This is a genomic window from Actinobacillus indolicus (genome assembly GCF_004519515.1).
Classification (GTDB): Bacteria; Pseudomonadota; Gammaproteobacteria; order Enterobacterales; family Pasteurellaceae; genus Glaesserella; species Glaesserella indolica_A.
Genome location: NZ_CP038145.1, coordinates 950,001 through 1,005,449, shown reverse-complemented (window position 1 = coordinate 1,005,449; position 55,449 = coordinate 950,001). Strand labels below are relative to the sequence as shown.

Here is a 55,449-nt window from a genome sequence, read left to right as displayed (position 1 = left end):
TTTTCAGTTAGTCTATTACTGTCTATTTGTTTATCTTAACTATAAGGAAACTCACTATGGAAACTCTCTTTCAAGTAGCTCAAAATTGGTTAGATCAAGATCCTGATTTAGAAACTCGTGCAGAGTTAGAGCAATTGATTTCGCAAGCAAAAGCAAATGATGCGAAAGCTCAAGCTGAATTAGCTAGCCGTTTTGATGGACGTTTACAATTTGGTACTGCAGGCTTACGCGGTCGCTTACAAGCAGGTTCAATGGGTATGAACCGCGTACTTGTTGCTCAAGCAGCGGGTGGTTTAGCAGAATTTCTCAAAGGCTATGACAAAGAGCCATCTATCGTGTTAGGTTATGATGGACGTAAAAATTCAGATGTGTTTGCTCGTGATACAGCAGAGATTATGGCGGCAGCAGGCATTAAAACTTACCTTCTTCCAAGAAAATTACCGACCCCAGTGCTTGCTTATGCAATCAAATACTTTGATACCACAGCAGGTGTAATGGTCACAGCAAGCCATAACCCACCTGAAGATAATGGCTATAAAGTTTATTTAGGTAAAGCAAACGGCGGTGGTCAAATCGTATCGCCAGCAGACCAAGAAATAGCAGCTTGTATTGATAAAGTAGCACAAGGCAGTATCAAAGACTTACCACGCAGTCAAAATTACATCGTATTAGATGATGAAATTGTTGATGCGTATATTGCAAAAACAGCAAGCCTCGCTAAAGAGCCACAAGTAGATATTAACTATGTTTATACCGCAATGCACGGCGTAGGTTATGAAGTATTAAGCAAAACATTAGCCAAAGCAGGTTTGCCACAACCATCTATCGTTGCTGAACAAGTATGGCCAGACGGCACATTCCCAACGGTAAACTTCCCGAACCCAGAAGAGAAAGGGGCATTAGATTTAGCAATTAAAGTGGCTAAAGAGAGAAATGCGGAATTTATTATTGCAAATGACCCAGATGCAGACCGTTTGGCAGTGGCAGTACCAGATGCACAAGGCAATTGGAAACCTTTACACGGCAACGTTATCGGTTGTTTCTTAGGTTGGTATTTAGCAAAACAATACCACGCACAAGGCAAAAAAGGTATTTTAGCTTGCTCACTTGTATCTTCACCAGCACTTGCAGAAATTGCGAAGAAATATGGCTTTGAGTCAGAAGAAACATTAACAGGCTTCAAATATATCGGTAAAGTAAACGGTTTATTATTCGGCTTTGAAGAAGCATTAGGCTACTTAGTTGATCCAGATAAAGTGCGTGATAAAGACGGTATCTCTGCAGCGATTATGTTCTTAGACTTGGTTCGTAACCTGAAAAAACAAGGTAAAACTTTAGCAGATTATGCAGATGACTTTACTAAAGAGTTTGGAGCTTATGTAAGCGGTCAGATCTCTATCCGTGTTGATGATTTATCTGCAATCGGCAAGTTAATGACAGCATTACGCACTAACCCACCAAGCGAAGTCGGTGGTTTCAAAGTAGCGACTTTCTTAGATCATACGAAAACAGATCGCCAAAGCGATATTTTAGTATTTGTGCTTGAAAACGGTAGCCGTTTAATCGCTCGTCCATCAGGTACAGAACCGAAAATTAAGTTCTACTTAGATGCGCGTGGTACTGATCCGAAAAACGCAGAAGAAGTATTAGCACAGTTTGATGCAAGCGTGCGTGCAATTCTTCGTAAAGAGCAGTATGGTAAGCAAAATTGCTAATTGCAAAATTTGAGTGAAAAGACACCGCTGTTAAGGCGGTGTTTTTGTATGTGAGAAGGAGTTTTCCTTGCCTTTTTGCAAAAAATCCGTATAATCCGACCGCTTGTTCTCTCTTTTTTGAACAAGTTTCGCACCCTCACCTCGAACGAGGGTTTTCTTTTTTACTATCATTAAACTTTTAGAGGACGGTTATGGTAACCATTCGTTTATCTCGTGGCGGAGCTAAAAAACGCCCATTCTATCAAATCGTTGTCGCTGACAGCCGTAGCCCACGCGACGGTCGTTTCATCGAGCGTATCGGTTTCTTCAACCCTATCGCAACTGGTAACGCAGAACGTTTACGTTTAGACGTTGCTAAAGTAGATGCTTGGGTTGCTAAAGGTGCATCACTTTCTGATCGTGTTGCAGTATTAGTGAAAGAAGCGCGTCAAGCAGCTTAATTCCACAAATTAAATAAGTAGGTGAATATGAGCGAGCAAAAAATTGAAGTTGTCGGAAAATTAGGTTCAACCTATGGTATCCGTGGCTGGCTACGCCTTTATTCATCGACAGAATATCCTGAAAGTATTTTCGATTATCAGCCGTGGTTCTTAAAAATTAAAGGGCAATGGCAACAAATTGAACTCGAAAGTTGGCGTTATCACAACAATGATTTGATTGTGAAATTAAAAGGCACAGAAGACCGTGAAACCGCACAGCTATTAACCAACGCCGAGATTGGTGTGGATTTAGCCGTGTTTCCAGAATTGGAAGAAGGGGATTATTATTGGCACGATTTGATCGGTTGCCAAGTGGTAAACCTTGAAGGTTATGCAATGGGAACTGTGACCGAAATGATGGAAACAGGTTCAAATGATGTGTTGGTGGTAAAAGCTGGCAGTAAAGATGCTTTCGGTAAGCAAGAACGTTTAATCCCGTTCTTATATGAACAAGTAGTTAAAAGAGTAGATCTCGCCACTAAAACAATTACAGTGGATTGGGACGCTGGTTTCTAACCTCAGGTATGCAGTGAGCTTTAGCAGTCGCATTTCGTAGGTCAAAATATGTGGATTGGTATTATTTCCCTTTTCCCCGAAATGTTTAAAGCAATTACTGATTTTGGGGTAACAGGTAGAGCAGTAAAACAAAATCTCTTACAAGTACAGTGTTGGAATCCCCGAGATTTCACACACGACAAACATAAAACGGTGGACGACCGCCCTTATGGTGGTGGGCCGGGTATGTTGATGATGGTGCAACCGCTTCGTGATGCAATTCGTGAAGCAAAAGCAACCGCTTGTAAGGAAGACGGTGTAGAAGCTAAAGTGATTTATCTCTCACCGCAAGGACGTAAACTCGATCAAGCTGGTGTACAAACGCTGGCAACAAATCAAAAATTGATTTTGGTTTGTGGGCGTTATGAAGGCATTGACGAGCGATTGATCCAAACTGAAATTGATGAAGAATGGTCAATTGGTGATTACGTTCTCACTGGGGGGGAACTTCCTGCAATGACGTTAATTGACGCTGTTGCACGGTTTATCCCTGGGGTATTAGGCAAACAGGCTTCAGCGTTGGAAGACTCTTTCGCAGAAGGTTTATTGGATTGTCCGCATTATACTCGCCCTGAAGTATTAGATGGCTTACCTGTACCGCAAGTGCTGATGTCGGGTCACCACGAGCAAATTCGCAAATGGCGATTAGAACAGTCGCTAGAACGAACGTGGTTAAGACGCCCTGAGCTATTGGATAGCCTAGCTCTGACTGACGAACAACGCGTGTTGTTGAATAACATAAAGAAACGACACAAATCAGTTAATTCTAGGACATAGAAGGTTTATTAAAATGAGTAACATCATCAAACAAATCGAACAAGAACAGTTAAAACAAAACGTACCTAGCTTCCGTCCAGGTGACACATTAGAAGTTAAGGTATGGGTAGTAGAAGGTAGTAAAAAACGTTTGCAAGCGTTCGAAGGCGTGGTTATTGCAATTCGTAACCGTGGCTTGCATTCTGCATTCACCTTACGCAAAATTTCAAACGGCGTAGGCGTTGAGCGTGTATTCCAAACTCACTCACCAGCGATTGACAGCATTGCTGTTAAACGTAAAGGTGCGGTACGTAAAGCTAAACTTTACTACTTACGTGAGCGTTCAGGTAAATCTGCACGTATCAAAGAGCGTCTTGGCGAATAATTTTCGCTTATGCGTTAATGCAAAAAGAAAGCCTTGGGGAAACCCAAGGCTTTTGTTTTTTGATCGACTTCCTTGTTGTTTTACATCTAAAACAGCATAATGGCACTTATTCTATTCAATAAGGCAAATTTATGATCAATAAAGATACTCAACTTTGTATGTCCCTATCGGGCAGACCAGGCAACACTGGCACTTATTTCCATAACTATCTTTATCAAAAGCTCGATTTAAACTTCGTTTATAAAGCATTTACCACCAAAGATATTGAACACGCAGTCAAAGGCGTGAGAGCCTTAGGTATTCGGGGCTGTGCGGTGTCTATGCCGTTTAAGGAAGCCTGTATGCCGTTTTTAGATGAAATTGATGCATCTGCAAAAGCGATTGAATCGGTCAATACGATTGTCAATACCAATGGCTATTTGAAAGCCTATAACACCGACTATATTGCGATTGAGAAATTAATTGCAAAATATCAGCTCGATCCAACCGCTTGTGTGATTGTGCAAGGCAGTGGCGGTATGGCAAAAGCGGTTGTTGCGGCATTTAAACATTCAGGTTTTACCAATTTGAAAGTCTATGCTCGTAATCAAGAAACAGGAAAATATCTCGCTGAGCTTTACGGTTATCAATATATCAATAGCCTTGAAAATCAACAGGCGGACATTTTAGTCAATGTCACTCCGATTGGTATGAAGGGCGGAAAAGAAGAGTTTGACTTAGCCTTCCCCGAAATGATGATTCAACAGGCTCAAACGGCTTTTGATGTGGTGGCAATGCCAGCGGAAACACCTTTGATTCAGTATGCGAAAGCTCAAGGCAAGCAAGTGATTTCTGGTGCAGAAGTGATGACGCTACAAGCAGTTGAGCAGTTTGTGCTTTATACAGGGATTCGTCCAAGTGATGAGTTAATCGTAGAAGCAGCAACTTTTTCCAGATCGAATCAATAAGATAGACAAGCGGTGGGGGTCGGTAAAAATTTTGCAAATACAAAATTTCATTCAACTCCCACCGCTTTTTCCCTTAAAGTTTCTGTTCCATCAAGGTTTTTAACGGTTCAAGCCCCAAGCGTTCATAGAAATGGAATGCCCCTTGGTTGTCATCATTATTGTTTATCCTAAATCGTGTTTAACTGTGTAGCAAGTTGATTTAATACCATTTCGGTATCATCAAGCAATAGCTCAAATTTTTCCATACCAAACTGCTGGCTTACTTGCAATTCTGCTTCGGTTAGCTGAGCGATAATCGGGTCGATAAAGATTTTACCGCTTGCACTTAAAGCAATCAACTTACTGCGTTTGTCGTTCTCATTGTAAATTTTTAAGCGGATCTCACCGCTTTCTAATCTAACGCTTTAATCCCTTGAATAATTTGGCAATGGTCAATGTCTTCCGCCTGACAGTCAATTAATGGCTCAAGCAATGCTTTAATTTGATTGAGCTGATCGATTTGATGCTCAATTTGGATTAAACGCTGTTTCGTTAATTTATCCACCAGTTCGCAACGATTATGTGGATTAGTTTGCAACATAATTAGTTGCTTAATTTCCTCTAAGCGAAAGCCGATCATTCGACAACTTTTAATAAAATGGAGCTGGTTGAGCTGTTTTTCACTAAACAAGCGATAGCCGTTTGGTTGCCTTGTTGCAGTATCAATTAGCCCCAGTTTTTCATAGTAACGAATGGTTTCCAAATTCACGCCACTTTCTCGGCTTAATTCACGGATTTTAAAAAATTTTGCCATGGATGCTTGACCCTGTAATTGCTACGGAGTTTATAGTTTACGCCAAGTTAAACTAAAACACACGGAGAGACTATGGCTTGTACGACTTCTTGCTGTACTTCACACAGTACACACCTTTCCCCGAAATATCGCAAAGCATTATGGATTGCCCTTGGATTAAATATCACTCTGTTTTTCATTGAAATCGTGATGGGCGTAAAATCGGGTTCTGTTTCTTTACTTTCGGATAGCTTAGATTTTTTTGGCGACAGCGCCAATTATGTGATTAGCTTGATCGTGTTGCCCATGGCGTTAAGTTATCGTGCCAAAGCCTCTTTATTAAAAGGAGCAACCATGGGCGGATTTGGACTATTTATTTTAATCACAACCCTCTATCGTTGGGCTTATGGCGAACTGCCAAACCATAGTGAAATGAGTGTAGTCGGTGTGCTTGCCTTATTCGCAAACCTAACAGCCTTGTGGGTGCTTTATCATTTTCGTGATGGCGATAGCAATATGAAGAGTGTTTGGATCTGCTCCCGCAATGATGCGATAGGGAATATAGCGGTCATTTTGGCGGGGATTGCGGTCTATTTTACCCAGTCGAAATATCCCGATTTGATCGTTGCTTTCGTTTTGGCTTTATTAGCTCTGCAAGGTGCGAGAGAGATTATTGCTAAGGCATTAATGGAATTGAAAGGATAAGAAAATAGCGGTGAGATCCAGTGAAAAATTTGCAAATTTTTCACTGGATCTCACCGCTTGTATGATTATTTCTGATATTTTTGATAATTCAACTGCAACCACTGTAAGCCCACAACGGCAATCACATTATCAATTTTACCTTCAACGACCCATTGGTACGCTTGCTCACGGCTCACAACGTGGACGAGAATATCTTCGCCTTCTTCTTCCAAGCCGTAAACACCGCCGACTTGAGTGCTATCGACTAAGCCTAAAAAGAGATGTAAACGCTCAACTGCTCCGCCTGGGCTGTCCCAAATGCTTAAGGCGTGTTCCACATTGCTGACGGTTAGACCTGCTTCTTCGTAGCTTTCACGGATAGCGACATTTTCTGGCGTTTCCCCTTCATCTACCATTCCAGCAATCAGTTCCACTAACCAAGGGGATTGATTGCTCGTTGGATCGTAAGCACCAATGCGGACTTGTTCGACTAACACTACGGCGTCTTTGACAGGATCATAGGCAATTAATGCGGCTGCCGAGCCTTTAATCATTAATTCACGCACAATTTCACCGCTTACTCCACCATTAAATAACTTGTGGCGGAAATACATTTTTTTCATGGTGAAATGGCCTTGATAAACCACTTCTTCTTTTAAAATCTCTAAATCTTTTTGTTGAAATTGATGAATTTGAGTCATGACTCTCTCCTTAGCTCTTACGTAAACGGTCGGTATGAACGACATAGAGTGCGACAACCATCACTAAAATGGCAAGGGCAAAAAGTAGCGTATGCATTGCATTTGAGTGATCCACAATAATTAAACGTACCATAGCCGTAATACCGATATATAAAAAATAGCGTAATGGGAAATGATAGTTATATTTGAAATATTGAACAATCAAGGCTAAAAATTCAAAATATAAAAAGAAAATCACAATTTTTTCTACAATTTGAAATTTATCACTGTGATTAAAAAATAAATCAATTAATGTATAAGCTTCATAGAAAAGGGAATAAGCAAGAATAGAACCAATGGCTAATAAAGAAATATTTAAAATCCATTGAAATCCTTCTGAAATTAATTTTCCAAACCGAGAATGTTTGCTTTCTAAATTAGTATTTAAATGGGTGTTTGACATGGTATTCCTTAATTTACTTGATAAATAATAGGTTGAATATCCGTTAAGGGAATAAATTGATTATTATGCCATTGTTGAAGTGTCGGCAATGATAACACAGATTGCGATTGCTCAAAGAAGTAAGCTAAATAAAACGGGAGTTGATAATAAAAATGTAACTTTCCACTTGGGCTATATGCCGTGGTCAGTGTTTGCTTACTTAAGGAGTGAGTCACTTCTTTAAGCTTAACAATACCCATACCCTGTGATTTAAGCACCGCTTCACGTAAGCACCAGCTCAGGTAGAAGCGAGCATCCAGTGAAGTTAACTCAGGTAAAATGTTAGGATTGAGAATTTCAGTAATCTCTTGCTCACTTGCATAATAATGCAGTAAATCATGAAATCGTCTGATTTTTTGCGGATGTTCAATATCAATCCCCACCGCGTTTAATGGTTTGTGATATGAAAAAATAATCGCGACCCAATCACCAGAATGGCTAATATTAAAATCAATATAGGGATGGGAAATAAAAGGTCTGCCACTTGCTGTTCTTTCAATTTGATTTAATAAATCTTTATCTAAATTAAATTTTTCAAAAAGTTGATTTAATAGAAAATAAGCCATACGGCGACTTTTCCATTTTTTAATTTGCCGTTCAGATAATGTTTGCTCTAATATATTTTTAGGTTTAGCATAATCTAAAAATATATCAGGAATATCTTCATCATGATGAGCAAAAATAATGTGCAAGCGGTCAGTTTCCATGATTTTTTTACAAATTTGTTTTACAAAAACAGCTATTTAAATGATCATCAACAAGCCCCATGGATTGCATAAAGGCATAGCAAGTGGTTTCCCCCACAAAAACAAAACCTTTCTTTTTCAATGCCTTAGACATCGCAGTTGAAACGTTCGTTTTGGCTGGAACTGCACTTAATGTGGGAACATCGTTGATTTGTGGTTGGTTGTTCACGAAAGACCAGATAAATTGGCTAAAGTCTTCGCCGTTGGCTTGCATGGCGAGATAGGCTTTCGCATTTTTAACAATCGCTTCCAGCTTTGCTCGATGGCGGATCAAACCTGCATTTTGCATAAGCTGATCAAGATCGGCTTCCGTCATTTTGGCAATTTTTACAGGATCGAAATGATAAAAGGCTTCACGATAGGCTTCTCGCTTTTTGAGTACAGTGATCCAATATAGCCCAGCTTGTTGCCCTTCAAGGCAGATTTTTTCAAATAGCTTCTGGCTGTTATATTCAGGTTTGCCCCATTCATTATCGTGGTAATTCACATAGATTTCGCTGTCACCAGCCCAGCTACAACGTGTTGTCATTATTTCTCCTTGTAAAAAGACCGCTTGTGACAAGCGGTCAGATTTATTGAATTTTTTGCAAAATTACTTCGTGATTTTCCAAGCCGTTTCGGTTTTACGTAAGCGGACTTTTTTATCTGGAGATACGTAGCCACCTTTTACGACATTCAGGATTGTCTTCTCGGGAAGATCTGCCGCAAAGACTTCTGCCTGTGCTTTATCGTCAGATAAGATCACATAAACGGCTAATGTGGCATTGGCTGGCTCTTCTAGGGTAATGTCTGCTACGTTAAATGGTTGCACACATTGTTGCTTCAAATAAGAATAACTTTGCCCCGCTGAAGGTAAACAGCCGTGTTTATCTGTTGTTCCGCCAATAGCTCGTTCGCTCGATGTTGGCGAACAAGCCATTAATGCAGCCGTTAAACTTAAGGTCATAAATGGCTTTAACATTTCTTACTGTCTTGGTAAATAACGAGCAGGGTCAACAGACTTACCTTGATAACGAATTTCAAAGTGAAGTTTGTTGCTGTTTGTACCAGTGCTACCTAAAGTTGCAATGGTTTCACCTGCTTTGACATTATCTTGCTCTTCCACTTTGATGCTATCGTTGTGTGCATAAGCACTTAAGAAGTCATCGTTATGTTTAATGATGATTAAGTTACCGTAACCTTGTAGTGCGTTGCCAGCGTAAACTACGCGACCTGCCGCCGCTGCTTTAACGGCTTGACCTTTTGTTCCCGCAATATCTAAACCTTTGTTACCGCCTTCAGATGATGAGAAACCTGAAATTACACGACCTTGTGTTGGCCATTGCCATTTGATTGATGAAACAGCTGGTGCTGGGGTGGTGTTATAGCTTGGTGCACTCGGGCTGGTTGCCGTCGTTGCTGTTACACGTGGTGTCGCAGTTCCTGCTGTTGCGGTAACCGCTGTTCCGGCTGTTGCTGTGACGACTGGGCGAGTGACAGGTGCTGTTGCATCGCCTGCGCCTGCTTTAACTGGGCCCGTAATAGTGCCATCAGAACCATAAGCCGTACCATTTGGTGCTTGTGTGTAAGTAACTACAGGCTCAACTTGAACAGGTTTTGGCGCAGGTTGTGGTGCTGCTTTTGCGGTTTGAGTTTCTGTTGCGACCGGTTGGCTATTACCCAGTTTTAAGGTTTGTCCTACACGCAGTTGATAAGGCTCGCTCATATTGTTTAATGCAGCCACTTCTTTGACATCTTTACCCGCAATGTAAGCAATTAAGAACATGGTATCGCCTTTGCGTACGGTATAGGTGTCTCCGTTATAGAAACCTTTGTCGATTTGGCTATAAATTGGCGCATTGTTCTCATCACGCGGAATGGTGAAATCTTGAGGAACTTGTTTTTTCGTTGTTTTGGTAGTTGTTGCTTTTGGTTTTTCTACGGGCGTAGGCTTAGGTTGCGCAACAGGTTGCGGTGCTTGATACACAGGCTGTGGTGTAGGTGGTGTATAAGTTGGGGTGGTCATCGTTGTTGGCATGGATGTGCTTTGGACATCAGTTTGCCAACCATAGCTAGTGTCTGTTGCACCTGTACCTGAAACTGGCTGCATTACACCAGGTGAAAGGTCTGCACCATCCGCATTAACAACAGGTGCTGGAGTATTAGAGCCACAAGCAGTCAACACAAGCGCTGCTAATGGAAGTAATAAAAAAGATTTTTTCATTCTAAATGTCCTTTAAACAAAATAAGAACGCCAAAAATGGCGCTCTATAAATAATAGTATGTATGAGTAAAAATGTGTTTAGTTAAGAATTATTTTACACGTAAAACCTGGCCAACTTTTAATGGCGTTGCCGTGCTTAGGTTATTTAATGTCGCAAGTTGATTTGCTGTTTGTCCTGTTAAATAAGCGACTAAGAACCAAGTATCATGTTTTCCAACTGTATAAGAGCTATCTGTATAGCAACCTTTTGGGATTTGGCTATAAATTGGGGTATTACTGCTATCTCTTACCACATTACAGTTCCCGACCATTTCACTTGCTCCACTCATATTCGTTTGACCATAGCTTGGTTGGCTATATGTCGGTTGAGTTTGCCCGTAAGTTGGTTGAGGCGCAGGTGTATAGCTTGGTTGTTGAGCTTGATAGCTAGGCTGTGTCATAGAGCTTGGCATTTCAGCTTGCTGAACCTCAGTTTGCCATGCAGAACCTGCTTCCGTCACCTCTACATTTGGAGAGGTTTCAGATGTATTTGATGAACACGCTGTTAATACTGCAGCAGCGAATGGAAGTAGAAGAAATGATTTTTTCATAATAGCCTCTATTTTAATAAGGTATAAAGAACATAGGCGACAACAGCTGCAGCTACTGTACCCCAACCAATTAACTCGATAGAACGACGGATTTTATCTGCGTATTTCTCTCCGCCCCATGCTGATAATTTTGCCACAAGAATGAATCGAGCAAAACGAGAAATTGCAGCTGTTAACACAAAAGGTAAAAATGCCATCTGCATGACACCTGCGCAAATAGTAAATACTTTAAATGGAATAGGTGAGAAGCCTGCTAAAAAGACAATCGCCACGCCCCAAGTTTCAAACCAAGCCATTGCTTGATCAAAGCTCGCTTGCATTCCCCAGCTTGCAATAATGTCTTTTACCCAATCAAATGCATATAATCCAATAAAGTAACCAATAATCCCCCCTAAGACTGAGGCAATTGTTGTGTAAATCGCATAGCGAGTCGCTAATTGCGGTTTACTCATCGACATAGGAATCAGCATCACATCAGGTGGAATAGGGAAAAAAATTGCTTCAATAAAACTCACAAAACTGAGCCAGACAGCTGCAAATTTATGTTTCGACCATTCCATGGTTTTATCATAAATTGTTCCGAATAATTTCATTTATAAAATCTCTTTTAAGGTTTGAATAGATTGATGAGCCGTCATATCTGCTTGTACAGGCGTGACGGAAACGTAGTTGTGATTAATCGCATAGAAATCCGTACCTTCACTTTCATCAGTCGGTTTACCTGTAGTTCCAATCCAATAAACATTTGAACCACGAGGATCTTGCTGTTTAATGATTTCGGCAGCAGGTGAACGGTCGCCCAAACGGGTAACCATCATGCCTTTGAGTTCTGCGTAAGGCACATTTGGTACATTGACGTTTAATACTTGGTTAGCAGGGATTTTATCAGTCACCACTTTTGGTAATAGATCCAACACTACTTGTGCTGCAGTTTCAAAATGGCACTGTCCGACCAAATAATTGGCGCCTTTGTGTCCAACAAGAGAAACTGCAATTGAAGGCAATGGCAAATGACGACCTTCAAGAGCAGCCGCAACCGTTCCAGAATAAATCACATCATCGCCTAAATTTGCACCATGGTTAATTCCTGAAATGACAAGTTCGAATGGCTCATCAAGTAAACCGTTTAATGCCAAATGTACACAGTCTGCCGGTGTGCCTGCGATAATAGCGTAATCACCATTCTCAAATTTATGAACACGAAGCGGATCAACCAAGGTTAAACAGCTTGATGCCGCACTGCGATTACGATCAGGGGCAACAATCGTCACTTTATGCCCTGCTTCTCTTAATGTTTTTGCTAATACTTGAATGCCGTGGGCATGAAAGCCATCGTCATTACTTAATAAAATATTCATTCTAATCCTTTATTTCTCTTCAATTTGAATTAATTCTCTCACCAACGCCGTGGCATAACTGCCAGCGTTTAAAAAGAATTTCAACCGTAATCCATCATCTTCAAATGCCCATTCAAAGTGCTGTGGTTTACAGAACATTGCACGGCGAGTAGCGTTCATTCGTTCTTTTGCCATTAATGCCAGTAGATCTTGATGTTCCGTCACGATTTTTTGCTCATACTCAGACACCGTTTGTGTCGCAGAGTTTTCGCCGACAAGCGGTGCAGTAAGTAAAATATCTTGCAATTCTAACCGCTTGTTAAGTTCCGCTAGTTCTTCTGCTTTTGCGACAAACCAGCTGTTTGAACCAGCCAGTTGCATTAAATCATTTTCCAATACTTGCTGGGTTAAACCGAGTTCAATGCGGTTAGACACAACAAGATTGAAAATTTCACTACGGGCGGCAGAAAGATAAAAACTGCGTTTCTTACGATCTTTGACTGAAATTTCACCTTTAGCCCAACGCTGTGCTTGGGTTAAATTATGTCCATCTCGCCCAAAACGCTGTTCAGTAAAATAATTCGGAAATCCGACCGCTTGTATTTGTTGCAAACGAGCGGTGAGATCATCGCTCTCTTTTACCTCTCTTAGCAATAGCTCAAAATGATTGCCAGCCAAACTTCCCACCCGAATTTTGCGGTTATGGCGAGTGACTGCAACGATTTCTACGCCGTCTAGTTGAAACTGTGAAAAATCAGGTGTTTCTTTGCCTGCTAAATGTAAACAGAACCATTGCTCTGTGACTGCGTGGCGATCTTTTAACCCAGCATAACTCATATTTTTAGCAGAAATACCTGCAAATTCTGCCAACTTTTCGCCGACAAACAAGGTATTTGCATCGGTTTTACGAATTTTTACCGCCACAAATTCCCCATCGCCTGACAAATCGTAGCCAAGCTCTTCTTTGACAATAAAATCGGCAAATTCTGCTTTCAATTGACCAGCTTGGGTCGGTTTGCCGAATAGATATGCTAATTGCATGATTTTTCCTATTAAAAAAGGCACGAAACAGTGCCTTATCGTTATTTAATGGCTATTTTAACAGTTATTTTTTAATCTTGAGTTGAAATCTTGCGGAAAAACAATAAATTCTTGTAAAAATTTGGTATAGTTTGCACGTTTTTATTTTTACATTTCACTCGAATAGGAGAAACAACATGGCACGTCGTCCGTTAGTAATGGGTAACTGGAAATTAAACGGTAGCAAAGCATTCACTAAAGAATTAGTGGAAAGCCTAAAAAGAGAACTTGATGGTGTAACAGGTTGTGATGTCGCAATCGCACCACCTGTAATGTATTTAGCAGAAGCAGAAGCAGCATTAGCGAGCTGTGGCTGTGAATGTACTACGAAGAAATTAATTTCGTTAGGTGCGCAAAACGTTGATGTGAATGTACAAGGTGCTTTCACAGGGGATATTTCAACGGCAATGTTAAAAGATTTTGGTGCGAAATATATCATTATCGGTCACTCTGAGCGTCGTACTTACCACAAAGAGAGCGATGAGTTTATTGCGAAAAAATTTGCAGCATTAAAAGAAGCAGGTTTAGTGCCAGTGTTATGTATCGGTGAAACGGAAGCAGAAAACGAAGCTGGTCAAACCGAAGCGGTATGCGCTCGTCAGTTAGATGCAGTATTAAATACTTTAGGTGCAGAAGCGTTCAACGGTGCGGTGATTGCTTATGAGCCAGTTTGGGCAATCGGTACAGGTAAATCTGCAACTCCAGCACAAGCTCAAGCAGTTCACGCTTTCATTCGTGGTCACATTGCAAAACAGTCACAAGCAGTGGCAGATCAAGTGATTATCCAATACGGCGGTTCAGTAAATGATGCGAATGCAGCAGAGTTATTTACTCAACCTGATATTGACGGTGCATTAGTAGGCGGTGCGTCACTTAAAGCCCCTGCATTTGCGGTGATCGTGAAAGCAGCTGAAAAAGCGAAAGCATAATTTTTTTCGCATAAAGACAAGCGGTAAGATTTGGTAAATTTTTTGCAAAATCTCACCGCTTGTGAATATTATTTGCTTGTAAACTATGCAAATAATCTAAAAAATAAAAAAAAGGGTTGATCTCAAACGTAAAATCCGTATGATACGCCCTCGTTACGCAAGATTATGGGTCGTTAGCTCAGTCGGTAGAGCAGCGGACTTTTAATCCGTTGGTCGAAGGTTCGAATCCTTCACGACCCACCATTTAATCAGCGTACCTTTCTAAAGGGTCGTTAGCTCAGTCGGTAGAGCAGCGGACTTTTAATCCGTTGGTCGAAGGTTCGAATCCTTCACGACCCACCACTTTAGAACTCAATTCCCAAACGGGTCGTTAGCTCAGTCGGTAGAGCAGCGGACTTTTAATCCGTTGGTCGAAGGTTCGAATCCTTCACGACCCACCATTTATTCTCAATTTGTAAAATTTTAGAAAAATCTTACCGCTTGTCATAGCTTTTTACTATTCCTTATAGTAAGGTTCGTTTCGTTTTTCTTTTGATCAATATTCCTAACCATGTTAAAAAAAATTCTTATTTCCCTTGGGCTTTTATCTGCGGTTGCCCTTGGTGGTGGCGTTTATGTTTACCAAAAACTCAATCAGTTAGCGGAACATCAACTAACCGTTAAACCTGAACAACTGTTTGTGTTAGAAAAAGGGACATCAAGCCAAAAACTCGCTCAGCTATTAGCAGAGCAAGGCATTATTCACCGTGATGATGTGGAGCTATTGCCCTATTTGATCCGCCTTAACCCTGAACTCAGTAAATTTAAGGCTGGGGTTTATGCGTTAGATAATATCGCTACGGTGAAAGAGCTGTTGCAACACTTCAACAGCGGTAAAGAAGTGCAGTTGAATGTGCAGTTTATTGAAGGGAAAACCTTTAAAACGTGGCGTGAGCAGTTGGCAAAGGCTCGTTATTTAGAACAAACTTTGACGGACAAAACCGAAGCCGAGATTGCGCAATTATTAGGTATCGCTCAGGATAAACTGGAAGGTTGGCTAGCCCCTGATACTTATAGCTATGTGCCGTATTCCAAAGACATTGATCTGCTTAAACGTGCTTATCAAAAACAGCAAAAGGTATTAGAGCAGGCTTGGCAAAATAGAGCGGAAAACCTACCGCTTAAAAGCCCTTATGAAATGTTAATTTTGGCTTCGATTGTCGAAAAAGAAACGGGTGTGGCGAATGAACGTCCGCAAGTGGCATCGGTGTTTATCAATCGCTTGAAAAATGGCTGGAAATTGCAGACCGATCCAACCGTCATTTACGGTATGGGCGATAAATATGATGGCAATATCCGTAAGAAAGATCTGCTTGAACCTACGCCTTATAATACTTATGTGATTGATGGCTTACCGCCGACACCGATTGCAATGCCGAGCGAAGCGTCGATTAAGGCGACGGCACAGCCTGACAGTACGCCTTATTTCTATTTTGTGGCGGACGGTTCGGGCGGACATAAATTCAGTCGTACCTTAGATGAACATAATAAAGCGGTGCGAGAGTGGATCCAAATTGAGCGAAATAAAAAGAGTGAGAACAAATAATGCGTGGAAAATTTATCGTCATTGAAGGATTGGAAGGAGCTGGCAAAAGCAATGCACAACGTGTCGTAAGTGAAACCTTAGTGGCTCACGGTATTGAATTTATTACCACCCGCGAACCGGGTGGAACGCCGATTGCTGAAGCACTTCGCAATTTATGGAAAGAAGGCAAAGACGGCGAGCATACAACCGACAAAGCGGAAGTGTTGATGATTTATGCAGCTCGTACACAGCTTGTAGAAACGGTGATCGAACCTGCTTTGGCTTCAGGCAAATGGGTTGTCGGCGATCGCCACAATATGTCAAGCCAAGCCTATCAAGGCGGTGGACGGGGATTGGCGGATCTCGTGGATAATGTAGGTTCAGCGATTTTAGGGGATTTTGAACCTGATTTTACGATCTACCTTGATATTGAACCGTCAATTGGTTTGGAACGAGCAAGGGGACGTGGAGCATTAGATCGTATTGAGCAACTCAACATCGACTTTTTCCACCGTACCCGTGAGCGTTATTTAGCCTTAGTCAAAGAGAATCCGAAAGCAGTTGTTATTAACGCTGAACCTGCGATAGAGCAGGTGTCGGCAGATATTCAACAAGCGGTGGAAATATTTTTAACATCAGAGAAATAATCTAAAGATTGTTTTGAATATGTAAATATAATATATTTACGAAGGAACATATCAATGTTTTCTATTGAAGGTTTTGAATGGGATAAAAAGAAAGCGGAGATTAACGAAAAAAAACACGGTATTACCTTTGATGAAGCCATCACCGTATTTTATGATGATCACGCCATTCTTATCCCAGATCCTGATCATTCATTTTATGAAGAACGTTTTTTATTATTGGGACGCAGTGAACGGAGTAATATTCTCGTAGTAGTTCATTGTGAGAGAGATAACAATCTCAGAATTATCTCGGCAAGAAAAGCGACAAAACAAGAAACTATACAGTATGGGAGGCAACAATGAGAGACGAATATGATTTTTCTAACGGTATCAAAAACCCGTATGCGACAACGTTGAAGTCAAAAAAAGTAGTCACAATTCGTATCGAAGATGAAACGATAGATTATTTTAAAAAATTATCTGATGAAGTTAATTTGCCTTATCAGACATTAATTAATCTTTATCTCAAAGATTGTGTAGCTCAACAACGAAAACCTAATATCAGCTGGTAATTTGTTGGATTAATATGAACCTGTACCCCTGGCACCAACGAACCCACTACCAAATTACTTCAACCTTTCAACAAGGTCGAGGGCATCACGCTTTATTGTTTAAAACAGACAGCGGTTTAGGAACTGAGCAACTTATTCGCCATTTTGCCCATTGGTTGCTTTGCCATTCACCACAACAGAACCAACCTTGCGGACAATGCAAAAGCTGTTTGTTATGGCAGAGTGGCAATCACCCTGATTTTCACCTGTTAGCCCCGATTGATGATAAGGATATTGGGATCGATCAAGTACGGGAGATCACTGCCAAATTACAACAATTTTCTCAACAGGGCGGAAATGCCGTAGTTTATCTGGCGGGGGCTGAACGTTTAACGGAAGCGGCGGCGAATGCGTTACTGAAAACCCTTGAAGAGCCGAACCAAAATGTCTATTTCTTATTGGAAGCTCCTTTGCAAGCCACAATGCTTGCCACCATACAAAGCCGTTGTCAGACGTGGTTAATTCATACGCCTGAACCGTCACAAGCATTTGAATGGCTACAAACGGAATGCCCAACCGCACAGCCAAACGAGATTGAAACCGCACTTCGTTTATGCCACAACCGCCCATTGCTTTGCAAAACATTCCTTGAAACAGACCGCTTGCCAAGCCGTAAAACCTTTTTGCAGACCTTTTGGCGTTTTTACAAAAGCCGAGATGTTTTCTTGCTCTTTTCTGCTTTTGACAAAGAGCCTGAGCAAGTGCTACAACAGCTTGAATGGCTGGGTTCGTTTTTCAGCGATGCCCTGAAAGCCAAAATGCAAATCGCAACAGGTTGGCTCAATCCAGATTTGCAAAACGGTATTCTGCCTTTTAGCGAACAGCTGACAGCTCAAAGTTTACTCAAAGGGCATCAAATTATCCAACAAACCCAACGGGATTTACGCGAAGTCAATGCGGTCAATCAAGAGTTGATGTTGTTGGACTGTTTGAGTAAGTTGGTGTTAGAGGTTTTTGAGAACTAACTTTCTCCTTGTAGTCGCTGTAATAAACGATCCATCGCCCGATAGCCCAAAGCTTCAGCCAAATGCGGTTGTTGGATTTGGGCTTCCCCAGCCAAGTCAGCAATGGTGCGAGAAACTTTGAGAATACGGTGATAAGCTCGCACTGACAAACCTAATTTCGTTAAGGCATTTTCTAAAAATAATGCATCTCGATCAGCCAGTTTACAATCTTGTTCAATCTCTTTGGTCGTCAGTTGAGCATTGATTTTCCCCCGACGGTTAAATTGCAAATGTCTTGCTTCAAGTACTCGCTTGCGAGCCTGTTCGGTGGTTTCCCCTCGTTGATCGGTATTATTTTGCAACGCACCTTGTGGCAGTAGCGGAACTTCAATCGAGAGATCGAAGCGGTCGAGAAAAGGCCCAGATAAACGGTTAAGATAACGCATTAATTGCTGTGGCGATGTTCGGTTGTGCGTACCTTGATAATGCCCTGTCGGGCTTGGGTTCATTGCGGCAATCAGTTGGAAACGGGCAGGGAACTGCACCTTGGCATTGGCTCTGGAAATAATGATTTCTCCCGACTCCAACGGCTGGCGTAATGCATCTAACACTTTCCGTTCAAATTCGGGCAATTCGTCCAAAAACAGCACGCCATTGTGTGCCAGTGAAATTTCCCCGGGTTTCGGGATCGAACCACCGCCCACCAAGGCAACCATTGATGCGCTGTGATGTGGGGAGCGGAAAGGGCGTTTTTTCCAGTTCTGAAAGTTGAGTTCATTTTGTACAAGGCTGGTGACAGATGCTGTTTCAATCGCTTCACCATCTTCCATTTCAGGCAATAGATCGGCAAGGCGACTGGCAAGCATTGTTTTACCTGTACCGGGTGGACCTAAGAATAACAGATTATGCTGACCGCTGGCGGCAATAATCAATGCCCGTTTGGCGTGCTGTTGCCCGATAATATCGGTTAAATCACGGCTGACGAGCGGTCTGTTTTCGGCAATATTTTGCGAAAGCTGTTGAGCAATTGGCAGTTGATCGCGATTGTTGAGAAAATTGACGACCTGTAACAAGGTTGAAGCACAGTAGGTTTGGGTATTGGAAACCAAGGAAACTTCATTGGCATTTTGTTGTGGGACGATAATTTCCCGCTTTGCTTTACTTGCCGCCAACACCGCAGGAATTGCACCGTGAACCCCACGCAAATGCCCCGTCAAAGACAGCTCGCCAAGCAGTTCAATCCGTTTGAGTTTATCACTGTCAATCTGTCCTGAAGCCGCCAAAATTCCAATGGCAATCGGCAAGTCAAAACGTCCGCCTTCTTTGGGGAGATCGGCAGGGGCAAGGTTGATAGTAATACGTCTGGCAGGGTAATCAAAATTCGCATTCATCAAAGCACTTCGCACCCTATCCTGTGCTTCTTTGACGCTTTTTTCAGGTAATCCGACCAAAGTAAGCCCAGGGCTTCCGCCACTGATATGCACTTCAATAGTCACTAATGGGGCTTCAACACCGATAGATGCTCGGCTGTAAATAATCGCTAAAGACATACTTTTTTTCCTTTTTTGTATTAGCGTAAAAAGTATGTTTATCTTTGAATAGCAAAAAATGTTGGTTTTTCGACGAGTGTCACAAAAATTTTGCAAAAATCAATGAAGATCTCACCGCTTGTAGTAAACTTCCGCCTAATAAATTTGAGAGGAAAATGACGATGGCTCAACAAGATGTGATTGTAATGGGTGGCGGAATGGTCGGGGCGGCGACAGCGTTAGGGTTGGCAAAGCTGGGGCTAAAGGTTGTTCTGATTGAGAAAAATCCGTTGCCGACATTTGATCCGAATGCACCTTATGATGTGCGAATTTCAGCGATTAGTGTGGCTTCCGTTGCGTTGTTGGAGAAATTAGGGGCGTGGCAGGCGATTGAAGCAATGCGAGTTTGTCCTTATGACGGCTTAGAAACTTGGGAAATTGATGGCTTTAACACCGCTTTTCACGCTAATGATCTTGGCTTAGATAAGTTGGGTTATATGGTCGAAAACAACCTCATTCAGCTTGGACTTTGGCAAGCGTTGGCACAATATCCGAACTGTCAGCAAGCGGTCGGTTTTGAGCAAATTTCTGCAAATCGTGATGAGAGCGGTATTTGGACGGTCGAGCTGGATCAGCAGGCGTTTTCCGCACCGCTATTGATTGCCTGTGATGGTGCAAATTCCCTTGTGCGTCGCTGGTCGGGTATAGGTTTGACGAGCTGGCAATATCGCCAACATTGTCTGCTTGCCGTAGTCAAGACTGCGTTACCGCAACAGAGTGTCACTTGGCAACAGTTTTTTGAAAGTGGCCCAAGAGCCTTTTTACCGTTACTTGAGCATAACGGTTGTGTGGTTTGGTATGACTCGCCACAACGCATTGCTCAACTGCAACAGATGGGCAAAGAGAAATTAAGTGCAGAGATTCAGAGCCATTTTCCTCGTCGTTTAGGCGAAGTTGAAGTGACCGCTCACGGGAGTTTTCCGCTCACACGTCAGCACGCCCAAAGCTATGTGCGAAATGGGATTGTCTTAGTTGGAGACTCTGCTCACACGATTAATCCACTGGCAGGGCAGGGGGTAAATCTCGGTTTTAAAGATGTGAAAGCCTTACTTGAAGTGATAGAACAAGCGGTCGAAAAAGGGCGGAATTTTGCAGATGAAGCAGTGTTAAAAGGTTACGAACAAAAACGTAAGCCCGATAATCTGTTAATGCAAACAGGAATGGATGTGTTCTATAAAACCTTTAAGACAGATTTATTGCCTGTGAAAGTCGCGCGTAATGTTGCGTTAATTGTGGCGGAGCGTGCAACGCCCTTGAAAAAACAGGCGTTGAAATATGCGTTAGGATTAGCTTAATTGTCTCAAGCGGTGAGATTCTGTGGCTTTTTTGCAAAGTTTCGCTACAATCTCACCGCTTGTTATTTTACAGATGAGATGTCATGCAAAAACCACTCGCCATTTTTTTAATGGGGCCAACGGCATCGGGGAAAACCGATCTTGCCATTGCCCTACGTCAACAATTACCCGTTGAAGTCATCAGTGTTGATTCCGCCTTAATTTATAAAGGTATGGATATAGGCACGGCTAAGCCGAGTAAAGCTGAACTCGAACTTGCTCCCCATCGTTTAATTGATATTCTTGACCCATCAGAAAGTTATTCTGTCATGAATTTCCGTGAAGATGCGCTACGAGAAATGGCGGACATTACGGCACAAGGCAAAATTCCGTTGTTGGTGGGTGGCACAATGCTTTATTACAAAGCATTGCTTGATGGCTTGTCGCCATTGCCTTCGGCAGATCCCGCTATTCGAGCGGAGATTGAAGCAAAAGCAGAGCAAATCGGTTGGGCTGGTTTACATCAAGAACTGGTTAATATCGATCCAATTTCAGCTGAACGGATCAACCCTAACGATAGTCAGCGTATTAATCGGGCGTTAGAGGTCTTTTATATTTCAGGTAAAACAATGACGGAGCTTACTGCACAGCAAGGGGAAGGTATTCCTTATGATATTATGCAGTTTGCGATTGCACCACAAGATAGAGCCGTATTACATCAGCGTATTGAACAACGCTTTCATAAAATGATTGATCTTGGTTTTGAGCAGGAAGTCCGTCAATTATATGAACGTGGTGATCTACACGGTGATTTGCCTTCTATTCGTTGCGTGGGCTATCGTCAGATGTGGGAATATTTGGAAGGGCAAATTTCTCTTGATGAAGCGATTTTTAAAGGCATTTGTGCGACTCGCCAGCTGGCAAAACGTCAAATTACGTGGTTAAGAGGTTGGACAAGTGAGCTAGAATGGCTTGATAGTTTAGATCCAGAAGGTGCTTATGCAAAAATGATCGAAAAAATGACGCCAAATTTTGAAAAACTGTGATAATATCGCCAATGCCTTTGGCAAAGCATTAAACAACAATAATTAGAAGGAACATAAAATGGCAAAAGGTCAATCTTTACAAGATCCATACTTAAATGCACTTCGCCGTGAACGGATTCCAGTTTCCATTTATCTCGTGAATGGCATTAAATTACAAGGTCAAATTGAGTCTTTCGATCAATTCGTTATTTTATTAAAGAACACCGTGAGTCAAATGGTTTACAAGCACGCAATTTCAACCGTTGTGCCGGCTCGTGCGATTTCTCACAACAATAACTCTAACCACGCTCATCAAGCACCAGTGCAATCTGCTGAAGTGGTAGAAAAGTCGGAATAATTTTATTACTACGTTAGATCTCTTGAATGAACCAAACACAGCAGATTCTGTGTTTGGTTTTCCATTGCCTGAAAAAGCGCAAAACACACCAGAAAAAGAACGTGCCATTGTGGTGCATCTTTATCTCTCTCAAACCAAAGATGTTGAAAATCTGATGGAGTTTCAAACCCTTGCCGAATCCGCAGGGGTAGAAGTTGTTGCTACATTGATAACCACACGTTCCGCTCCCCATATCAAATACTATGTTGGTCAAGGCAAAGCCCAAGAAATTGCGGATGCAGTCAAAGATTTTGATGCGACGGTCGTTTTGGTTAATCACCAACTTAGCCCAGCTCAAACGCGTAATCTACAATCCCTTTGCGATTGCCGAGTGGTAGATCGTACAGGTTTGATTTTGGATATTTTTGCCCAACGAGCAAGATCCCACGAGGGCAAATTGCAAGTTGAACTCGCACAGCTTCGCCATTTATCCACTCGCTTAGTCCGCCGTTTAGGTAACCAAGATCAACAAAAAGGCGGTGCGGTAGGCTTACGAGGCCCAGGGGAAACGCAGTTAGAAACGGATCGTCGTTTAATCAAGGTGCGTATTCAGCAGTTACAAAACCGCTTGGAAAAAGTGAGTAAACAGCGTGATCAGAACCGCAAAACTCGCCAAAAAGCGGACATTCCAACCATTTCCCTTGTCGGCTATACCAACGCAGGTAAATCAACCCTATTTAATGCGATTACCGATGCAGGTGTTTATGCGGCAGATCAACTGTTCGCTACCCTTGACCCGACATTAAGACGAATTCAAATTCAAGATGTTGGCACAGCAATTTTGGCAGATACTGTTGGCTTTATCCGCTTTTTGCCCCACGATTTGGTGTCTGCGTTTAAATCCACCCTACAAGAAACTACAGAAGCGACCTTGTTGCTACACGTGATTGATGGTGCAGACGACCGTAAAAATGAAAATATTGATGCAGTTAATCAAGTGTTAGATGAGATTGATGCATTAGAAATTCCAACCTTGCTTGTGTATAACAAGGTTGATCGCTTGGATGGTATTGAGCCACATATCGAATACAACGATGACGGCAAACCTGTGGCGGTTTACCTTTCGGCACAACAAAATCAAGGCATTGATCTTCTATTTGAAGCAATGCGAGCGAGATTGAAAAACGAGCTGGTCTGTGAAAGAGTGCTGTTACCGACAACAAGCGGTCAGATTTACACTAAATTTTACCAACAGCAATGTATTAAATCAGAACATTTCACTGAATTTGGCGATCGTCTAGTGGAAGTTGAAGTCGATAAAATTCAGTGGCAAAAGTGGCTTAAACAATACCCTGAACTCACGGAATTTGTTGAGTTTGCGAAGTGGGAAGAGAGTGAGAAATAGAAAATGGGCAGAAATTTCTGCCCATTGTCGTTTTTATTTATAATCCAACGCCAATTTACCCGCCGCTTCTACCACCACTGAAACTGCACGATCTTCCGTGCCTTTAATGGTTGCTTCGTTTGGGATCTCTTGTTGGGTACGGTTTACGATAACGCCTGAAACCATTCCTGAACGTAAGCCTAATGCAGAGCACATTGTAAATAAAGTGCCTGATTCCATTTCAAAGTTCATCACGTTCAAGTCTTGCCATTGTTTTAATGAGCCTTGGAAATGGCGGTAGATTTTACCTGTGAATGTATCGTAACGTTCTTGACCTGGGTAGAAGGTATCAGATGACGCAGTAATACCAACGTAAGGTTCAATCCCTTGATTTTTCGCTGCCGCATAAAGCTCATTCGTACAACGGAAATCCGCCACCGCTGGATATTCTAATGGTGCAAAATGGCGACTTGCACCGTCTAAACGTACTGCACCTGTTGTCACCAACACATCACCTACATTGATATGCGGTTGGATTGCCCCTGTTGTACCAATACGCAAGAAAGTACGCACGCCTAATTGAGCAAGTTCTTCAACACAGATAGAAACCGATGGTCCGCCAATACCTGTTGAGCAAACCACGATTGGCTGACCGCCTACATAGCCTAACCACGATGTAAATTCACGGGTTGAAGCTAAAAACTCTGGGTTATCCATTTTTGCTGCAATACGCTCACTACGAGCTGGATCGCCTGGAACGATAGCGACTTTTGCGCCTTTTAACATTGCTTTGGTTAAGCCAAGATGAAATACTTCTGACATAATTGACTCCTTTTGAGAAAAATTCGAGTAATCTAACCGCTTCATTCTACCAATCAAGCGGTCGTTTTAGCGATCTTTTTTGCAAATGGCGTTTCAAAAATGTGAACAAGATCAATAGGAAACGTTTGCTTGCGGTTTAATTTCTCGCAGAATTGGGTTCTGCATTGAAATTAGGGTGTCTGTTGATTGAATTTCATCAATGCCCTGAATTTTAGTAGCTAAAACATAGTGCAATTCTTGAATAGTATGGGTCATCACTTTAATAAAAATAGAGTAATCCCCTGTGGTGTAATAGGCTTCTACCACTTCATCAAATTCCTGCAATTTCGCAATCACCTTTTCATAATCTTTCGCACTTTTTAGAATAATCCCAATAAAACAACACACATCATAGCCCAGCTTACGCGGATTAATACGAACTTTAGTGCCTTCAATAATCCCTGCTTGACGCATTTTTTCGACACGAACGTGAATTGTCCCTGCACTTACTCCAAAATTTTTTGCCATTTCAGCATAGGGAACTCGAGCATCTTGGGTTAAGACTTGCAGAATTTGTTGATCCAGTAAGTCAATCTGCGATGTTGCCTGATAGTTTTTATGCATTTTCTGTTCCTTTTCTATCTTTTGTTAGAAATCAACTAAAATATATCATATTTTATTAGATAATATCTAATACAAACTAACTTTGTTTGATTTTTTTATGTAAGTTGTTGCGTTTATCAAGAATTAATTTAAATTACGCACATCTCTTACAGATTTTATTCAAAAGGAAATTTATTATGCAAAAATCATTTATTCTTCAACAACAAGAAATCAGCTTTGTTAAGAACACTTTTACACAAAACCTCATTGAACAGTTAGACATTATTGAAGTACAAGGCCCAATCTTAAGCGAAGTGGGCAACGGTATGCAGGATAACTTATCAGGTATCGAAAAAGCGGTACAAGTGAACGTAAAATGTATCCCTGGTGCAGTTTATGAAGTGGTTCACTCATTAGCTAAATGGAAACGCCACACCCTTGCACGTTTTGGTTTCCAAGAAGGGGAAGGCTTATTCGTTCATATGAAAGCATTACGCCCAGATGAAGACTCACTCGACCCAACACACTCTGTTTATGTGGATCAATGGGACTGGGAAAAAGTGATTCCAGCAGGAAAACGCAACTTCGACTACCTAAAACAGACTGTTCGCTCAATCTACCGCGCAATTCGTTTAACCGAATTAGCCGTTGAAGCACGTTTTGATATTCCGTCTGTATTACCAAAAGAGATTACCTTTGTTCACAGCGAAGATTTAGTGAAACGCTACCCAACATTAACCAGCAAAGAGCGTGAAAATGCGATTTGTAAAGAACACGGAGCGGTGTTCCTAATCGGTATCGGTGGCAAATTATCAGACGGCAAAGCTCACGACGGCCGTGCTCCAGACTACGACGACTGGACAACCGTATCAGAAGGCGAATACAAAGGCTTAAACGGCGATATTTTAGTTTGGAACGAACAACTTGGTACAGCGTTTGAATTATCATCAATGGGTATCCGTGTTGATGAAACCGCACTACGCTTACAAGTAGCATTAACAGGCGACGAAGACCGTTTAGAAATGGACTGGCACAAAGATTTGTTAGCAGGACGTTTACCACTTTCAATCGGAGGCGGTATCGGTCAATCACGTATGGCAATGTTCTTATTGCGTAAAAAACATATCGGTGAAGTGCAATCAAGCGTATGGCCGAAAGAGATGTTGGCGAAATTCGAAAACATTTTATAATCTAATCACTAAATTAAACGGATAACAAGCGGGTGGATCACAGCAGTTTTTTGCAAAATATTGTTGGGATCTACCCGCTTGTATTTATAAGACACTTTTTCTTTTAGGCTGAAACATAAATTTTAAGCAGGTTATTTCACCTGCTTAATCTATGTTTAACGCATCTCAAATAATTCTTGATGGAATTTATTTTTATTGAAGCCCAATAAAGATAAGTCCAATTTTAATTGTGTTGCAAAAGCGGTATTACCACAGAACCAAACTGTTGCATTTTTTATATCCGCCATATTTGCTACAATTGTTTCTGCGGTTAAATGTCCTTGTGTTTGGCTGTTCCACAAATGGAGTACCACATTCGCTTGTTGAGCAGTTTGTTTTAATTGCTCAATAAATTCTGCGTCACTCTCACGATAACAGTAATAAAGAGCGACTTTTGATGTAGCTTGTGAAGCAATGCGTTGCTCTAATCCAGCCATAAATGGCGTAATGCCAACCCCTGAACCGATCCAAATTTGCTCTGAGGCTTGATCTTCAAAGGTAAATTTGCCATAAGGTCCTGTAATTTCAATGCTTTTACCCACAGCAAAATGTTGAGCAAGATTGTTGGTGTAATCGCCAAGTTGTTTGATCACAAAACGGAGATAAGGTTTATCCGCATTCCAACTTGATGCGATAGTAAAAGGGTGACTTTCCCCATCGGCTTGAATAAATGCAAACTGCCCAGCTTGATGTCCTTGCCACTGTGGAACTTCAATCGTCACCGAATAGCTGTTCATCGCAGTAAGCGGTTGGATTGCCACAATTTTTCCCACATAACGTTTCTCTTTATCAATGCCTTTAAACAATACAACGAAGGCAGAGTAGCTACCCATTAACATTAACAGAGCCATCACCCAACCGACAGGCTGTGACCAGTAAGGGAATTTAATCAAGACAACAGCGTGGAACACCAAAGCAAGATAGCTTACGGCAAGCATTTTATGGGTTTTCTTGAACCAGTGGTAAGGGATACGTTTTGCTAAAGCAACAACCATTAAAACCAAAGCAAGATAAAAAGCCCATTCGCCAACATCTTCGGCAATGCCTTTGAAACTCTTTAACCACACCTCAAAATCAAAAGGGGCATTAGGATCAATCACAGGTTTTTTCTTCACAGGTTTTGTGACAATACCTAAACTGACCAACCATCTTGAGCCTTGGGTAAACCAGTAATGTGTTAATGTCGCCACTAAAGCCGTAATACCTAACCATTTATGCAAGCGGTAAGTTTTGTCCAATCCATTGAAAAAGGTTTCAAGCCACTTAGGACGAATAGCAAGCCACATACAGAGGCTCATCGCCCCCATTGCAATAATGCCACTATACTGGTTGGCAAGATCACGCAAACCATAGTACATAAACGGCTCAGGCAATTTTACCCCCGTACCAAACCACAGCACGCTAATTGTAAGAATAAAAAACCAAGGGATAAGTTTAATTTTGTTCATAGAAAGAATTTCCGAAAATCAGGCATAAAAAAGCGGTCAGCTTCTGCAAATTATTTGCAAAAACAGACCACTAGTGAGGATAAATTATTTCTTGGTAATCTGTTTTACATCAACTTGAACTTTGTTCCAATCGTTATCGACTTTACCACGAATTTGAATGGTATCTTGAGGGCCGATATTTAAGCCATTCCAAGCACGTTTGCTTACATCAATTTCGATCTCACCTGTTGCGTCTTTAAAGATAAACTCATCTTTGTCGATTTGTTTAACGATTTGTCCTTCAAGTAGTGCAGGGGTGTCATCAGTTGCTTTAAGTGCATCTGCTACGCTTTTCACTGCGAGACTTTCATCAAAGAAACCTTGTGATTGATGTGTTTTTGCTTTACCATCGTGATAGCCACCGTGACGATGATCATCATCACCTTTTGCCATTGATACAGTAGATACCGCTAATAATGTTGTTAAGATAATTGCTTTTTTCATAGAATACTCCGAATAATTAAAATAATAAGTATGAATAACGAAGGCTCTTGCCTTTCGTTGAGAGTATTAAACCAAGCAAATCTTAAAAAATTCTTAAGAAGTAAAAAATTTTGGGGTTGTCCTAGATAACTAACTTAGACTGCCCTTAACTAATTGTTTTAAAATGGAAATTTGAGATTTTAAGTTACTGTGATTAAAACGCCATTCGCATTCCTTCAAATACAACTCAAAATGTGCTTTGGAAATACCGTTAAACTTGCGTAAATGACGTTTAGCTTGGTTCCAAAAATTCTCAATTCCGTTTATATGATTTTGTTTTTCTGCGAAATGAGTACTGTGATTGATACGAAAATGATTAAACTCACTCACATCAAGAACATCATAGCTTCGATAAAAATCGGTGTAAACAATGCTGTCAGGCTTCACCTTTTCTCGAATAATCGGTAAAAGTGTCGCAGATTGAGTATTCGGTACAACGACGGTATACACCTTACCATCACGCTTTAAAAGCCCGAAGCGGTTTTACCCACAGCTCCACGACCTCGTTTACCTTTGCGAGTGCCGCCAAAATAGCTTTCATCGGCTTCAATTTCACCTTCAAACATCTCCATATGTGGGCTGTTTTGATAGATAAGCAATCGCAGACGATAGAAGTAATAGGCTGCTGTCGTTTTATTTACATTTACCAACTCAGCTGCTGTTCGAGCAGTGACACCTGCCACAAACAGCTCAATGAGTTTATTTTGTTTATGCTGACTTAGACGACTTTTTCTCATTTGGTTATTTTAACCTAAAATAGAGCTTTTAGTCGTTATCTAGGACAGCCCCAAAATTTTTTATTATGGCTTATTTTTCAAAATCCCATTTAAATTCTCTTCCAACCAGTCCACCAAATCCGCTAATTTTTCGCCAGCCTGTAAGCCAAAATCTGTTAGCGAATATTCAACGTGTGGCGGAACGGTATTGTAGGATTTACGATTGAGCATACCGTCTTGTTCCAGCTGTTGCAGTGTTTGGGTCAGCATACGCTCGCTCACGCCGTCAATCTCACGGCGGATTTCGCTAAACCGTTTTGTGCCTTTCATCAACACAATCATCACCAACACACCCCAGCGGTTAGTGAGATGTTGCAAAATTTCACGAGAAGGACATTGAGCGGATAATACATAACCCCGTTCAGTTAAATCTGAAAATTTTTCCATTTTTATTTCCTTAAATTTCAATCAGTTAAAAATTATTTCCAAAACTAACATTTTTGTAAGTACTTACATAAAATAAGTTATTAACCTATACTACTCCACATCAGCCAGTTTGGCAAATGTAATCAACTTAATCAGAGGAAAACAAAATGAAAAAAATCGCAGTAATTGGTGCAACAGGTTATGTAGGTAGTGCAGTGGTAGCGGAGTTGGCGAGCCGTGGTCATCAAGTAACGGCGTTTGCGCGTAATACTGACAAAGTAGCAAAAGCAGACAACGTGCAAGCGGTGAGTTTTGATGTAAATTCTGCGGATTTTGCGGAACAGTTAAAAGGTTTTGATGCGGTAGTGAGTGCGTTTAACCCAGGTTGGACAAATCCAAATATCGCCGAAGATTTTACCCGTGGAGCAAATGCAATTACCGAAGCGGCAAAAGCAGCGCAAGTGCCGTATTTATTAATTGTGGGCGGTGCAGGTAGCTTGTATGTTGCCCCAAATGTGCAACTAATTGATACAGACGCTTTCCCGAAAGAGATTTTTGCAGGGGCAAATGCAGCTCGTAATTTGCTCAACGACTTGCGTTATCGCCGTGATGTGAACTGGGCATTTATTTCACCACCAGCCTTATTAGGTGCAGACGCAGGTTTCAGCGAAGAGCGCACAGGTGAATATCGTTTAGGCAGCGAAGAATTATTGATGAACGGCGAAGCCCCAGCAGGCATCAGCGTAGCAGATTTAGCCATTGCCATTGCAGACGATGCAGAAAAACAAGCTCACTTGTTTAAACGTTTTACTGTGGCAAGCAAGTAACGAAAAGAGAAATTAAAAAATGCCGTCTGCTAGTTTGAAATGCGGACGGCATTTTTGTTATCACAAAATTCATTTCTTCTGTTTCGCCACATCTTCAATCAGCTTGGCAAAATCCACGGCATTTTGGCGACTTAGCACGGGCTTGCCCGTTTGGGTTTCGATTTCTTTGCGTGCATTACCTGCCACAGTACCACCACGTTGTGCGACTTGCTTGTTTTCGTCTAAACCTTGCGGATTGGTTTGTTTGGTCAGCTCAGTGGTAGTGGCTTCGGCGAGCATATTCAGCACCAATTCCAATGTGGTCATATTGTCTCGCAGATTTTCCTTTTTTAACCCCTTGAAATTTTTGTACTCACGTGTTGTCATTCCTGCCCAAGCACGGCTGATTTCATCAGTCAAAATGGCAAATTCACGCCCCGCTGCGACACCGTGATCCTGCCAAGCGTCAGTCAGTTCTTTTCGTACCTGAATTGCCTGCAGACGCTGGTTGATCCATTCTCTTGAATAACCTTTTTTCAGGTAAGTTTCTAAAGCTCGGCCGATGGTTAATTCAGGATCAATGATCTCATCAATCCGTTCCTTCCCCACTTCCGCCAGCCACATTTTAAACGGCTCGGCTTTTGGGCTTGGAATAGACTGAATAATGCGGAAAATGCCTGTCATATCGGCGGCTTGTACTTGGCGTTTTTTGCCATCCATCGCCATCATCGTAACAGGGGTACAAATTGTACCCCACTTGGCAGCAAGTTCAGCATCACGGCTTCGCATTTTCTTGATGTATTGTTTCGGATCTGCACTCTCCGTCAGCACCGCTACAATATCCACCACGCTGAAAAACCATTCTTGTTTTTCTTCGTCCCACACTGAGCGAATTTGTTGATTTTCAAAAAGTTTAATTTCGTTCATTGATAACTTTCCACTGTATAATTTTTCAGGTATTCAACCATAGACTTTATCCAGTATCAATACTGTATAAACGAAATTTTTTGTTTTTTCGATCGACTTCACACAAAGAGCGGTAGGATTTGCGAAATTTTCAGAAAATCTGACCGCTTGACAATTTACGCTACCACATTTAAGATGTGTTCAAATTTTTAAACCTATAAACAAATATGAGCCAAAAAACCGTTGATATTTTGCGTGAGTGCATTCCGACTTTTACTGTGTTAAGCGATGAAAACCGCTTGATGATTTTGCATATTTTGTTTGAAAACGGTAGCTTGAATGTCAATGATTTGACCGAACGACTGCATTTATCACGCCCTGCGGTGTCGCATCATCTCAAAATTATGTTAGACGCAGGTTTGGTGCGTGTTGATCAGCAAGGCAAAGAGCGTTATTACACCGTGAGCCTACAACAAGTCGGCGAGCGTTTTCGGCGTTTGATGGCATCGTTTATTGCAGATGGTTGTATTAAACCATTGGACGACTAGCTAATTTTTATGATTACCTAACACGGCTATTGCTAGAGTTGCTGGTATTTAGCCGTAATTTTTTACCCAAATGGGTTTATATTTTTAAACCTATAATCTCAATAAGGAATTTTATGCTATTTCAACCTTTTACCTTTTCTAACGGCAAAACAGCCAAAAACCGTTTTTTCAAATCCGCAATGGAAGAACAACTTGCCAAACAAAACCAACCGACAATGCCGTTGGTGCAACTTTATGACACTTGGGCAAAGGGTGGCGCTGGCGTGTTGGTGACGGGCAATGTGATGGTTGCTAAAAACGGCAAAGGCTCGATAAACGATGTGGTACTTACGGACGAACGCAGTTTGCCGATTTTGCAACAATGGGCGAAGGCTGGCACGCAAAACGATACGTTGCTGATTATGCAGATTAACCACGCAGGCAAACAGTCGCCAAAAGTGTTGTCGCCAACGCCTGTGGCACCAAGTGCGGTGGCGTTGCAGGGAATGGACGGCTTTATCAATCCACCCAGAGCCTTAACTGGATCTGAAATTGATACCTTAATTCAGCAATTTGCCACCACCGCAAAAATCGCCGAAAAAGCCGGATTTTCGGGCGTGCAAATTCACGCCGCACACGGCTATTTAATCAGTCAATTTTTATCGCCGCACCACAACCGCCGTGAAGATAAATGGGGCGGCAGTCTTGAAAATCGTATGCGATTTTTAGTGGAGATTTACCACGCCATTCGTGCGGTGGTGCAGCCTGAATTTTTGGTCGGCTTAAAACTCAACTCGGCGGATTTCCAAAAAGGCGGTTTTGACGAAACGGACAGCATTCAAGTAGTGCAAAAAATGGCGGAATTAGGCATTGATTTTATTGAGATTTCAGGCGGCAACTATGAAAGCCCCGAAATGCTAACCGCCAAAGCCAGCACGCAAAAGCGTGAGGCGTTTTTCTTGGATTATGCCGAAAAAGCCCGTGCCGTCTGCAACGTGCCGCTGATTATCACGGGCGGTTTCCGTAGTGAAAATGCAATGAATGAGGCACTGCAAAGTGGACATCTGGATTTTATCGGCATCGCCCGACCTTTTGCCTTACAACCCGATTTACCGAACCAAATTCAACAAGGCAATTATCAAACCATCGTGACCAACCGCATAAAAACAGGTTTCGCCCCAGTGGATAACAAACTTGGTGCGGTGCTGGAAATGGATTGGTATATGGCACAAATGGCGTTAATCGGCAGTGGCAAACAGCCAAATCCGAAACTTTCGCCGTGGAAAGTGTTGCTCAAAGCACTTTGGGAAAACGGCAAAGCAGGGTTGAATACGGGGAGATCTTAGGAAAAAGCGGTGGGATTTTCACAAGATTTTGCAATCTGCAAAAAATTCAGAAAACCCGACCGCTTGTTTAGTTAATCCCCTGTTCTACCAACATTCTCACCGCAATTACGATCATTAATATGCCTGAAAGACGGCTGATACCTTTAGCTAAAGTCGGGTGGTGGCGGAGGGCGATGCCTGCGCCGATGCCTACAAAGGGGTAAATCAGCGAGCAGTTGAGAATGTGGAGTGCGCCCAATAACACCGTTTGGCTTGCCATTGACCAATCAGATTGCAAAGTTAAAAATTGCGGTACGATGGCTAAAAACATTAGCAGTACTTTTGGATTTAAACCACTCACGGCGATACCTTTGAATAGCCATTTCCGCCCTAAATCTTGTGAGAGATCTGTTTCAGCGACAGTGGCAGGCGTGCGAATAATTTGTATGCCGATCCAAATTAAATAGGCAGCCCCTATCCAATTCAGTAAATGCAATAACGGCGGATAGGAGGCGATGACGACCCCTAATCCTGCTGCGACCAATAAAATGACCAGCAAATAGCCCAACAACATTCCACACAAGGCAGGCAATACACGTTTTTGCAAACCTGCAGAAATCAAATACGCCCAATCTAAACCCGGTACGCAGGTTAATGAAAGCGATAACGTCCAAAATCCAAATAATGTGCTGTCCATACATTTCCCTTAAATCGTTTGAAATTGCAGAAAATTGTACTAATTTGGGGCTGGAAAGTGTTTGCGAAGATTGCTAAACTTTAGCTTATTTTTAGAAGAAAATTGCGCATGGATAGAATAGATAAGAAAATTATTGCGGAATTGCAGAAAAATGGGCGAATTTCTTTAACGGAGCTTTGTGAGAAAGTTGGGATCAGCCTGTCGCCTTGCCAACGCCGTGTTAAACAGTTGGAACAAGACGGCATCATCCGAGATTATCAAGCAAACATTAATCCACAAGCGGTCGGGCTGAATTTCTCCGCTATTGTGTTTGTGGTGCTGAAAGACGGTAACCAAGAGAGCATTATTGCCTTTGAAAATGCGTTAGCGGACATTCCTGAAATTATCCAAGCTCAACGGCTATTCGGCGAGCACGATTACATTTTGCATATTGTTACCACCGAGCTTGGCGCATTTCAAAAGTTGTATGACCAACGTTTGTCTAATTTGCCGTCCATTCATCGCCTGACTTCCACATTGGTTATGAAAGAGGTTTTACAACGTAGGGCTTTGCCGATTTAAGAGAAAGAGCGGTCGGATTTTGATGAGATTTTGCGATTTGCCAGTATTTTTAGGGGGCGTATAAACACACTTTTTTTGTCCAAAATTTTCTTTTTGTGATCTTGTTCGAAAAAATCACCGCTTGTTGTTTTCTTGATTGCGGTTTTATTCTATGTTTACGTCAAAATTTAACCGTTGCAAAAAATGCAACAACTCAAATAATTGATTAAATTTTAACTGCTAAGGATTTCTTACAAGTTCAAATTCAACAGGATCAATAATGCAAAACCAAATTCAACTTTATACGTCCGCAGACGGCAAAATTTCCTTACAGGTTTCATTGGATAATGAGACGGTGTGGCTTACGCAATCTCAAATGGCAAGCTTATTTGGGGTTAAGGCTCAGAACATAACAATGCATCTGAGAAATGTTTATGCCGAACAAGAGCTTGATGAAAATTCAACTTGTAAGGATTTCTTACAAGTTCAAATTGAAGGTGAAAGAACGGTTTCTCGTAAACGAAAACACTACAACCTTGATGCCATTATTTCTGTGGGGTATCGAATTAGCTCTAAGCGTGCGACACAATTCCGCCAATGGGCAACCCAAACTTTGAAACAATTTTTGGTGCAAGGTTATGCGATTAACCAAAAACGCTTGCAGGAAAAAGGCGTGGAGTTTAGTCAAGCGGTGGCATTGTTAAGTCAAACGCTGACTAACCAAGCCTTGATTAGTGATGAAGGTAAGGCAGTTATTGGTGTGGTGCAGGGCTATGCGAGAACTTGGAGCTTGTTGCAGGCGTATGATGAGCAAAATCTAGCGGCAATTTCGGTGCAGCAGCCTGAAATGAAGCCCTTGGTATTTGAAGATGTTTTAACTGCTATTTCGCAATTAAAACAAGAGCTGATTGCCAAAGGCGAGGCAACCGAGTTGTTCGGGCAGTTGCGAAGTGATGGCTTGGCATCGGCGATTGCGACTATTGAACAAGGCTTTGGCGGAGAGTGGTTTTATCCGAATATAGCCAGCCGAGCGGCTCATTTGTTGTATTTTGTGATCAAAAACCACCCGCTTGCAGACGGCAATAAACGCACGGGTTCTTTCCTGTTTTTATGGTATTTGCACCAAAATCAAGCCCTGCTTGCTAAACCTGTGAATGAGTTGATTAATGATAATACCTTGGTTGCTCTTGCATTGTTGGTGGCAGAAAGTTTGCCTGAACAAAAAGAGTTGATGATCCGTTTAGTGGAGCATTTTATTTTGTTGAAGGGGTAGTAGTGCATTAGCAAACGCCCCCTACCACGCTTTCCCTTCAAATTTCTCCACCAAAAAATCAATCAATTTTCTCACGGCAAGGGGGAGTTTGTCTCTTGACGGATACATCGCATAAATGCTGAATGTCGGCAGTTGCCAGTCTGGTAGGACGGCTTGCAGTTTGCCCTGTTGCAGTTCGGTTTCCAGCATATATTTTGGCAACATCGCAATGCCGTTGCCGTCCAGAACGGAGTTGAGCAGGGCTTGGGTGTCGTTGGTGGTGAAACGGCTGTTTAAGTCGAGCAATACTTCTTGTTCCCCTTGCGTGCATTTCCACGCTTTTCGGTTGATGTTGTGGTGCGACAAATAGTGATGTTGATATAAATCTTCGGGCTGCGTTGGTGTGCCGAACTTTGCCAAATAATCAGGCGTTGCCACCAGCAATGAATGGCAATCGGCAAGTTTTCGGGCGATAAAATTCGGATCGGGCGTGTTGGTAATCCGAATGGCAAGATCGATCCGTTCGCTGATTAAATCCATTGGTTGATCGTTAAGCAACAGTTGAATATTCAATTTCGGGTGCAACTGCAAAAAGCGATTGACTATTTGCACCAAATGATACGTCCCGAAAGTTTGGCTGCTGGTTACACGCAACACACCACGTAGTTCGCCTTGCTGTGCCATCATTTCCTGTTCCATTTCTGCGGTTAGATTGGCAATTTTTTGGCAGAAAAGCACCGCTTGCTCGCCTGCGTCTGTCAGGGCTACTTTGCGGGTGGAACGCTGAAAAAGTCGTGCATTCAGCCATTCTTCCATTAAAGCAACATAACGGCTGATCATCGGTTTGGAAATCTCTAACTGTTCTGCGGTAGCGGTAAAACTGCCTGTTTCGGCAACGGTCAGAAAGACTTTGATAGCGGTGAGTTTGTCCATAGTTATCCTTTTTGTTTCTTAATCAGAAATAATTATATTCTAAAATCGCTATTTTTCTCTCTTTTTATTTCATTAAAATGCACACCATCAATAGCAATCAAGCTGAATGTATAACCCAACAAAAGGAAAACAAAATGAAAAAATCTCTTTTACTTTTAACCGCACTTTTCTCTTCAACTGTTGCAATGGCACAAACTACACCAGAGCAAAACAAAGCGAATGCTTTGGCGTTCTATGAAATGGCGTTTAACCAACATCAATTACAAGAAGCAGTGGATAAATATATCGGCAAAGAGTATTTGCAACATAACCCAAGTGTAGCCGATGGTGGTCAAGCCTTTATTGATGCTTTTGCTCCGTTTTTGAAAGAACACCCAACTTCGCGAGCAACAGTTAAACGTGTATTAGCGGACGGCGATTTAGTAGCATTACACGTTCACAGCCAGCTCAATGAAAAAGATAAAGGCGAAGCGGTGGTGGATATTTTCCGTTTCGATGAAAACGGAAAAATCGTAGAACATTGGGACGTAATCCAAGCGGTGCCTGAAAAAACAGAAAGCGGACGTGGAATGTTTTAATGAAAATTTATTATTTATTCGATCCACTTTGTGGCTGGTGTTATGGGGCGTCAGCGACATTGCAAAAACTGAATGAAATCTATCCGCTTACACTCATGCCAACGGGCTTGTTTTACCAAAGCGGTCGTAAAATGGACGCCGATTTCGCCCGCTATGCGTGGAGTAACGATCAACGGATTGAAAAATTGACCGGTCAGCCGTTTAGTCAGGCGTATTTGGAAAATGTATTGCAAGGGCAAGGCGAGTTTAATTCGGCAAACTGCTTGCAGGCTTTAACGGTGGTGCAACAAATCGCTCCAGAAAAAGAGCTTGCAGTGTTGTCAGCGTTGCAGACGACACGTTATGTGGACGGCTTGGATAATGCGGATTTTTCGGTGATTGAACAGGTGTTGCACAAGCTCAATCTTAGCCAAGCTGTACCATTACTTTGCGAACAATCTACCCAAACGGCGTTAGCACAACGTCTTCAATTCGGGCAACAGCTCGCTAACCATTGCGGTGTGCAAGGTGTGCCACAGTTAATCGTAGAAAAAGACGAACGACTGCATATTGTGCCAAGCCAGTTGTTGTATGGTGATGGTAAACTGTTAGTTGATTATGTAGATGCCTTATAAAAAATAACCGCTTGTGCTCTACAAGCGGTTACTTTTGGGCTAAAAAATGCAAAATTAGTTTTTATCTAAGTCTAAATCTGCTTTGTATTCAATACGATTATGATCTTTTGCTTCGATTTGTACATCAAGTTCTTGATCACCACGCTTAAATTTTAAATCGGCATCGCGACGTTCAATATCAGATTCTTCAAGGCGGAATCCATTTCTTTTCGCATGGGCAATCACTTTCTTCGCTAATCCACGGACATCATTGCCTTTTAGGCGATATTCAACTTCATATTCACCATTTCCTTGTCTGTCCGCTTTGATTAATTCACCACTTGGACGATAAATTTCACTTGGAATAGAAGCTGCAAATGCAGAGGTGGTGAAGAGGCCTAATGTTGCTGCCAATAATGTCGCTTTTGATAACATTTTCATATTTACTACCTTTATCAATATATTAGAAATAGCGTTACTCTTAATGAGTCGCCGTTGCTAAGACTGGATTTAATATAAGAAGTTCAATAGGCATTCTTTCTATTCCTCATTAGGCTAGCCTATAATAGAGATACGTCGATTAGACAAGGGAACGAACATGACAGAATGGGAAAAAGCTCAAGCAGGCTATTTATATGATGCAAATTATGATGACACTTTGATTACCGCTAGACTCAAGGCTGCAGATCTCTGCTTTGAATTTAATCATTGCAAACCATCCGATACCGCAAAACGTCAGGCAATTTTGCAAGCACTATTTGGCGAGATAAAAGAAGATACGGTAATTACGCCACCATTTTATTGCGATTACGGCGTTAATGTACGGCTTGGTCGCTATTTTTACAGCAATTATAACTGTACTTTACTAGATGCCGCGCCGATCACTTTTGGTGATTATGTGTTTATTGCACCAAACTGTGTTTTTTCTACGGCAGGTCATGCACTTGATAGTGAGCAACGTAATCAAGGCTTAGAAATTGCCTTACCGATTACGGTTGGAGACAATGTCTGGATCGGCGCCAATGTAGTCGTTCTCCCAGGTGTAACCATCGGTAACGATACAATTATTGGCGCTGGTAGCGTGGTTACTAAAGATATTCCAGCTGGCGTTATTGCCGTTGGAAACCCATGCCGAGTAGTGAGAGCGATTACAGAGGAAGATAAACAGAAGTACCCTCGATATAGGGAATAATGGAAACAAGCGGTCAGATTCCGCCTATTTTTTGCAAAATTTAGTCTGAATCCCACCGCTTGTACTTTTAGGATTTGAGCCTAAAATAGCACAACTTTTTATTTGGAGAATAACGATGACAACAACTCACCCAGAGGCTCAAGCGGTACTGGATTTTTGGTATGACGAGCAACATCAACAATATTGGTTTGCTAAATCAGAGGCGTTTGATAACGATATCCGCCAACGTTTTGCCGATACCTTAACACGAGCGACACAAGGTGAACTGGACGCTTGGCGCAGTACCATTTACGGCAGATTAGCGGAAATTATCGTTTTAGATCAGTTCTCTCGCAATTTATATCGTGATACGCCACAAGCCTTTGCCCAAGATGGTATGGCGCTGGTCTTGGCACAAACCGCGGTGGCGTTACCTGAGTTTGAGTTACTGACAACCAAAGAAAAGCATTGCTTATTATTGCCTTATATGCATTCTGAATCGGCGTACATTCATGAACAAGCGTTAGCGTTATTTGGAAAACTCGATAATCCTTACGCTTTGGAATTTGAAATTAAGCATAAAGTGATTATTGACCGCTTCGGGCGTTATCCGCATCGCAATGCAATTTTAGGTAGAACCTCCACAGCAGACGAAATCGCTTTTTTGAATGAACCGAATTCTTCTTTTTAGTTTTGACAAGCGGGCAGATCATCCCAGAAATTTGCAAAAAATAGGCTGGATCTCACCGCTTGCTAACCTTCTGCTTTAATCACTTCTCCGTCTTCTTTAACAAAATCTGTTGTTAATCGAACAGGTGAAATTGTCAAGAACAGTTCTGATGGGCGACAAAGTTTAACCCTTTTTCCATATATGGCGGTACGTTGGTTCGAAGTAGCTGACGTGGTGTGATCGCCATTTGGCGTAATAGCTGGCGTAATGTGGTTTCATCTGGTGGCGTGTCGAGATAATAAATAATATTGGGTTCAATGCCTAAATGACGAATTAAAGCAAGGGTATTGCGTGATGTGCCACATTTGGGATTGTGATAAATGGTAATGGAATGCATGGTGTTCTCCGCAAATAAAGATATGCTTATTTTACGCGGAATTGGCTTGAAATGCTTAAAAAACGAGGATAAATTATCCGAAAAATACGAACAATCAAATATACAAAATATTCCCTGAAAGTGACTGCTTTTTGTTTTTTCCGTATTCATTTTCGTAAATTTCGATTAGAATCTCACCGCTTACACATTCTTATTATAATTTGTTCAAATTTAGAGGAAGAACTATGTCCAAACCAATGAACTTTGTGATGATTTCCCCTCACTTTCCAACCAATTTTGAAACCTTTGCGGTCAGATTGCGTGAAAGTGGGTTTAATACTTTGGGGATTGCAGACACACCTTACGAGCAATTAAGCGAAGGCTTACGTAACTCGCTAACGGAGTATTATCGTGTCGATAATATGGAAGACTACGAACAAGTTTACCGTGCGGTTGGCTATTTTGCTCACAAATATGGTCGCATTGATCGTGTTGAGTCGCACAACGAATACTGGCTTGAGTTAGACGCAAAATTGCGTACCGATTTCAACGTACCTGGCTATAAAAATGAAGATATGTTGGCAATCAAAACTAAAGCTCAGATGAAAGAAGTGTTCCGCAAAGCAGGCTTAAAAGTGGCGAAAGGTCGTGTGTTTAAAGACGATGAAGATGCACGCAAACTGGCTAAAGAACTAAAGTTCCCTGTGATCATCAAACCAAACTCAGGTGTTGGGGCGAGCGATACCTACAAAATCAAATCGGCAGACGAACTAGAAGCTTTCTTTGGTTATAAAAATGCCCACGTTGAATACATTATGGAAGAGTTTATCGAAGGCGATATCGTGACCTTTGACGGCTTAACCGATAAAGACGGCAATATCGTGTTCTACTCAAGCCTTGAGTATTCTGAAGTAGTATTAGAGACGGTCGAAAAAGATAACGATATGTTCTACTACATTCCACGCGAAATCAAAGAAGATTTAGTTAAACTCGGTCAGAAATGTGTGGACGCATTCAAAGTCCGTGAACGTTTCTTCCACTTTGAATACTTCCGTGTGAAAAAAACGGGTGAATTAATGCCACTTGAAATCAACTGCCGTCCACCAGGTGGTTTAACTATTGATATGTGGAACTATGCAAACGATTTTGACGTATTCAGAGAGTACGCGAATATCGTTAAAGAGAACAAATTTTACTCAAACATTACACACCCTTGGAATGTGGTTTATATCGCGCGTAAAGCGAATAAAAACTACAAACGCACCATTGATGAAGTATGCCAAAAATACGCAGGTAATATTATCAGCGTTCAAACCGTACCAGGTGTTTTCGCTAAAATTATGGGTGAACACGGTATTTTGGCTCGTACTGAAACAATGGAACAAATGCGTGAAATTGCACGCTTTGCTCAAGAGAAGCAGTAATTTAAACAGCGTCCCCCTTTGAAAATTATTGTAGGGACGCCACGCTTGGCGTCCATTTTAATTACAAGATTGACCGTTTGTTACGGACGCCAAGCGTGGCGTCCCTACGGAACAATAATCAAAAAGAGGGGATTTTTAATTGTAAGAGGATAAAAATGCACTTTGAAAGACGTAGCCACTGGAGTGGTGAATTAGGACGTGAAATGCATTTCAACGTCTATGGACACGCAGGCAAACCTGTTATCGTATTCCCATCATCAGGTGGAAACCAAAATGAATACGGTAATTTTGGTATGATCGAAGCCTGTCGTTCTTTTATTGATCGTGGCTTAATTAAATTCTATACCCCAGACTCTTTCGACAGCGAATCTTGGCTTGCCGAATGGAAATCGGGACACGATATGGCGCAGGCTCACAACGCTTACGACCGTTATATCATCAATGAATTTGTCCCGTTAATTCGCCACGAATCTCAGTGGGGGGGAGCGATGATCGCAACAGGTTGCAGTATGGGAGCTTACCATACGATTAACTTTGCATTACGCCATCCAGATCTCTTTGATACAGCGATTGCTTTAAGTGGCGTTTACGACGCTCGTTTCTTTACCAAAGAGTTCCACGGCGATATGGCAGTTTATATCAATTCACCGATTGATTACCTTTGGAATCAACACGATAGCTGGTTCTTAGATCGTTATCGTCAAAATCATTATATCGTTGCCGTAGGACAAGGTGCGTGGGAAGCACAACACGTTGAAGACACCCGTCGCCTACAAGATGCTTTTAATGGCAAAGGTATTCAAGGCTGGTTCGACTACTGGGGACACGATATGGCACACGACTGGCCTTTATGGCGTCTGCAAATGCCTTATTTCCTTGGGAAGTTGGAAGAGCAAGGGATTATTTAAGAAAAAACACACCGCAAGGTGTGTTTCTTTATGTGCTACAAGCGGTGAGATTTGAATAAAATTTTGCAAATTTTCTTTTAGATCTCACCGCTTGTCATTATTGATGCATTAACGAAAACCGTAAAAACTCGACAAAATGATCCGCCCAGTGCATTTCGTGGTGGATTTCATTCGCCATAATTTTTAGACGAATATTATCGATAGGGTGTCCTGTTCGGATCAGTGCTTGGTAATAATGCAACGTACAGTCAATATAAGCCTGATTCATATTTGAAATAAAATGTGAATCCACTTCATCGCCTTCATTTGTTCCCACTTGAATAAACACTTTACTTGAGCGGTTAAGTGGGTGTGTATGAATAAATTCCATAAAAGCAGGTTCGCTAAACCACGAAGCAAGGGAAAACACCCCTAAATGCCCGAATACTTCGGGATATTCCGCTCCCATATAGGCAGTGATAATACCGCCCATTGAGCTACCTGCAAGTAGAGTATGATCACGATCACGTTTGGTGCGGTAGTGCTGATCGATAAAAGGTTTAACCGTTTCGACTACCCAACGCCCGTACGCCATTCCATATCCCCCAGCATTTTGGGTTTCCGGGGTAGAGCCTGTGTCTGTTCGCCATGGGCCGTATTCATCAAGGCGATCAGGGCCTGCATTGTCGATGCCAACAATGATCATCTTTGGAAATTCTTTATGGTGCTTAATGGTCGGAATTACTTTCCAAGAATGCCCTGAATAAGATTCTTTGCTATAAAAAATATTTTGTCCGTCGTGCATATATAACACAGGATAATGCCCTGCTTCTTCACGATACCCTTTGGGTAAAAGCACACGGATTCGGCGTTGTTGGTTGAGGTAAGGCACATGTAGGTAATGCTCTCGCATTTCAAGGAAATAATATTGAAGAGGATCTCGCATTGTAAAACTTCTTGGATAAAACAGATAATCGTGCGAAGTATATCACAAATCATCTTTCCCCTAAAAATTTCCCTATCATTTGTAAAAATCCGTTAAAATCTCACCGCTTATCATTATTTAGAGAAAACCAATGTTAAACCAAGTTTCAAACAGTTTGCTGTTACCAAGCGGACTTCAATTATCCGATCTGACGAAAGTGTTAGATCATTTTTCCAGCCGCCAAATCGACTATGCAGATCTCTATTTTCAATTTAGCCAAGATGAGAGTTGGTCGCTAGAAGACAGCATTATCAAAGAAGGCGGTTTTTATATCGACCGTGGTGTCGGCGTGCGTGCGGTATCAGGGGAAAAAACGGGCTTTGCTTATGCCGATCAAATTTCGCTCAACCAGCTTGAGCAGTGTGCAATGGCAGCTCGTAGTATTACGCAAGAAAGCGGTCGGTTGTTGGTAAAACCTTTCAAAGAAACAACCGCTATCAAACGTTACGCTTTGATCAATCCCCTTGATACCTTAAGTCGTGAGCAGAAAGTTGAACTATTACACTTAGTCGATAAAGTGGCGAGAGCTGAAGATCCCCGTGTCATTCAAGTGAATGCAAATCTATCTGCCGTGTATGAAGAAATGTTAGTGTCCGCGACGGACGGCACTTTGGCAGCGGATATTCGCCCACTAGTACGTTTATCTATTTCAGTGTTAGTAGAACAGAACGGTAAACGTGAGCGAGGCAGTGCAGGGGCTGGCGGACGTTTTGGCTTAGAATGGTTCTTAGCACCACACCACACAGGCGACAGTCGTGCTGTCTATCTTGCTAAAGAAGCCGTACGACAAGCGGTCGTGAATTTAGGTGCAGTCGCTGCACCTGCTGGCTCAATGCCGATTGTGCTGGGTGCTGGCTGGCCAGGGATCTTACTGCACGAAGCGGTCGGACACGGTTTAGAAGGCGATTTTAACCGCAAAGAGTCATCAATGTTCACAGGCAGAATCGGCGAACTTGTCACATCACCGCTTTGTACCATTGTCGATGATGGCACTGTGCCGAATATGCGAGGTTCGATTACCGTTGATGATGAAGGTGTACCTTCACAACGTAATGTATTGATTGAAAACGGGATTTTAAAAGGCTATATGCAAGATAAGCTCAATGCTCGTTTAATGGGCGTTGCCCCAACAGGTAATGGTCGCCGTGAGTCTTATGCTCACTTACCAATGCCCCGTATGACCAACACCTATATGACAGAAGGCAATCACGAGTTCGACGAGATGATCGAGTCCGTGGAATTTGGTTTATATGCCCCCCACTTCAGTGGCGGACAAGTGGACATTACCTCAGGCAAATTCGTATTCTCAACGTCCGAAGCCTATTTAATCGAAAAAGGCAAAATCACCAAACCAGTCACAGGAGCCACCTTAATCGGCAGTGGTATCGAAGCAATGCAACAGGTGTCAATGGTCGGCAAAAAAATGGAACTGGATTTAGGTATCGGCACTTGTGGTAAAGAAGGACAATCTGTACCTGTTGGCGTTGGGCAACCTACGGTGAAGTTGGATAAGATTACTGTGGGGGGAAGGGGATAACATTCGGTTCCCTCTCCCGTTTACGGGAGAGGGTGGAGAAAATCCGTAGGATTTTCGGAGGGAGAGGGCTGAGTAAAATAATGTGGAAAAATAACCGCTTGTTTGCCTTCTCTATGCTCAAAATAGCCTAATGCTATTTTGAGCTGTCTCTCTCCCGCAAGCGAGAGAGAGTAATTTTTAAGAGGAAAAACAAAATGGCTTGGGTACAAATTCGTTTAAATAGTACAGACAGAGAAGCTGAGCAGATCAGTGATTTTTTAGAAGAGATTGGGGCGGTGTCCGTGACGTTTATGGACAGCCAAGATACGCCGATTTTTGAACCGTTACCGGGGGAGACCCGCCTTTGGGGTAATACTGATGTGGTGGCATTATTTGATGCGGAAACCGATATGAAAGCGATTGTATCGGCATTGGTGGAAAGCAAATTGGTTTTAGCCGATTTTGCACATAAAATTGAGCAAATCGAAGATAAGGATTGGGAACGGGAATGGATGGATAATTTCCACCCGATGCAATTTGGGAAGCGTTTGTGGATCTGCCCAAGTTGGCGTGAAGTGCCTGATCCGAATGCAGTCAATGTAATGTTAGATCCCGGTTTGGCGTTTGGTACGGGAACGCACCCGACCACTGCACTTTGTTTAGCGTGGTTAGATGGTTTAAATTTAACGGGTAAAACCGTAATTGACTTCGGTTGTGGCTCAGGGATTTTGGCGATTGCCGCCCTTAAATTAGGGGCAAAACAGGCGATTGGTATTGACATCGATCCACAGGCAATTTTAGCCAGCCAAAATAATGCTGAAGCAAATGGGGTAGCGGATAGATTACAGCTATTTCTTGCAAAAGATCAGCCGAAAGATTTAATTGCAGATGTGGTGGTCGCGAATATTTTAGCAGGGCCGTTAAAAGAACTTGCACCACAAATTATCACGCTTGTTAAACCCGAAGGGGATTTAGGGCTTTCGGGGATTTTAGCAACACAAGCGGAATCGGTTTGCGAAGCTTATCAAGATGCCTTTGTGCTTGATCCTGTGGTGGAAAAAGAAGAGTGGTGTCGCATTACGGGCGTGAAAAAAGCCTAACTACATCATAAAAAAACGGTCGGTATTTGCAAAATCATTGCAAGAACCGACCGCTTGTCTTTTTAAATCACCGCATTATTTACGGCATTGACCTAAAATATCTAACTCTTTACGATAAGTTGATAGCGATAAATTGACATCTGTTGAACCAATTACCGAGTGGAAGAAATTATCGTGAGAATAGGTTTTAGTTTTCGCATTTTCTCTCACACAATTTAAATCGAAAGGTTCATTTTTCACCCACTCTTTTGAGAACCACATAATCATAGGGACTTTTGTTTGGTATTCAGGCGCAATAGAGTAAGGCGCACCATGTAAATATAAACCATTTTCCCCTAAAGACTCACCGTGATCTGAAACATAATATAAGGCACTTTCCCATTTTTTATGTTTTTCTAACATAGAAATAATGTTATCTAAGAATTGGTCTAAATAAACAATACCGTTATCGTAAGTATTAACTAGCTCTTCGTTAGTACAGCGACTAATTTCATTAGTATCGCAAGTTGGCGTAAAGATTTTTTCTTTATCTGTATAACGTTCATAATAAGTCGGACCGTGGCTTCCCATGGTATGAACAACAATTACAATATCTTTATTGGTAGATTCTTTTAATGCCTTATCAATCTCAGGTAATAAAATATTATCTAAACATTCCCCATCACGACAGAATTCAGGTAAGTTTAATTCAATAATATTTTTCGTTGGCACACGTTCACAGACACCTTTACAGTCACTGTTATTATTTAGCCATACTACATCCATGCCAGCACGTTGCAGAATATCTAATAAATTGTCCTGTTTATAAGCTTTTGCATTACTGAATTCTTCTTGGGTTAATGCAGAGAACATACAAGGAACAGAAACAGCGGTTGCCGTGCCGCAGCTGTTCACATCGGTAAAGTTAATCACTTCATTACCACGCGCAGCTAATTTAGGCGTTGTTTGACGAGCATAGCCATTTAATCCCCAGTTTTGTGCGCGAGTGGTTTCACCTACAACAAGGATTGAAACATGGCGATAGTCATCGGGTTTTGCTAATGTCGCATCAAGCCCAAGTTGAGTGTATGGCAAATTATCACGGTAAGCATGACGAATTTTCTTAATACTCGATGCGACAAAGTTAGAGGGCGTAATTAAATGTGGCAAACTTTTATTATTACGGAAAAAAGAGGCATAATCTTGCTAATAAAATTTAGCAACGCCGAGAATAACAATAATAGAAATTATAATGCTCACTAAACGAGATAATAATTCTTTCCACCAAGGTTTATATTCAATTTCTACCGCTAAATATAATAAAGTTGGAATAACACCTAAACAAAATAACCATAATAAAAAGGAAGGGGTTAATGTTCGAGAGCTTTCTGCAAAATTAGTTTGTAATACATTATTTAGCATATCTACATCAAAGTAGATATTAAAAAAGAGTGGGTTATAACTGATTGCTGCACTAATTAAAATTAAAAGTGGAATAATAATTTTATGTAATACAGGAATAGATAAAATATTTAAAATAATATTTAGTGCAAAAAAATAAACGAAAGGAATTGTTAATAAAAAATAACTTTCTGGTTGTCCAGTAAAGGGTTGAGCTACTAAAACTTGTTCGTAAAACCCAATATTTAATGCAAGGGTAAAATAGAGGGAAACAAGTAAATTAAGTGTTGTTGAAGATAATTTCCAATTCGAGAGAAAAGATAACATAGATAAACCTTATCAAAAAATACTGCGTAGCTTAGAGATGTAATTTGAAATAATGTTCACTGTTTTATATAAAATTTTTATAAAAATACAGTAAGATGTTTTTGATAATTGTTTTTACAAATAAAAATCGGATTTGCAAATTTCTCCACAAATCCGACCGCTTGTATTGAAGAAAATTATTTCTTCGTAATTTGTTTTACATCCACTTCTGTTTTACCCCATTCGCTATCGACTTTACCGCGAATTTGAATGGTATCTTGTGGGGTGATGTTTTGACCTTGCCATGCACGTTTGCTGACATCAATGGTGATTTCGCCTGTTGCATCTTTAAAGGTGAATTCATCTTTATCAAGCTGTTTAACGATTTGACCTTCTAATAATGCAGGGGTGTCGTCACTTGCTTTTAAGGCATCAGCAACGGTTTTTACCGCAAGGCTTTCATCAAAGAAACCTTGTTGGGTTTGACCTTTGCCATCATGGTATCCACCACGGTGACGATCATCGCCATCGCCTTTTGCCATAGTTACAGTAGAAACGGCTAATAAAGTGGTTAAGATAATTGCTTTTTTCATAGATTACTCCAATGTGTATTTTAAATAGTTATGATGTTTATAGCGAAAGGCGGTTGCCCTTCGTTGATGTGTATTAAACCAAGCAAATCTTAAAAAAAACTTAAGAAATAAAAATTTTTTTAAAAAAGTTAATTTTTTTATGAAGGTGTAATTTGATTGCGACAATCAGACAACTTCTGTATAATCTCCAACCTTTTATAAGTTCAGAATTTTGCAAAATTTGGAGTAAAGCATGGCTCGTGTAACCGTACAAGATGCAGTAGAGAAAGTTGGCAACCGATTTGATTTGATTTTAACGGCAGCTCGCCGTGCAAGACAATTACAGCTTCACACACGTGAACCGTTAGTCCCAGAAGAAGGTGATAAGCCAACGGTGATTGCATTACGTGAGATCGAAGAAGGCTTAATCAACAATCAAATTATGGATCAACAAGAAAAATTTGATGCGATTGCTCAAGAAGTTGCAGAAAAAGAAGCGATTTCTTTCCTTGCAGATGTGCAAGCGAATTCATAATTAGATCAAGTTAAGTTGAAAATGGACAATGAAATGGGGGATTTACCCTTTTCATTGTCCATTTTTCGTTATACATTATCTATCTTTAATATCTAAGTTGTTGTCATTGTGGTGGAGTAGAAAGTGGAACTGTTTGAAAGTCTTGATCGTGTGATTCAAGGGTATTTACCCGCTGATCAAATAGAAATGGTTAAACGTGCTTTTGTGGTAGCAAAACATGCACACGAAGGGCAATTCCGTTCAAGTGGTGAACCTTACATTACTCACCCTGTTGCTGTAGCGTGCATCATTGCTGAGATGAAACTTGATCATGAAGCGGTAATGGCAGCACTACTGCACGATGTGATTGAAGATACACCTTACACGGAAGAGCAACTTGCCGCAGAGTTTGGCACCAGTACTGCTGAAATTGTGCAAGGTGTATCGAAACTAGATAAATTAAAGTTCCGTACCCGTCAAGAAGCACAGGTCGAAAATTTCCGAAAAATGATCTTGGCGATGACCAAAGATGTTCGCGTGGTATTAATCAAACTCGCCGACCGTACCCACAATATGCAAACCCTTGGGGCGTTGCGTCCTGATAAACGCCAACGTATTGCGAAGGAAACCCTCGAAATTTACACACCATTGGCTCACCGTTTGGGTATTGAACATTTAAAAAATCAATTAGAAGATCTCTGTCTTGAAGCGATGTATCCCCACCGTTATCGTGTGTTAAAAATGGCAGTTGATACAGCAAGGGGATCAAACCAAGCGATGATTCAGCGCATTTCTGAAGAAATCCATGCTCGTTTAGGAGAAGTTGGAATCAAAGCGCGAGTTTATGGTAAAGAGCGTCATCTCTACTATCTTTACGAACGTATGCGCCAAAAAGCACAACGTTTTAATTCTATTTTAGATATTTACTCATTCCGAGTTGTCGTGGATAACATTGATAACTGCTACCGTGTTTTAGGGCAAATGCATAGTCTGTATAAACCACGCCCATTCCAAGTCAAAGATTATATTGCAGTGCCGAAAACCAATGGCTACCAATCGTTGCATACTTCTATGATTGGGCATAAAGGTGTGCCTGTGGATGTATTAATTCGTACAGAAGAGATGGATCAGGCTGCACGTCTTGGTGTGGCGGCTTTCTGGGGGTATCAAGAGCAAGCCAATATGAGTGTACAAGTCCGTGCGCAGCAATGGCTCAAAAGTATCGTGGAAATGCAACAAAGTGCAGGCAACTCAGCGGAGTTTATCGAAAACGTTAAATCCGATCTGTTCTCAAGCGACATCTACGTCTTTACCCCGAAAGGTCGTATCGTACAGCTTCCAGCCAATGCGACGGCAGTGGATTTCGCCTATGCGGTACATACCGATGTGGGCGACCGCTGTATTGGTGCAGTGGTCGATCATCAGCCGTATCCACTTTCTCAACCGTTGCAATCAGGGCAAACCATTGAAATTCAAACGGCAGAAAGTCCACGTTTAAATGCATTGTGGCTAAACTTTGTAGTGACGGCAAAAGCACGCTCTTGTATTCGAAATACTTTAAAACGCCAGCAACGTACAGAAGCGATTTCACTTGGTAGACGACAATTATTATTGTCACTCAATTTGCAAAGTTTTGAGCAAATTGACCCGCTTGTAATAGAAAATGTACTGACGGATTTGAAGTTAGAGCAGTTTGATGATCTGTTAGCCGAAATCGGTTTGGGCAATCAGATTAGTGGCGTGGTGGCTCAACGTTTATCAGGTAAAACTCTAGAGATTGATACGGACGGCAACCCCGAAAATAATCAACCCCTTGCAATTCAGGGTGTAGATAGCGGTTTGATTAGCTTTGCGAAATGCTGTTTGCCTGTGCCGGGGGATGAAATCATCGCTCATATCAGTTCGGGCAAAGGGCTAATGGTTCACTGTTTAACCTGCAAAAATGTAAAAGATGCCGTCACCGATCATCGTCACTATATGCCTGTAAGTTGGGAAATTGCCAAAGATAAATCCGTTGAATTTGAAGCAGAAATCGTGGTCGATATTCTCAATCAACAAGGCATTCTTGCAGGGATTACTTCTGCGATTGCCAAAATGAACAGCAATATCCTTGATATTCACAGCCAACAGCGAGAAGGTGGTGTGTATCAAGTGAAATTGCTAGTAAGTGTAAAAGATAAAGCCCATCTCAATGACATTTTAGCTAAACTCAGCCATCTTACCGGCGTGGTACAAGCGGTGAGATCAGCTGGATAATTTGCAAATCCTATCAGGGTGCCATTGCGGCACCCTTTGTTCTTTTATACAATCAAGCGGTCATTTCTTACAAAAATTTTGCAATGAGCCAACAACTATTAGACGGTGTACCGCTAACCGCCCTTTCGGGGGTTGGAGCGGCGATTTCAGAGAAACTCAGTCGGATCGGCATTAATAACGTGCAAGATCTGCTATTCCATTTGCCTATGCGGTATGAAGACCGTACTCGGATCACGCCGATTGCGGATGTTCGTCCTGAAAGTTTTGCGACGGTTGAAGGCTTTGTGCAACTGACGGAAGTACAATTCGGTCGTCGTCCGATTTTAAGTACCACGATTTCTGACGGAACAAGCAAAATTACCCTGAAATTCTTTAATTTCAATGCGGGAATGAAAAACAGTTTGGCGACTGGCGTAAGGGTCAAAGCCTTTGGCGAGATTAAACGCGGTCGTTTTATGGCAGAAATTCATCATCCTGAATATCAAATTATTCGGGGAAACCAACCGCTTGAACTGGCGGAAACATTGACACCGATTTATCCAACAACCGAAGGCTTGAAACAAGCTTCTTTGCGTAAATTAACCGATCAAGCCTTGGCGTTACTTGAGCGTGTGCAAGTGGCAGAATTACTTCCCGATGAATTTAATCCGCATAAATATAGCTTAAAAGAAGCCTTGCAGTTGTTACATCGACCGCCGCCGAGTGTGTCGTCTGAATTGTTAGATAAAGGCGAACACCCTGCACAAAAACGGCTGATTTTTGAAGAGTTGTTGGCACATAATTTGGCAATGCAACAGGTGCGAATGGGCGTGCAACAACATTTTGCTGAACCGCTACGTTATCAAACCGATTTAAAACAACGCTTTTTGGCGACTTTGCCGTTTCAGCCGACCAACGCCCAAAGTCGTGTAACCGCAGAGATTGAACAGGATTTGGCGAAACCTTTCCCGATGATGCGACTGGTGCAAGGCGATGTGGGTTCAGGCAAAACCCTTGTGGCAGCATTGGCAGCACTACTGGCGATTGACAATGGTAAACAGGTAGCGTTAATGGCGCCGACCGAAATCCTTGCCGAGCAACACGCCCATAATTTTGCCAATTGGCTCAAACCGTTTGGGATTGAAGTGGGCTGGTTAGCTGGCAAGGTGAAAGGTAAAGCGAGAACGGCACAGTTGGAAGCGATTAAAAATGGCGATGTGCAGATGATTATCGGCACGCACGCCCTGTTTCAAGATCAGGTGGAATTTCATCATCTTGCTCTTGTGATTATTGATGAACAGCACCGTTTCGGCGTGCATCAACGTTTAACCTTACGCGAAAAAGGGGCGAAGGGCGATATCTATCCGCACCAGTTGATTATGACCGCAACGCCTATTCCACGCACCTTGGCGATGACCGTCTATGCGGATCTAGATACATCCATTATTGACGAGCTTCCCCCGGGGCGAACGCCGATTACGACGGTGGCGATTTCGGAAGATCGTCGAGATGAAGTGGTTCGCCGTGTTTATCAAGCCTGTAAAAATGAAAAACGCCAAGCCTATTGGGTTTGTACGCTGATTGATGAGTCGGAAGTGTTAGAAGCACAAGCGGCAGCAGCGATTGCCGAAGATTTACAACGTGTCTTGCCCGATTTGCGGATTGGCTTGGTTCACGGGCGAATGAAACCACAAGAAAAACAAGCGATTATGACGGAATTTAAGGCAGCAAATATTGATTTATTGGTGGCAACAACGGTGATTGAAGTCGGTGTAGATGTGCCGAATGCCAGTTTGATGATTATCGAAAACTCGGAGCGTTTGGGGCTGGCACAGTTGCACCAACTGCGTGGGCGTGTTGGGCGTGGAGCGACGGCTTCCCATTGTGTCTTGATGTACAAAGCTCCATTGGGTAAAATTTCATCTAAGCGGTTACAGGTGCTGAGAGATAGTCAAGACGGTTTTGTGATTGCTGAAAAAGATTTGGAAATTCGTGGACCGGGTGAAGTGTTAGGCACAAAACAGACAGGTATGGCGGAGTTCAAAATTGCGAATTTAATGCGAGATCGTAAAATGATCCCGTTGGTGCAGAACTACGCCAAACAGCTAACTTTGAAATATCCCGATACAGCTAAACTGTTAATTCGCCGTTGGCTTGATGAAAAGACGGTTTATAGCAATGCGTAAGCGGTGAGATTTGCGAATTTTTTACAAAAAGGAGAACTAATGAAAACAGATCAAGATATTTTAGACAGAGCATTAAGCAAACAGGCTGAGTTTGATAAAACAGCTCAAATTACCCTTGTTGGTCACTCACTATTTGATATGTGGTCTGATATGGAACAAGGCACGCCGAATATTGCAGGTAAAACGGTGGCAAATTTAGGGTTATCTGGTACTAGCACCCGTCAATACCTTGATGTGATTGTTAAAGGTAATTTAATCAAACAGTTAGGCGAAGATGTGTTTATCTTTTTAGGGGTGAATGACATTGTAAAAGAACCTGATTATTCGCCGAAGCAAGTGTTAGACTGGATTAATGAGATTGTGTCTGCCTTTAAAACGTTAGCTCCGACATCTCGCTACTATTTATTAGAAGCCACCCCTGTGAATAACATTGCAACCACGGATAACCCTGCAATTTTGGCGTTAAATCAATATTTTGAAGCACATTGTCCTGCCGATATTCGTTATGTGAAAACGTGGAATGTCTTTGCTAACGAAGAAGGCAAATTGGACTTAAATCTGTGTCACGACGGATTGCACTTTACTCAGCAAGGCTATGATGTGTTAGAGCAGATTTTGCTCAAACAGCTAGGGGCTTAAATGCAGGATTTCGAGCAGTATCGAACCTTATTAGCCACATCTGCTTGGCAAACGGCGGAAACGGGTTTGCCAAGCCAAGTTGCAGAATGGCTGTTACATACGAACTCTTTAACTGAAAAGTTGCAACAAATTTGCCAAAGGCTATCCGTTGATGTGGTGCAACAGGGCTGGCAAGCGGTCGGTTTTGAGCAACATTTTGCAAAAATGTGGGTGCGAGAAGTGGTGTTAAACGGTGACGACAATGCGTGGATTTTTGCTCAAACATTATTAGCGGAAGACACGATTAAGAATGTGGCACAAGCCGTTTTAACCCTAGGGGATAATCCCATTGGTTTGTGGCTGTTCCCACAAAATCCACAGCGTTTAACTTTGGAATGGTGTCAAGACAAACAGACAGGCTTATATGCTCGCCGTTCAACGTTGCTACTCAAAGGTTATCCGTTAGAAATTCGAGAGCTGTTTTTGCCACAATTTTCATTTGAAACCACATCAAGAAAGGCGTAGCATTCGTCCGAATTTCTTTAAGTACGAAATATAATGAAACCAACAATTCTTCTTTACGACTCAGGAATGGGCGGTTTGACTATTTACGATGCCATTCGTGAAAGTCTGCCAGATGCCCATTATCTCTACTGTTTTGACAATGCGTATTTCCCTTATTCTGAAAAATCAGAAGCGGTGCTGATCGAACGAGCGGTGAGTATTGTGCAAAAAATTGCAGAAAACTATCCGCTTGATATGGTGGTTGTCGCTTGTAACACTGCCAGTACGGTGGTGCTACCTGCCTTGCGAGAACGGTTTGCAATGCCGATTGTCGGGACTGTGCCTGCGATTAAACCTGCTGCCCAAATTTCCCAAACTAAAACCATTGGCTTGCTTGCAACCAAAGGCACGGTAACACGCCCTTATGTTGATGAGTTGATTGAACGCTATGCAAAAGAGTGTGTGGTAGAACGTATTGGTTCAACGGACTTGGTGGAAATTGTCGAAGAAAAACAGCAAACGGGTTCGGTGGATATGCAACGTCTGCAAAAAGTTGTTGCAGAATGGCAATCACACCCGACATTAGACACGGTGATTTTAGGGTGTACACATTTCCCATTAGTCAAAGAAGAGTTGCAACAACTATTACCACGAGTGAGTTTTTTTGTTGATCCAGGCAATGGGATTGCGAACCGTGTGGTGAGCTTGTTACAAGATGTAAAGATTAAAGTGGATAACGAAAACAAAGAAAATCAGGCATTTTGTACGCAAAATAATGAAGACTTCCTAAAAAGAGAAAAGGTAATGCAGAATTGGGGATTTAAACGCTTAAATATACTGAATTTTGTTGAAAAATAATTTTATTTAAAATCAATAGGTTACATCTTGTGGTTTTTAATTTTTGGTGAAAAACAAAACATTTAGAAAAAAACTTTAAAAAAAGTACTTGCGTTGGTTTGAGATTTCTCTATAATGCGCACCACACAACGACGCGCTGTTGTGAGTAGTTAAATTTGACAGTGCGTCGTTCTTTTTTGCTCTTTAACAATTTATCAGACAATCTGTGTGGGCACTTGTTGATTGACTTTGTTTGAAAATATTTTTTTAATTTTGAAGTCTTGATAAGTGCTTAACTTGAAATTCATATTAATGTGATTTTTTATAGTCAGTACATATTGAGCGATTAAACTTTTTGAATTGAAGAGTTTGATCATGGCTCAGATTGAACGCTGGCGGCAGGCTTAACACATGCAAGTCGAACGGTAGCAGGAGAAAGCTTGCTTTCTTGCTGACGAGTGGCGGACGGGTGAGTAATGCTTGGGAATCTGGCTTATGGAGGGGGATAACTACGGGAAACTGTAGCTAATACCGCGTAATGTCTAAGGACTA

The 55,449-nt window shown here is 41.8% G+C and carries 62 protein-coding genes, 3 tRNA genes, 1 rRNA gene and 2 pseudogenes (1 of these 68 cut by a window edge); 41 read left to right on the top strand and 27 right to left on the bottom strand.

Annotation, left to right across the window (positions count from 1 at the left end; genetic code table 11):
* Positions 1-56 precede the first annotated feature (56 nt).
* From EXH44_RS04910 to EXH44_RS04885, 6 genes are all read left to right on the top strand, one after another.
* Positions 57-1,715 carry a phospho-sugar mutase gene (locus EXH44_RS04910; protein ID WP_162856516.1) on the top strand — a complete coding sequence of 553 codons (1,659 nt, stop codon included), beginning with the start codon at positions 57-59 and terminating at the stop codon, positions 1,713-1,715.
* A gap of 191 nt (positions 1,716-1,906) precedes the next feature.
* Complete coding sequence (rpsP, locus tag EXH44_RS04905; RefSeq protein WP_010787201.1) at positions 1,907-2,155, top strand: 30S ribosomal protein S16; 249 nt, start codon at positions 1,907-1,909, stop codon at positions 2,153-2,155.
* Positions 2,156-2,182: 27 nt separating this feature from the next.
* A complete protein-coding gene (gene rimM, locus EXH44_RS04900; protein ID WP_162856515.1) occupies positions 2,183-2,710 on the top strand; it encodes a ribosome maturation factor RimM in 528 nt (175 codons plus the stop codon).
* 48 nt (positions 2,711-2,758) lie between these two features.
* Positions 2,759-3,526, top strand: coding sequence for a tRNA (guanosine(37)-N1)-methyltransferase TrmD (trmD, locus tag EXH44_RS04895; RefSeq protein ID WP_021115523.1), 768 nt, complete (start codon positions 2,759-2,761; stop codon positions 3,524-3,526).
* A gap of 13 nt (positions 3,527-3,539) precedes the next feature.
* A complete protein-coding gene (gene rplS / locus EXH44_RS04890; protein ID WP_162856514.1) occupies positions 3,540-3,890 on the top strand; it encodes a 50S ribosomal protein L19 in 351 nt (116 codons plus the stop codon).
* 131 nt (positions 3,891-4,021) lie between these two features.
* Positions 4,022-4,837 (top strand): shikimate 5-dehydrogenase, encoded by an 816-nt coding sequence (locus EXH44_RS04885; RefSeq protein WP_162856513.1) that lies wholly within the window; start codon positions 4,022-4,024, stop codon positions 4,835-4,837.
* 167 nt (positions 4,838-5,004) lie between these two features.
* Here the strand turns inward: EXH44_RS04885 and EXH44_RS04875 are convergent, their stop codons facing one another.
* Both EXH44_RS04875 and EXH44_RS04870 read right to left on the bottom strand, forming a co-directional pair.
* Positions 5,005-5,175 (bottom strand): hypothetical protein, encoded by a 171-nt coding sequence (locus EXH44_RS04875; protein WP_244238745.1) that lies wholly within the window; start codon positions 5,173-5,175, stop codon positions 5,005-5,007.
* A 53-nt stretch (positions 5,176-5,228) separates the two neighbouring features.
* Entirely contained in the window at positions 5,229-5,630 is a 402-nt protein-coding gene (locus EXH44_RS04870) for a heavy metal-responsive transcriptional regulator (protein ID WP_162856512.1), read from the bottom strand.
* A 72-nt stretch (positions 5,631-5,702) separates the two neighbouring features.
* Between EXH44_RS04870 and EXH44_RS04865 the strand changes: the two genes are divergently transcribed.
* On the top strand, positions 5,703-6,314 hold the full coding sequence (locus tag EXH44_RS04865; RefSeq protein ID WP_162856511.1) for a cation efflux transmembrane domain-containing protein: 612 nt from the start codon (positions 5,703-5,705) through the stop codon (positions 6,312-6,314).
* A 65-nt stretch (positions 6,315-6,379) separates the two neighbouring features.
* Here the strand turns inward: EXH44_RS04865 and nudF are convergent, their stop codons facing one another.
* The 10 genes from nudF to truD all read right to left on the bottom strand — a co-directional run bounded on the left by nudF (position 6,380) and on the right by truD (position 13,392).
* Positions 6,380-6,994: an ADP-ribose diphosphatase gene (gene nudF, locus EXH44_RS04860; protein WP_162856510.1), complete on the bottom strand. Its 615-nt coding sequence runs from the start codon at positions 6,992-6,994 to the stop codon at positions 6,380-6,382.
* A gap of 10 nt (positions 6,995-7,004) precedes the next feature.
* Positions 7,005-7,436 carry a phosphate-starvation-inducible protein PsiE gene (gene psiE, locus EXH44_RS04855; RefSeq protein WP_162856509.1) on the bottom strand — a complete coding sequence of 144 codons (432 nt, stop codon included), beginning with the start codon at positions 7,434-7,436 and terminating at the stop codon, positions 7,005-7,007.
* Positions 7,437-7,444: 8 nt separating this feature from the next.
* Positions 7,445-8,182 carry a 4'-phosphopantetheinyl transferase family protein gene (locus EXH44_RS04850; protein WP_162856508.1) on the bottom strand — a complete coding sequence of 246 codons (738 nt, stop codon included), beginning with the start codon at positions 8,180-8,182 and terminating at the stop codon, positions 7,445-7,447.
* Between the two features lie 7 nt (positions 8,183-8,189).
* The gene (locus EXH44_RS04845) at positions 8,190-8,750 is read right to left on the bottom strand and encodes a DNA-3-methyladenine glycosylase I (protein ID WP_162856507.1); all 561 of its coding nucleotides are present in this window, start codon (positions 8,748-8,750) and stop codon (positions 8,190-8,192) included.
* Between the two features lie 63 nt (positions 8,751-8,813).
* Positions 8,814-9,182: a hypothetical protein gene (locus EXH44_RS04840; protein WP_162856506.1), complete on the bottom strand. Its 369-nt coding sequence runs from the start codon at positions 9,180-9,182 to the stop codon at positions 8,814-8,816.
* A 3-nt stretch (positions 9,183-9,185) separates the two neighbouring features.
* Entirely contained in the window at positions 9,186-10,424 is a 1,239-nt protein-coding gene (gene nlpD, locus EXH44_RS04835) for a murein hydrolase activator NlpD (protein WP_162856505.1), read from the bottom strand.
* Positions 10,425-10,513: 89 nt separating this feature from the next.
* A complete protein-coding gene (locus tag EXH44_RS04830; protein ID WP_162856504.1) occupies positions 10,514-11,014 on the bottom strand; it encodes a LysM peptidoglycan-binding domain-containing protein in 501 nt (166 codons plus the stop codon).
* An 8-nt stretch (positions 11,015-11,022) separates the two neighbouring features.
* Positions 11,023-11,607: a YqaA family protein gene (locus tag EXH44_RS04825; protein ID WP_162856503.1), complete on the bottom strand. Its 585-nt coding sequence runs from the start codon at positions 11,605-11,607 to the stop codon at positions 11,023-11,025.
* A complete protein-coding gene (gene surE, locus EXH44_RS04820) occupies positions 11,608-12,372 on the bottom strand; it encodes a 5'/3'-nucleotidase SurE (RefSeq protein WP_162856502.1) in 765 nt (254 codons plus the stop codon).
* A gap of 9 nt (positions 12,373-12,381) precedes the next feature.
* On the bottom strand, positions 12,382-13,392 hold the full coding sequence (truD, locus tag EXH44_RS04815) for a tRNA pseudouridine(13) synthase TruD (protein WP_162856501.1): 1,011 nt from the start codon (positions 13,390-13,392) through the stop codon (positions 12,382-12,384).
* A gap of 176 nt (positions 13,393-13,568) precedes the next feature.
* On the opposite strand from truD, the gene tpiA reads away from it, so the two are divergent.
* From tpiA to EXH44_RS04770, 9 genes are all read left to right on the top strand, one after another.
* Positions 13,569-14,360 (top strand): triose-phosphate isomerase, encoded by a 792-nt coding sequence (gene tpiA / locus EXH44_RS04810; protein WP_162856500.1) that lies wholly within the window; start codon positions 13,569-13,571, stop codon positions 14,358-14,360.
* A 167-nt stretch (positions 14,361-14,527) separates the two neighbouring features.
* Positions 14,528-14,603: transfer RNA gene (locus EXH44_RS04805), tRNA-Lys, on the top strand.
* A gap of 23 nt (positions 14,604-14,626) precedes the next feature.
* Positions 14,627-14,702, top strand: a tRNA-Lys gene (locus EXH44_RS04800).
* Positions 14,703-14,724: 22 nt separating this feature from the next.
* Positions 14,725-14,800: transfer RNA gene (locus EXH44_RS04795), tRNA-Lys, on the top strand.
* Positions 14,801-14,910: 110 nt separating this feature from the next.
* On the top strand, positions 14,911-15,945 hold the full coding sequence (gene mltG / locus EXH44_RS04790; RefSeq protein WP_162856499.1) for an endolytic transglycosylase MltG: 1,035 nt from the start codon (positions 14,911-14,913) through the stop codon (positions 15,943-15,945).
* Positions 15,945-16,571: a dTMP kinase gene (tmk, locus tag EXH44_RS04785; RefSeq protein ID WP_162856498.1), complete on the top strand. Its 627-nt coding sequence runs from the start codon at positions 15,945-15,947 to the stop codon at positions 16,569-16,571. The genes mltG and tmk overlap by 1 nt, the downstream gene beginning before the upstream one ends.
* A 54-nt stretch (positions 16,572-16,625) precedes the next feature.
* A complete protein-coding gene (locus tag EXH44_RS04780; protein WP_162856497.1) occupies positions 16,626-16,913 on the top strand; it encodes a BrnT family toxin in 288 nt (95 codons plus the stop codon).
* The gene (locus EXH44_RS04775; RefSeq protein ID WP_162856496.1) at positions 16,910-17,122 is read left to right on the top strand and encodes a BrnA antitoxin family protein; all 213 of its coding nucleotides are present in this window, start codon (positions 16,910-16,912) and stop codon (positions 17,120-17,122) included. Before EXH44_RS04780 ends, EXH44_RS04775 begins: the two co-directional genes overlap by 4 nt.
* 14 nt (positions 17,123-17,136) lie before the next feature.
* The gene (locus tag EXH44_RS04770) at positions 17,137-18,126 is read left to right on the top strand and encodes a DNA polymerase III subunit delta' (protein ID WP_162856495.1); all 990 of its coding nucleotides are present in this window, start codon (positions 17,137-17,139) and stop codon (positions 18,124-18,126) included.
* Here EXH44_RS04770 and EXH44_RS04765 read toward each other — a convergent pair.
* Positions 18,123-19,655: a YifB family Mg chelatase-like AAA ATPase gene (locus EXH44_RS04765; RefSeq protein WP_162856494.1), complete on the bottom strand. Its 1,533-nt coding sequence runs from the start codon at positions 19,653-19,655 to the stop codon at positions 18,123-18,125. The genes EXH44_RS04770 and EXH44_RS04765 overlap by 4 nt on opposite strands.
* A gap of 161 nt (positions 19,656-19,816) precedes the next feature.
* Between EXH44_RS04765 and EXH44_RS04760 the strand changes: the two genes are divergently transcribed.
* The 4 genes from EXH44_RS04760 (at position 19,817) to hflX (ending at position 23,735) form a co-directional block, all read left to right on the top strand.
* On the top strand, positions 19,817-20,989 hold the full coding sequence (locus EXH44_RS04760) for an FAD-dependent oxidoreductase (protein ID WP_162856493.1): 1,173 nt from the start codon (positions 19,817-19,819) through the stop codon (positions 20,987-20,989).
* Between the two features lie 83 nt (positions 20,990-21,072).
* A complete protein-coding gene (gene miaA / locus EXH44_RS04755; RefSeq protein ID WP_162856492.1) occupies positions 21,073-22,014 on the top strand; it encodes a tRNA (adenosine(37)-N6)-dimethylallyltransferase MiaA in 942 nt (313 codons plus the stop codon).
* Between the two features lie 58 nt (positions 22,015-22,072).
* Entirely contained in the window at positions 22,073-22,351 is a 279-nt protein-coding gene (gene hfq / locus EXH44_RS04750; RefSeq protein WP_162856491.1) for an RNA chaperone Hfq, read from the top strand.
* 49 nt (positions 22,352-22,400) lie between these two features.
* Entirely contained in the window at positions 22,401-23,735 is a 1,335-nt protein-coding gene (hflX, locus tag EXH44_RS04745; protein ID WP_482751215.1) for a ribosome rescue GTPase HflX, read from the top strand.
* A 33-nt stretch (positions 23,736-23,768) separates the two neighbouring features.
* On the opposite strand, the gene udp is transcribed toward hflX, so the two are convergent.
* Both udp and asnC read right to left on the bottom strand, forming a co-directional pair.
* Positions 23,769-24,536 (bottom strand): uridine phosphorylase, encoded by a 768-nt coding sequence (udp, locus tag EXH44_RS04740; protein ID WP_162856490.1) that lies wholly within the window; start codon positions 24,534-24,536, stop codon positions 23,769-23,771.
* Between the two features lie 111 nt (positions 24,537-24,647).
* Positions 24,648-25,139 (bottom strand): transcriptional regulator AsnC, encoded by a 492-nt coding sequence (asnC, locus tag EXH44_RS04735; protein WP_162856489.1) that lies wholly within the window; start codon positions 25,137-25,139, stop codon positions 24,648-24,650.
* A gap of 176 nt (positions 25,140-25,315) precedes the next feature.
* On the opposite strand from asnC, the gene asnA reads away from it, so the two are divergent.
* A complete protein-coding gene (gene asnA / locus EXH44_RS04730) occupies positions 25,316-26,308 on the top strand; it encodes an aspartate--ammonia ligase (protein WP_162856488.1) in 993 nt (330 codons plus the stop codon).
* A 155-nt stretch (positions 26,309-26,463) separates the two neighbouring features.
* Here asnA and EXH44_RS04725 read toward each other — a convergent pair whose 3' ends face one another.
* The 4 genes and pseudogenes from EXH44_RS04725 to EXH44_RS04710 all read right to left on the bottom strand — a co-directional run bounded on the left by EXH44_RS04725 (position 26,464) and on the right by EXH44_RS04710 (position 29,480).
* The gene (locus EXH44_RS04725) at positions 26,464-27,795 is read right to left on the bottom strand and encodes a ferredoxin reductase family protein (RefSeq protein ID WP_162856487.1); all 1,332 of its coding nucleotides are present in this window, start codon (positions 27,793-27,795) and stop codon (positions 26,464-26,466) included.
* A gap of 84 nt (positions 27,796-27,879) precedes the next feature.
* The gene (locus EXH44_RS04720; RefSeq protein ID WP_162856486.1) at positions 27,880-28,278 is read right to left on the bottom strand and encodes a YgiW/YdeI family stress tolerance OB fold protein; all 399 of its coding nucleotides are present in this window, start codon (positions 28,276-28,278) and stop codon (positions 27,880-27,882) included.
* A 129-nt stretch (positions 28,279-28,407) separates the two neighbouring features.
* Positions 28,408-29,054: pseudogene (locus tag EXH44_RS04715) on the bottom strand (IS1595 family transposase).
* Positions 29,055-29,117: 63 nt separating this feature from the next.
* Entirely contained in the window at positions 29,118-29,480 is a 363-nt protein-coding gene (locus EXH44_RS04710) for a winged helix-turn-helix transcriptional regulator (RefSeq protein ID WP_162856485.1), read from the bottom strand.
* 146 nt (positions 29,481-29,626) lie between these two features.
* Here EXH44_RS04710 and EXH44_RS04705 point away from each other — a divergent pair, with 146 nt between their 5' ends.
* On the top strand, positions 29,627-30,286 hold the full coding sequence (locus EXH44_RS04705; protein ID WP_162856484.1) for an NAD(P)-dependent oxidoreductase: 660 nt from the start codon (positions 29,627-29,629) through the stop codon (positions 30,284-30,286).
* A gap of 69 nt (positions 30,287-30,355) precedes the next feature.
* Here EXH44_RS04705 and EXH44_RS04700 read toward each other — a convergent pair whose 3' ends face one another.
* Complete coding sequence (locus EXH44_RS04700) at positions 30,356-31,192, bottom strand: BRO family protein (protein WP_162856483.1); 837 nt, start codon at positions 31,190-31,192, stop codon at positions 30,356-30,358.
* Positions 31,193-31,398: 206 nt separating this feature from the next.
* On the opposite strand from EXH44_RS04700, the gene EXH44_RS04695 reads away from it, so the two are divergent.
* Both EXH44_RS04695 and EXH44_RS04690 read left to right on the top strand, forming a co-directional pair.
* Complete coding sequence (locus EXH44_RS04695; protein ID WP_162856482.1) at positions 31,399-31,719, top strand: ArsR/SmtB family transcription factor; 321 nt, start codon at positions 31,399-31,401, stop codon at positions 31,717-31,719.
* A 113-nt stretch (positions 31,720-31,832) separates the two neighbouring features.
* On the top strand, positions 31,833-33,044 hold the full coding sequence (locus tag EXH44_RS04690) for an NADH:flavin oxidoreductase/NADH oxidase family protein (RefSeq protein ID WP_162856481.1): 1,212 nt from the start codon (positions 31,833-31,835) through the stop codon (positions 33,042-33,044).
* Positions 33,045-33,111: 67 nt separating this feature from the next.
* Here the strand turns inward: EXH44_RS04690 and EXH44_RS04685 are convergent, their stop codons facing one another.
* Positions 33,112-33,720 (bottom strand): LysE family translocator, encoded by a 609-nt coding sequence (locus EXH44_RS04685; RefSeq protein ID WP_162856480.1) that lies wholly within the window; start codon positions 33,718-33,720, stop codon positions 33,112-33,114.
* Positions 33,721-33,828: 108 nt separating this feature from the next.
* Here EXH44_RS04685 and EXH44_RS04680 point away from each other — a divergent pair, with 108 nt between their 5' ends.
* Complete coding sequence (locus tag EXH44_RS04680; RefSeq protein WP_162856479.1) at positions 33,829-34,281, top strand: Lrp/AsnC family transcriptional regulator; 453 nt, start codon at positions 33,829-33,831, stop codon at positions 34,279-34,281.
* A 259-nt stretch (positions 34,282-34,540) separates the two neighbouring features.
* Complete coding sequence (locus EXH44_RS04675) at positions 34,541-35,533, top strand: virulence RhuM family protein/type II toxin-antitoxin system death-on-curing family toxin (RefSeq protein WP_162856478.1); 993 nt, start codon at positions 34,541-34,543, stop codon at positions 35,531-35,533.
* A gap of 21 nt (positions 35,534-35,554) precedes the next feature.
* Here EXH44_RS04675 and EXH44_RS04670 read toward each other — a convergent pair whose 3' ends face one another.
* Positions 35,555-36,445, bottom strand: a complete 891-nt coding sequence (locus EXH44_RS04670; RefSeq protein ID WP_162856477.1) for a LysR family transcriptional regulator — start codon at positions 36,443-36,445, stop codon at positions 35,555-35,557.
* 134 nt (positions 36,446-36,579) lie between these two features.
* On the opposite strand from EXH44_RS04670, the gene EXH44_RS04665 reads away from it, so the two are divergent.
* Positions 36,580-37,023 (top strand): nuclear transport factor 2 family protein, encoded by a 444-nt coding sequence (locus tag EXH44_RS04665; protein WP_162856476.1) that lies wholly within the window; start codon positions 36,580-36,582, stop codon positions 37,021-37,023.
* A complete protein-coding gene (locus EXH44_RS04660; RefSeq protein WP_162856475.1) occupies positions 37,023-37,637 on the top strand; it encodes a DsbA family protein in 615 nt (204 codons plus the stop codon). Before EXH44_RS04665 ends, EXH44_RS04660 begins: the two co-directional genes overlap by 1 nt.
* Positions 37,638-37,691: 54 nt before the next feature.
* Here EXH44_RS04660 and EXH44_RS04655 read toward each other — a convergent pair whose 3' ends face one another.
* Complete coding sequence (locus EXH44_RS04655; protein WP_162856474.1) at positions 37,692-38,057, bottom strand: hypothetical protein; 366 nt, start codon at positions 38,055-38,057, stop codon at positions 37,692-37,694.
* A 157-nt stretch (positions 38,058-38,214) separates the two neighbouring features.
* Between EXH44_RS04655 and EXH44_RS04650 the strand changes: the two genes are divergently transcribed.
* Together EXH44_RS04650 and EXH44_RS04645 are read left to right on the top strand one after the other, a co-directional pair.
* A complete protein-coding gene (locus tag EXH44_RS04650; RefSeq protein WP_162856473.1) occupies positions 38,215-38,808 on the top strand; it encodes a sugar O-acetyltransferase in 594 nt (197 codons plus the stop codon).
* Positions 38,809-38,923: 115 nt separating this feature from the next.
* Positions 38,924-39,478, top strand: a complete 555-nt coding sequence (locus EXH44_RS04645) for a DUF924 family protein (protein WP_162856472.1) — start codon at positions 38,924-38,926, stop codon at positions 39,476-39,478.
* Positions 39,479-39,611: 133 nt separating this feature from the next.
* Here the strand turns inward: EXH44_RS04645 and EXH44_RS04640 are convergent, their stop codons facing one another.
* Positions 39,612-39,854, bottom strand: coding sequence for a thioredoxin domain-containing protein (locus EXH44_RS04640; protein WP_425266857.1), 243 nt, complete (start codon positions 39,852-39,854; stop codon positions 39,612-39,614).
* Between the two features lie 224 nt (positions 39,855-40,078).
* Between EXH44_RS04640 and EXH44_RS04635 the strand changes: the two genes are divergently transcribed.
* Positions 40,079-41,257: an ATP-grasp domain-containing protein gene (locus EXH44_RS04635; protein ID WP_162856471.1), complete on the top strand. Its 1,179-nt coding sequence runs from the start codon at positions 40,079-40,081 to the stop codon at positions 41,255-41,257.
* A gap of 155 nt (positions 41,258-41,412) precedes the next feature.
* On the top strand, positions 41,413-42,165 hold the full coding sequence (locus EXH44_RS04630; RefSeq protein ID WP_135675276.1) for an esterase family protein: 753 nt from the start codon (positions 41,413-41,415) through the stop codon (positions 42,163-42,165).
* A gap of 97 nt (positions 42,166-42,262) precedes the next feature.
* Here EXH44_RS04630 and EXH44_RS04625 read toward each other — a convergent pair whose 3' ends face one another.
* Positions 42,263-43,090 (bottom strand): alpha/beta hydrolase, encoded by an 828-nt coding sequence (locus EXH44_RS04625; RefSeq protein WP_162856470.1) that lies wholly within the window; start codon positions 43,088-43,090, stop codon positions 42,263-42,265.
* Positions 43,091-43,220: 130 nt separating this feature from the next.
* Here EXH44_RS04625 and tldD point away from each other — a divergent pair, with 130 nt between their 5' ends.
* A complete protein-coding gene (gene tldD, locus EXH44_RS04620) occupies positions 43,221-44,666 on the top strand; it encodes a metalloprotease TldD (protein WP_162856469.1) in 1,446 nt (481 codons plus the stop codon).
* A gap of 194 nt (positions 44,667-44,860) precedes the next feature.
* A complete protein-coding gene (gene prmA, locus EXH44_RS04615) occupies positions 44,861-45,745 on the top strand; it encodes a 50S ribosomal protein L11 methyltransferase (RefSeq protein ID WP_162856468.1) in 885 nt (294 codons plus the stop codon).
* A gap of 75 nt (positions 45,746-45,820) precedes the next feature.
* Here prmA and EXH44_RS04610 read toward each other — a convergent pair.
* Positions 45,821-47,452: pseudogene (locus tag EXH44_RS04610) on the bottom strand (phosphoethanolamine transferase).
* A 176-nt stretch (positions 47,453-47,628) separates the two neighbouring features.
* Entirely contained in the window at positions 47,629-48,024 is a 396-nt protein-coding gene (locus tag EXH44_RS04605) for a YgiW/YdeI family stress tolerance OB fold protein (protein ID WP_135675288.1), read from the bottom strand.
* Between the two features lie 232 nt (positions 48,025-48,256).
* Between EXH44_RS04605 and rpoZ the strand changes: the two genes are divergently transcribed.
* From rpoZ to EXH44_RS04570, 7 genes are all read left to right on the top strand, one after another.
* On the top strand, positions 48,257-48,538 hold the full coding sequence (rpoZ, locus tag EXH44_RS04600) for a DNA-directed RNA polymerase subunit omega (protein WP_162856467.1): 282 nt from the start codon (positions 48,257-48,259) through the stop codon (positions 48,536-48,538).
* Positions 48,539-48,661: 123 nt separating this feature from the next.
* Positions 48,662-50,773, top strand: coding sequence for a bifunctional GTP diphosphokinase/guanosine-3',5'-bis pyrophosphate 3'-pyrophosphohydrolase (spoT, locus tag EXH44_RS04595; RefSeq protein ID WP_162856466.1), 2,112 nt, complete (start codon positions 48,662-48,664; stop codon positions 50,771-50,773).
* An 83-nt stretch (positions 50,774-50,856) separates the two neighbouring features.
* On the top strand, positions 50,857-52,938 hold the full coding sequence (gene recG / locus EXH44_RS04590; RefSeq protein WP_162856465.1) for an ATP-dependent DNA helicase RecG: 2,082 nt from the start codon (positions 50,857-50,859) through the stop codon (positions 52,936-52,938).
* A 39-nt stretch (positions 52,939-52,977) separates the two neighbouring features.
* Positions 52,978-53,577, top strand: coding sequence for an SGNH/GDSL hydrolase family protein (locus EXH44_RS04585; protein WP_162856464.1), 600 nt, complete (start codon positions 52,978-52,980; stop codon positions 53,575-53,577).
* Entirely contained in the window at positions 53,578-54,081 is a 504-nt protein-coding gene (locus tag EXH44_RS04580) for a chorismate--pyruvate lyase family protein (RefSeq protein WP_162856463.1), read from the top strand.
* 33 nt (positions 54,082-54,114) lie between these two features.
* The gene (gene murI, locus EXH44_RS04575) at positions 54,115-54,918 is read left to right on the top strand and encodes a glutamate racemase (RefSeq protein WP_162856462.1); all 804 of its coding nucleotides are present in this window, start codon (positions 54,115-54,117) and stop codon (positions 54,916-54,918) included.
* Positions 54,919-55,254: 336 nt separating this feature from the next.
* A 16S ribosomal RNA gene (locus tag EXH44_RS04570) occupies positions 55,255-55,449 on the top strand (it continues 1,344 nt past the right edge of the window).

Excerpts from the sequence above, each read along its gene's own strand:
- EXH44_RS04635 (WP_162856471.1), top strand. The coding sequence starts at position 40,079 with ATGTCCAAACCAATGAACTTTGTGATGATTTCCCCTCACTTTCCAACC.
- tldD (WP_162856469.1), top strand. The coding sequence starts at position 43,221 with ATGTTAAACCAAGTTTCAAACAGTTTGCTGTTACCAAGCGGACTTCAA.
- tmk (WP_162856498.1), top strand. The coding sequence starts at position 15,945 with ATGCGTGGAAAATTTATCGTCATTGAAGGATTGGAAGGAGCTGGCAAA.
- nlpD (WP_162856505.1), bottom strand. The coding sequence starts at position 10,424 with ATGAAAAAATCTTTTTTATTACTTCCATTAGCAGCGCTTGTGTTGACT.
- EXH44_RS04760 (WP_162856493.1), top strand. The coding sequence starts at position 19,817 with ATGGCTCAACAAGATGTGATTGTAATGGGTGGCGGAATGGTCGGGGCG.
- surE (WP_162856502.1), bottom strand. The coding sequence starts at position 12,372 with ATGAATATTTTATTAAGTAATGACGATGGCTTTCATGCCCACGGCATT.
- psiE (WP_162856509.1), bottom strand. The coding sequence starts at position 7,436 with ATGTCAAACACCCATTTAAATACTAATTTAGAAAGCAAACATTCTCGG.
- truD (WP_162856501.1), bottom strand. The coding sequence starts at position 13,392 with ATGCAATTAGCATATCTATTCGGCAAACCGACCCAAGCTGGTCAATTG.
- prmA (WP_162856468.1), top strand. The coding sequence starts at position 44,861 with ATGGCTTGGGTACAAATTCGTTTAAATAGTACAGACAGAGAAGCTGAG.
- EXH44_RS04885 (WP_162856513.1), top strand. The coding sequence starts at position 4,022 with ATGATCAATAAAGATACTCAACTTTGTATGTCCCTATCGGGCAGACCA.
- recG (WP_162856465.1), top strand. The coding sequence starts at position 50,857 with ATGAGCCAACAACTATTAGACGGTGTACCGCTAACCGCCCTTTCGGGG.
- hfq (WP_162856491.1), top strand. The coding sequence starts at position 22,073 with ATGGCAAAAGGTCAATCTTTACAAGATCCATACTTAAATGCACTTCGC.
- udp (WP_162856490.1), bottom strand. The coding sequence starts at position 24,536 with ATGTCAGAAGTATTTCATCTTGGCTTAACCAAAGCAATGTTAAAAGGC.
- EXH44_RS04845 (WP_162856507.1), bottom strand. The coding sequence starts at position 8,750 with ATGACAACACGTTGTAGCTGGGCTGGTGACAGCGAAATCTATGTGAAT.
- EXH44_RS04585 (WP_162856464.1), top strand. The coding sequence starts at position 52,978 with ATGAAAACAGATCAAGATATTTTAGACAGAGCATTAAGCAAACAGGCT.
- tpiA (WP_162856500.1), top strand. The coding sequence starts at position 13,569 with ATGGCACGTCGTCCGTTAGTAATGGGTAACTGGAAATTAAACGGTAGC.
- EXH44_RS04680 (WP_162856479.1), top strand. The coding sequence starts at position 33,829 with ATGGATAGAATAGATAAGAAAATTATTGCGGAATTGCAGAAAAATGGG.
- EXH44_RS04770 (WP_162856495.1), top strand. The coding sequence starts at position 17,137 with ATGAACCTGTACCCCTGGCACCAACGAACCCACTACCAAATTACTTCA.
- EXH44_RS04655 (WP_162856474.1), bottom strand. The coding sequence starts at position 38,057 with ATGAAAATGTTATCAAAAGCGACATTATTGGCAGCAACATTAGGCCTC.
- EXH44_RS04775 (WP_162856496.1), top strand. The coding sequence starts at position 16,910 with ATGAGAGACGAATATGATTTTTCTAACGGTATCAAAAACCCGTATGCG.
- EXH44_RS04870 (WP_162856512.1), bottom strand. The coding sequence starts at position 5,630 with ATGGCAAAATTTTTTAAAATCCGTGAATTAAGCCGAGAAAGTGGCGTG.
- EXH44_RS04645 (WP_162856472.1), top strand. The coding sequence starts at position 38,924 with ATGACAACAACTCACCCAGAGGCTCAAGCGGTACTGGATTTTTGGTAT.
- EXH44_RS04720 (WP_162856486.1), bottom strand. The coding sequence starts at position 28,278 with ATGAAAAAAGCAATTATCTTAACAACATTATTAGCGGTATCTACTGTA.
- trmD (WP_021115523.1), top strand. The coding sequence starts at position 2,759 with ATGTGGATTGGTATTATTTCCCTTTTCCCCGAAATGTTTAAAGCAATT.
- nudF (WP_162856510.1), bottom strand. The coding sequence starts at position 6,994 with ATGACTCAAATTCATCAATTTCAACAAAAAGATTTAGAGATTTTAAAA.
- EXH44_RS04700 (WP_162856483.1), bottom strand. The coding sequence starts at position 31,192 with ATGAACGAAATTAAACTTTTTGAAAATCAACAAATTCGCTCAGTGTGG.
- EXH44_RS04830 (WP_162856504.1), bottom strand. The coding sequence starts at position 11,014 with ATGAAAAAATCATTTCTTCTACTTCCATTCGCTGCTGCAGTATTAACA.
- mltG (WP_162856499.1), top strand. The coding sequence starts at position 14,911 with ATGTTAAAAAAAATTCTTATTTCCCTTGGGCTTTTATCTGCGGTTGCC.
- miaA (WP_162856492.1), top strand. The coding sequence starts at position 21,073 with ATGCAAAAACCACTCGCCATTTTTTTAATGGGGCCAACGGCATCGGGG.
- EXH44_RS04910 (WP_162856516.1), top strand. The coding sequence starts at position 57 with ATGGAAACTCTCTTTCAAGTAGCTCAAAATTGGTTAGATCAAGATCCT.
- EXH44_RS04675 (WP_162856478.1), top strand. The coding sequence starts at position 34,541 with ATGCAAAACCAAATTCAACTTTATACGTCCGCAGACGGCAAAATTTCC.
- rimM (WP_162856515.1), top strand. The coding sequence starts at position 2,183 with ATGAGCGAGCAAAAAATTGAAGTTGTCGGAAAATTAGGTTCAACCTAT.
- murI (WP_162856462.1), top strand. The coding sequence starts at position 54,115 with ATGAAACCAACAATTCTTCTTTACGACTCAGGAATGGGCGGTTTGACT.
- EXH44_RS04840 (WP_162856506.1), bottom strand. The coding sequence starts at position 9,182 with ATGTTAAAGCCATTTATGACCTTAAGTTTAACGGCTGCATTAATGGCT.
- rplS (WP_162856514.1), top strand. The coding sequence starts at position 3,540 with ATGAGTAACATCATCAAACAAATCGAACAAGAACAGTTAAAACAAAAC.
- EXH44_RS04705 (WP_162856484.1), top strand. The coding sequence starts at position 29,627 with ATGAAAAAAATCGCAGTAATTGGTGCAACAGGTTATGTAGGTAGTGCA.
- EXH44_RS04710 (WP_162856485.1), bottom strand. The coding sequence starts at position 29,480 with ATGGAAAAATTTTCAGATTTAACTGAACGGGGTTATGTATTATCCGCT.
- EXH44_RS04825 (WP_162856503.1), bottom strand. The coding sequence starts at position 11,607 with ATGAAATTATTCGGAACAATTTATGATAAAACCATGGAATGGTCGAAA.
- EXH44_RS04685 (WP_162856480.1), bottom strand. The coding sequence starts at position 33,720 with ATGGACAGCACATTATTTGGATTTTGGACGTTATCGCTTTCATTAACC.
- EXH44_RS04580 (WP_162856463.1), top strand. The coding sequence starts at position 53,578 with ATGCAGGATTTCGAGCAGTATCGAACCTTATTAGCCACATCTGCTTGG.
- EXH44_RS04625 (WP_162856470.1), bottom strand. The coding sequence starts at position 43,090 with ATGCGAGATCCTCTTCAATATTATTTCCTTGAAATGCGAGAGCATTAC.
- EXH44_RS04850 (WP_162856508.1), bottom strand. The coding sequence starts at position 8,182 with ATGGAAACTGACCGCTTGCACATTATTTTTGCTCATCATGATGAAGAT.
- EXH44_RS04630 (WP_135675276.1), top strand. The coding sequence starts at position 41,413 with ATGCACTTTGAAAGACGTAGCCACTGGAGTGGTGAATTAGGACGTGAA.
- rpoZ (WP_162856467.1), top strand. The coding sequence starts at position 48,257 with ATGGCTCGTGTAACCGTACAAGATGCAGTAGAGAAAGTTGGCAACCGA.
- EXH44_RS04605 (WP_135675288.1), bottom strand. The coding sequence starts at position 48,024 with ATGAAAAAAGCAATTATCTTAACCACTTTATTAGCCGTTTCTACTGTA.
- EXH44_RS04725 (WP_162856487.1), bottom strand. The coding sequence starts at position 27,795 with ATGAACAAAATTAAACTTATCCCTTGGTTTTTTATTCTTACAATTAGC.
- EXH44_RS04670 (WP_162856477.1), bottom strand. The coding sequence starts at position 36,445 with ATGGACAAACTCACCGCTATCAAAGTCTTTCTGACCGTTGCCGAAACA.
- EXH44_RS04865 (WP_162856511.1), top strand. The coding sequence starts at position 5,703 with ATGGCTTGTACGACTTCTTGCTGTACTTCACACAGTACACACCTTTCC.
- asnA (WP_162856488.1), top strand. The coding sequence starts at position 25,316 with ATGCAAAAATCATTTATTCTTCAACAACAAGAAATCAGCTTTGTTAAG.
- EXH44_RS04690 (WP_162856481.1), top strand. The coding sequence starts at position 31,833 with ATGCTATTTCAACCTTTTACCTTTTCTAACGGCAAAACAGCCAAAAAC.
- rpsP (WP_010787201.1), top strand. The coding sequence starts at position 1,907 with ATGGTAACCATTCGTTTATCTCGTGGCGGAGCTAAAAAACGCCCATTC.
- EXH44_RS04695 (WP_162856482.1), top strand. The coding sequence starts at position 31,399 with ATGAGCCAAAAAACCGTTGATATTTTGCGTGAGTGCATTCCGACTTTT.
- EXH44_RS04765 (WP_162856494.1), bottom strand. The coding sequence starts at position 19,655 with ATGTCTTTAGCGATTATTTACAGCCGAGCATCTATCGGTGTTGAAGCC.
- asnC (WP_162856489.1), bottom strand. The coding sequence starts at position 25,139 with ATGCATAAAAACTATCAGGCAACATCGCAGATTGACTTACTGGATCAA.
- EXH44_RS04640 (WP_425266857.1), bottom strand. The coding sequence starts at position 39,854 with ATGCATTCCATTACCATTTATCACAATCCCAAATGTGGCACATCACGC.
- EXH44_RS04660 (WP_162856475.1), top strand. The coding sequence starts at position 37,023 with ATGAAAATTTATTATTTATTCGATCCACTTTGTGGCTGGTGTTATGGG.
- EXH44_RS04665 (WP_162856476.1), top strand. The coding sequence starts at position 36,580 with ATGAAAAAATCTCTTTTACTTTTAACCGCACTTTTCTCTTCAACTGTT.
- EXH44_RS04650 (WP_162856473.1), top strand. The coding sequence starts at position 38,215 with ATGACAGAATGGGAAAAAGCTCAAGCAGGCTATTTATATGATGCAAAT.
- EXH44_RS04780 (WP_162856497.1), top strand. The coding sequence starts at position 16,626 with ATGTTTTCTATTGAAGGTTTTGAATGGGATAAAAAGAAAGCGGAGATT.